Raw genomic sequence first — 57480 nt, forward strand, 5'->3', positions numbered from 1 at the left:
GCGTTCGTTCATGCGTGGGTTCTCACCCTAAGTTGCGGGATTGGCGGTTGTTTATAACAGGAATAACCGCCAGACAAAAGAATGCCGGGCTAAACCCGGCATCTGACACACAAAACCTGCAGAAATTATGCGAAGTTTTTGTTCACGAAATCCCAGTTAACCAGTGCCCAGAAGGCATCCATGTACTTGGGGCGCGCGTTGCGGTAGTCGATGTAGTAGGCGTGCTCCCACAGATCTACCGTCAGGATGGGGGTTACGCTGTCGTCGGTCAACGGGGTGGCGGCGTTGCTGGTGTTAACAATCGCTACGCTGCCGTCGGCCTTTTTAACCAGCCACGTCCAGGAAGAGCCGAAGTTGGCAACGGCTGAGGCCGTGAACTCTTCTTTGAACTTGTCGAACGAGCCAAAGGCTTTGTTGATGGCCTCGGCCACAGCGCCGGTAGCTGCACCGCCACCGTTGGGGCTCAGGCAGTTCCAGTAGAAGGTGTGGTTCCAAATCTGGGCTGCGTTGTTGAACACGCCGCCGCTGCTGGCTTTTACGATGTCTTCCAGGCTTTTGCCTTCAAACTCGCTGCCGGGAATCATGCCATTTAGCTTGTCCACGTAGGTTTTGTGGTGCTTGCCGTAATGGAACTCCAGAGTTTCTTTGGAAATATGGGGCGCAAGCGCGTCCATTGCATAGGGAAGCGCGGGCAATTCAATAGCCATGTTTATCCACCTTAATATCTTGCTTAGCTTGCGGGTTTACAGTGCCGGCGTACCGGGCACCGATCGTGAGCTTGCTGGGCTTTCTCGGGCAACAGGCCAAAATACACCCATCCGAAAAAGCCGCCGGCCAGTATAACGCCGGGATCGGCCGCTATTTTACGGATTGTGGCCCAAAATAAGAAGGGTATTGGGGCTATCAACCCCATAGAAAGCCTTAAAAACCGGGTGCTATTCATCTTGCCCGAGTGTCGGCTCAACGGGTTTATTGGGCCACTGGGCGAATGCTCCGTATACTCGGCCTGTTTGGTACCACCAAAAACCCATCACTCGATAATACAGAGGATCCAATGAATCCCATTGTTAAATTGATTGCCGGTGCCACCGGCGGCCTGCTGCTAAGCCTGGCCGCACACGCCAACACCGATGCACAAAGCGAAGACGCAAAAGCCGAGGCCTTGTTTGAGACCATCTTTAATGAAGGCGTAGAGCGCAGCCCCATTTACCAGACGTATCTGGGCATGAAAACCAACTACGACCAGTGGGACGATCTCTCGCCCGAGCACGAACAAGAGGGCTACGCACTGGCGCGCGACCAGCTAAAGCGCCTGCGTGCACTGGATAAAAGCAAGCTCAGCGAAGACAACGCCCTGAGCTACCGCCTGATGGAAGACGACCTGGAACAAGACCTCGCCTTCGAGCGCTGGCGGTTGCACAACTACCCGGTGAACCAGATGTTCGGCATGCACTCGATGGTGCCAAGCTTTCTGATCAACCAGCACCGCGTAGATTCAGTGAGCGATGCCGAGGCCTACATTGGCCGCCTGAACAAACTGCCCAAGGTTATGAAACAACTCATTGCCAATCTCGATGAGCGCGCCAAAGCCGGCATTATTGCACCCAAGTTTGTGTTCCCCTACGTGATCAGCGATAGCGAGAACATCCTCAAAGGCGCGCCCTTCTCCAAAGGTGAAGACAGCCCGCTGATGGCGGATTTCCGCAAGAAGGTAAACGCACTCGACATTGACGATGCCGAGAAAGCCAAGCTGATCAAGCGCGGCGAAAAGGCCCTGAAAAAAGGCCTGAAGCCAGCCTACACCCAGCTTGTGGCCTACCTGAAGAAGCTCGAGAAGAAAGCCGACACCCGCGACGGTGCCTGGAAATTCCCGAACGGCGCAGAGTTCTATAATGCGGCGCTCAAAAAAACCACCACCACAGACCTCACCGCCGATGAAATTCACAACATCGGGCTGAAAGAAGTGGCCCGCATCCACGATGAAATGCGCGCCATCATGAAGCAGGTGAAGTTCGATGGCAGCCTGCAGGAATTCTTCGTGTTCATGCGCGACGACCCGCAGTTCTACTACCCCACCACCGATGAAGGCAAAGCCCGCTACCTGAAAGAAGCCACCGCACTTATCGACAACATGAAAGGCCGTTTGGACGAGCTGTTTATCACCAAGCCCAAAGCAGACCTGGTAGTGAAAGCCGTTGAGCCCTTCCGCGAGAAATCCGCCGGCAAGGCCTTCTACCAGCGCCCGGCGCCGAACGGTTCACGCCCTGGCATGTACTACGCCAACCTCTACGACATGAAAGCCATGCCCATCTACCAGATGGAAGCACTGGCCTATCACGAGGGCGTACCTGGCCATCACATGCAGCTTGCCATTTCACAAGAGCTGCAAGGTGTGCCGAAGTTCCGCAAGTACGGCAGCTACACTGCCTACACCGAAGGTTGGGGCCTCTACTCTGAGCTGGTGCCCAAAGAAATGGGCCTGTATGAAGACCCCTACTCGGATTTCGGCCGCTTGGCCATGGAGCTGTGGCGCGCCTGCCGCCTGGTGGTAGATACCGGCATCCACGCGAAGAAGTGGACCCGTGAAGAGGCCATCGACTACCTGGTAACCAACACGCCCAACGCCAAATCCGATAGCGTAAAAGCCATCGAGCGCTACATAGTGATGCCCTCACAGGCCACCGCCTACAAGATCGGCATGATCAAAATTGTAGAGCTGCGTGAAAAAGCCAAGCGCGAGCTGGGCGATAAGTTCGATATTCGCCAATACCACGACGTGGTACTCACCAGCGGCCCTGTGCCATTGACTGTACTGGAAGAGCGCGTAAACGCCTGGATCAAGCGCACCAAAGCGTAATTACCCAACACCCTTGCTGCGGCCCTCGCTGCAGCGCTGTGCCGGGCCCTGCCCGGCATTTTTTTGCCTGCGGTTCAGGTGGCCGGCCGCTCGTGGTAACGCTGCCCACCCTGCACCTGCCGGTAGGCCCGGCCAGGCCTGCCAGATTCCCGCCAACTGCTATTCTTTTGGCTGAATCACAGCGGAATGCACCATGCCTTCATTGTTACCCAACGCCTCCCAACAGCACCTGCAGCGCCGTGCGCAACGGCTCTCCCATGTCATTTACTGGTGCATGGGCGGGTTTATCACAGCCATGGGCCTGAACCTGTGGGTGGGCGTCAACTGGTATACCCAGGCTATTTTTGCACTCACCCTGATTGCGCTTAGCCAGGCCCTGCGCGCCATCAGCGGGCAGCAGGTAGAGCGCGCCTCCACCATTTTGCTTTGGGGAATTACCCTGTGCCTGAGCGCCGTGATTGCGGCCAACTTCGGGCTGCTTGATAAGGGTGTGCTGGGCTTCCCGGCGCTGCTGATATTTGCAGCCCTGTTCAGCAAGCCCCGCCAATTCTGGATTTTGTTCAGCTTTATATTGGCCGTGGTGACACTGCTGGGCATTGCACAGCTGTCTGGCTGGAAGCCCCGCATCACGATGAATGTTACCCTCTCCACACTTGCCAATACCTTTACCATTTTGGCCATCACAGGTTTTAGCGTGCACTTTTTAGCCCGTGACTTGCGCCTGACCCTGAATCAGCTGGCAGAAGAAAACGAAAAGTTCCGTGCCTCCGAGGCCAAGGCCACCTACCTTGCCCAATACGACGCCCTCACAGGCCTGCCCAACCGCACCCTGTGCGAAGATCGCTTCACCACCTCGTTGCTGCGTATCAAACGTCACGGCGGCCAGTGTGCACTGCTCTTTATTGACCTGGATAATTTCAAAACCATCAACGACTCCCTAGGCCACTCCATTGGCGACAAAGTCTTGCAGATGGTGGCTAAAACGCTCAAACGTAGCCTGCGCGAAACCGATACCGCCTGCCGGTTTGGCGGCGATGAATTTATTGTGCTGTTAAACGATGTCAAAAATGCCCGGCAGGTGGAGCGGGTGGCCGCCAAAATTTTGAAAATGCTCACCAAACCCGCACAACTGGACAACCACTACATTCAAACTTCTGCCTCCATTGGCATTGCCATGGCCCCCCAGGACGGCAGCGATTTCGAAAGCTTTTGCAAAAATGCCGACATCGCAATGTATCGCGCCAAAGCCGACGGCAAAAATCTGTACCGCTTTTTTGATGCAGGTATGAACACCTTAAGCGATGAACGCTTTGTGCTCATCAAAGACCTGCGCAAGGCCGTGAAAAACGATGAGCTGCGCCTGTACTATCAACCCAAAGTCGATTTACGCACCGGCAAACTGGTTGGCGCCGAGGCGCTCATCCGCTGGCAACACCCCGAGCGCGGGCTAATGACACCCGTTGATTTTATTGAGCTGGCAGAGGAAACCGGGCTGATTGTGGAAATTGGCAATTGGGTGCTGCGCGAGGCCTGCCGGCAGTGCAAGCAGTGGCACTTGGCCGGCCACTCCAATCTGGAAATTGCGGTGAACCTGTCGCCTGTGCAATTTACCCGCGGCACACTGGAAAAAGAAGTGGTGCGCGCACTCAGTGAGGCAGCCCTTGAAGGCCAGCACCTGGAGCTTGAGCTGACCGAATCGCTACTGCTCAGCGATGCCGAAAACGTACGCGCCCAGATTGCCGACCTGCGCCTTCACGGTGTCAGTTTTTCTATCGACGATTTTGGCACCGGCTATTCCAACCTGGGCTACCTCAGTAAATTTGATTTGGAAGCACTGAAGATTGACCAATCTTTTGTGCGCAAAATGTTGGATTCCAAGCAAGACCTCAACATTATTATTGCCATTATCAATATTGCACAAAGCCTGGGGTTAGCCACGGTGGCCGAAGGCGTGGAAGATGCGCTGGCGCTGGCGCGCTTGCAGGAGCTGGGATGCGATTTGGGCCAAGGCTATTTTTGGTCTAAGCCGCTCGCCTGCGACGAATTTGAGCAATTGATGAGTGAATTCAGCTAAAGCAAATGCGGTGGCATCACGGCCACAACGCGCTCGGCACCGTAAAAAATCAATAAATTTCCGTCCAGCAATGGCCGCCAGCACGCCACCCATCACCAGCACAGCCACCAGCTCAATAAGCGTAAAACCCTGTGCAACTAAAGGCATCGCACTGAGGTGCTGCACCCTGCTACTGCAACCGGCAGGCTTAGGCACGGGCAAGATTGGTTCTTTTTTCTACATTCATAAGTAGTAATATAGCCCAGAACATTTTTGAGCCAGTGCTATGACAGAACCCACCCGCTTGATTATCGGTATTTCCGGCGCCTCGGGCGTGATTTACGGCGTGCGCCTGCTGGAGCTCTTAAAGCCCACCGCTATTGAAACCCACCTGGTAATGAGCAAGGCCGCCGAGCTGACCCTGAGCTATGAAACCCAATATAAAGCTGAACAGGTCAAGGCGCTGGCCGATGTGGTGCACTCACCCAAAAATATAGGGGCGTCTATCGCCAGCGGCAGCTTTAAAACCGCAGGCATGATTGTGGCGCCATGTTCCATAAAAAGCATGGGCGAAATCGCCACGGGCATCACCAGCAGTTTGCTTTCGCGCGCGGCCGATGTAGTGCTCAAAGAGCGCCGCAAACTTGTGCTGATGGTGCGCGAAACGCCCCTGCACACAGGCCACCTGCGCACCATGACCAGCCTATCGGAAATGGGCGCCATCATCGCGCCGCCGGTGCCTGCCTTTTACGCCCGCCCGGCAGATTTGCAGGCCATGGTTGATCACAGCCTCGCGCGGGTGCTGGATTTGTACGACATTGCGGTTCATGGACTCGTGCGCTGGACAGGTGATCCAATTGCACCCAAATAAACAGTAACCGCACCAAGGAAACTTCATGAGCGAGTATTTGATCTGGGAATGCCTGGTTTGTGGCTTTATTTACGACGAGGCCGAAGGCTGGCCCGATGACGGCATTGCCCCTGGCACTCGCTGGGCCGACGTACCCGACGACTGGTTTTGCCCCGATTGCGGAGTAGGCAAAGAAGACTTCGAAATGCGCGCGCGCGGCCCCAGCGAGCAACAGTCCAGCACAACAGCGGCTGCGCCACTCGCGAGCGCACCGCTAATCATTTTGGGCACGGGCCTGGCCGGCTATAACTTGGCGCGCGAATGGCGCAAGCTTGATGAGAAAACCCCGCTATTGATGATCACCGCCGACGACGGCGCCTTTTACTCCAAGCCCCTGCTTTCTACGGGCTTCGCCAAGGGCCAAACGCCTGAGCAAATGGTGAGCAGCAGTGCATCGGCAATGGCCGAACAACTCAACGCGGAAATCATCACCCATACCCGGGTGGGCGCCATCGACACCCACGCCCAAACGGTGACCGCCAACGGCCAAACCTACCCCTACAGCCAGCTGGTGCTGGCGCTCGGCAGCGAGGCCATTACCCCGCCCATGGCAGGCGCGAGCACTGAGCGCGTGTTTACCGTGAACGACCTCACCGACTACCGGCGCTTTAAAGAGGCCATTGAAGGTAAGCTGCGCATACTCATTGTGGGCGCGGGCCTGATTGGTTCGGAATACGCCAACGACCTGGCGCAAACCGGGCGCGAGATACACGTGGTAGATCCACTCGCCGCCCCCTTGGGCAGCCTGATGCCCGCCGAGGTTGGGCAAGTCATCCAGCAGGGGCTGGCAGCCCACGGCGTGCAATACCACCTGCAAACCCTGGTGCAATCCTTGGCCGAAACAGGCCAAGGCGTGCGAGCGACCCTCGCCAATGGCGAGCAAATTGAGGCCGACCTAGTGCTCTCGGCCGTGGGCGTGCGCCCGCGCACAGCACTGGCACAGGCCGCCGGTATCACCGTGGGCCGCGGTATCCAAACCGATGCCTACCTCAAGACTTCGGCGTCGAATGTATACGCGCTCGGTGATTGCGCAGAAGTGGCCGGCCATAACTTGCTGTATGTGATGCCGTTGATGCACGCCGCCCGGGCGCTGGCACCCACACTGGCGGGCACCCCCACCGCTGTGCGCTACCCGGCTATGCCTGTGATGGTCAAAACCACCCTGTGCCCGGTGGTGGTAAGCCCCGTTGCATCAGGCCAGGCCGGCAGTTGGCAAATCGAACAAGACGGCCACAACGTCAGGGCGCTGTTTCATAGCCCAGAGGGCGTACTGCAGGGGTTTGCGCTTACGGGCAACTACCTGCGGGAAAAAGAGCCGCTCAACCGGCAGCTGGCGGCCATACTGGAGTAGGTATTTTGGCGCCAAAGCGTTAGACTGCGCAGCCCTGAGCGGGCGCGGATAAGCAGGCCCCGGGTACGCCTTTCATTGCAGGCTCACCCAAGCGCTGCCGCGCCCACCCACGAGCCCGCCGCCAGGGCCGGAATAGACGCAAGAGAGACCAAGGCCCATGAGCACCGAGCCACAACCCTTCGACAGCCTCGCGTTTCGCAACGCACTGGGCAGCTTTCCCACCGGCGTGACCATTGTCACCACCCGCGATGCACAGGGCCTGCCCGTGGGTATGACGGTGAGCAGCTTTAATTCTGTGTCATTGGAGCCGCCGTTGGTGTTGTGGAGCATTGCCAAAACCGCCAACTGCTTTGATGTTTTTGAGCGCACGAATCACTTTGCCATTCACGTGTTAAAGCAAGAGCAACGCGACCTTTCAGACCTGTTTGGCCGCCCAAGCCCAGACGACAAATTCGGCCAATTGCCGCTCACCAATGGCGTGGCCAACAGCCCTATCTTGCCGGATTTTAACGCCGTGTTTGAATGCACGCTGGAGCACCGCTACAGCGGTGGCGATCACATTATATTGGTGGGGCGCGTACAGCAATTTGCCGTGCATGCCGGCAGCCCGTTGGTGTTTCACGGCGGGCTCTACCGCAACCTCGGCTGAGCGCTAAAGCGTAAAGCGTTTCATTAAATCTGCAAGCGTGTCTGATTGTGCCTGCAACGTTTGGCACAGGCGCTGACAGGCTACAATGTCTTCACCGGTGCTGCGCGAGTGATCGGCAATAGATTGCACATTGCGGTTAATTTCTTCGGTGGCCTGGCTTTGTTCTTCTGTGGCGGTTGCTATCTGGTAGTTCATATCGGAAATCCGGTTTACACCTTCGGTAATACCCAACAGCAACTCACCGGTTTGCCGCACGTGTTGCACACTGGTTTGGGTTTGCTCGCTGCCAGCCATAATAGATTCCACGGTAGCGCGGGCACTGCGATCAAGCCGTGCAATCATGTCATTAATTTCTTCGGTAGATTGCGCTGTGCGCTGGGCAAGCGTGCGTACCTCATCGGCCACCACCGCGAAGCCGCGCCCTTGCTCGCCGGCGCGGGCAGCTTCAATGGCAGCGTTTAAAGCCAATAGATTGGTTTGCTCTGAAATGCCTTTAATCACATCCAGTACGCCAGAGATGGATTTAATGTCTTTGGCGAGCTGTTCTACCCGTTCTACCGATTGGCCCATCACCTGGTTGAGCTGGCCCATATCTTTTACTGTGCCCTCAACCTTGGCTTTGCCATCGCCGGCGGTTTGGTGAGCTGTGCGCGAGGCCTCGGCGGCGTCGGCGGCGTTGCGCGCAATTTCGTTAACGGTTGCACCCATTTCATTTACCGCCGTGGCAACCATGTCGGTATTGAGTTGCTGCTGTTCTGTGCGCCCGGCCGCTTGCGAAATATATTGATTTACCGATTGCGACGCCTTGGCCACCGCGTGGCTTGACTGCACAATCTGCGCGCACAAGGTGTGCAATTGCTCAATAAAAACATTGACCTGCCGGGCCAAATCACCAACTTCATCTTTGCGGGTTTCCGGAAGCCTTGCAGTCAAATCGCCATCGCGCTGGGTAATATCTTCCAGCGCCAGAGTAATTTCTACCAAGGGGCGTACAATGCGATTAGCAAGCCATAACACAAGCACCAAAAAAACCACCGCCAATAACAGCGACAAGCCCAGGTTGTGCAAGATGGTGGCCTCAAGCCCCGCGTAGAGCTCTGCCTGCGGAATTTCGGCAACCAAATACCAGTCTGCCGATTGCAATGGAATTGATGCCGCCAAATAGGCTTCACCATCGCGTGTAAAGGTTTGCGTGGCGATATCTTTGGCGCGCACCAAGCCATCGCCATTGGCTTGCAACACGCTCGCCAAAGGCCGGCCAGACAGGCCTGGATCGCGGTGCAATTTAATGTTCCCACTGCGGTCTACCAGATACACCTGCCCGTGCTTGCCAAGCCGGTAGTTGCGCACCAGTTCAGACATAGCCGCAAGCGACTGGCCAACGCCGCCCACACCCTGCACACCGCGGGTATCGATTTTGTAGTTGATAAACACCGTGGGCTTACCACTGGCCTCATCCACATCCAGGCTCAATTCATAGGGCCGCCCGCTAGCCAAAAAACGGTAGAACCACTGATCGCGATCCGCCGAGGGCGAAAGGGTTTTAAACAACCCATCGGTATTGAAATAGTGACCCGTGCGCTCTGATACCACATAGGCGGCAATGGCGTCACTGCTGCTGCGCACCCCTTGCAGATAACGCACCAGGCGATCTTGCTTGGCCTTACGGCTGTCTGCAATTTCCGCCGCCGTCAGCTCGCGGGCCACGGGGGCCGATGAGTCATCAAACACGCTGACCTGTGCTTGCGCCGCTGCGCTTTGGCTGCCGGAATTATCAACGGCCACCCCGCGATCTTTTGCCGCATCGTCATAGGCGAGAAAATCCTGCACATAGACATTGTTGGCCACCGCACGGGAGGTCACGATGGCCGATTGTAAATCCAGCTCAATGCCGTTGCGCACTTCGCGCAAGGATGCCGGCAACTCGGTGCCCATCAAGCGCTCGTCAATTAGGTTGCGGATGCTGACATTAAAAATGCTGGTGCTAACTAACAGTGGCAACAAAAGTGCTGCCGCCATACTGATTAACAACTGCTGTTTCAGGCCGATATTCATTAGACACCTTCGCTGGCACATTCAGCGCCTTGCCGGAACTTCACTCTTGGGTCACAGCACAGCCCCACAGCAGCAGCTTGTTTCCGGCCGTTCAACCACTAGAGAGTTGAACTACAGTTATAGCTGATAATGCCGGGTTAAGCGCACTTGCCCAGAACGCCGATTTCGCCAATATGACCAAAGCCCCATGTTCAGAATCGCGCTAGCGGCACTGCTGCTCAGTGCCACCGTAGAGGCCGGCGGGCCCGGCTTTACCCTGGGTACCGAGGCCGTCGGCTATAGCCCCCACTACCACTGGGGCTCTGGGCCAGCCCCCGAATATGCAGGCTTTGCACGGGAGCTATTCGACGCCTTTGCCAGCCAGGAAAACCTGCAGCTGCACTACTTGCCCTTGCCGGTCAAACGCTTGTATCAGCAATTTTTGCGCACAGGTGGGTTGGATTTCAAATACCCAGACAGCCCCGAATGGCAAGCCCCCCTGCGCGCGGGGCTCAGCATCACCTATAGCCGGCCTGCCGCACACTATATCGACGGAATCATCAGCCTTAATCAACAACCGCCACTTAAACGATTGGGCACCATTCGCGGCTTTAACCCCACGCCCTATTTGCACGCCATTCACAATGGCGATATTGCAATAAGCGAATTCACCCGGGTCACCGACCTGCTACAGGCACTGCTGCACCAACGCATTGACGGCGCCTACTTAAATATTGATGTGGGTATGTACCAAGCCAGCGGCCAACTTGGCGCGGGTGCGCGCGTGTGTTTTAACACGCAGCTGCCGTTTGTAAGCGGCGGCTACCGGTTAGCCACCCGGAAGCACCCCGAAGTGATCGCGGCATTTGACCGGTTTTTACAAACCAATGCCACACGCATTGCCGCCATGAAGCAGCGCCACGGTGTACAGTTGGCCGCCATAGACCTGAACAACGTAAAAACCCGGCATCGGCACCGCTGCCAACCAAAACCTGCACAAACCATTCTATCAACGGATAAATAAGTAAAACCATGCGAGAAAAGTGGCGCCATAAATCTTTGCCAATAAATTGCTGCCAATAAAAACAGATACGGCATGCATCGCACGCCGAACCGAACTAGAAACTAGAAACTAGAAACTAGAAACTAGAAACTAGAAACTAGAAACTAGAAACTAGAAACTAGAAACTAGAAACTGGATTCTCAAAACAGACCTGTGTCCATATCGCCACAGCTGCTGACACAACCATACACAATGCGGTATATGCCGCAAAGCTCTGACCCCTGCACCGGCCACGGCTCGTGTATACTGGCGCCTCAGCCAAGGAATTTACCGTGTCACTGGAATCTATCACCCACAATATCGATACCCAGCTCAAAGCCCTCGAGCAAACACTGCACAGCTGCGAGCAGCAACTGGCCGAGTGCGATCAAGAGCGACAGCCGTTTTTAGAGCGCGAGATTGCCGCCCTTAAAACCACCCGGGGTAAATTGATAAAGTCGCGCGCCTTGGCCATTCAGGCCCACGAGCTGCGCCAACAAGCGGAACACCCGCCAATAGCAGCGGCTGGCAATCGCTGGCTGTGGCGCTCGGCGCTGATTTTGGTTTTTGCCCTTATTGGCGCACTCGCCACCCTGACCTTTTTGTAATTCAACCCATTTGTCTGGCCTCCCGTCGCCTTGTCGCTTTGGGAATAGCGACCTGTCGCCCGCTGAATAGTTGGCCCACCCATGCTCAGCTATAGTCGGCGCCGGCAAGGGCTTTAGCCGCTTGCCAGACAATAACAAGACATCACGCTATTAACAGGAGAGACGAATGAACAACACGCTCGTGAAAAAGCCACTGGTTGCCGCACTGGCCACCCTGGCACTCAGCGCCGGCAACGGCTATGCACAGGTTCTGGAAGAGGTTGTGGTTACCGCGCAAAAGCGCCCGCAAAGCCTGCAGGATGTGCCCGTATCTATTAATGCCGTGGGTGGCGACAAGTTGGCCGAGGGCAACCTTACCAAGATGGAAGACGTGACCGCCTACGTACCCAACCTGTCTATGAGTGAAACCGGCATCGGTACCCAGATTTTTATTCGCGGCATTGGCTCTGGCATTAACCAGGGTTTTGAGCAATCGGTAGGCACCTATGTAGACGGCATCTACTACGGCCGCGCCCAGCTGAGTCGCGCGCCCTTTATGGACCTTGAGCGCATTGAAGTACTGCGCGGGCCACAGGGCATTTTGTTTGGTAAAAACTCCATTGCCGGTGCTATCAACATGACCACCGCCAAGCCCACCGAAGAGCTTGAGCTGAAGGCAGGCATTGTGTACGAGCCGCGCTTTAACCAGCGTGAAGTGAACCTGGTAGCCTCTGGCCCCTTAAACGACACAGTGCGCGCGCGCCTGGCTGTGCGCGGTTACAGCGACGCCGGCTACATGGAAAACGAATTGCAAGACCGCGACGAACCAAGCCGTGAAGAGCGCGCGATTCGCGGCACCATCGCGTGGGACGCCACCGAAAACCTGGAGCTGATTCTCAAGGCCGAGCGCGACACCTTTGATGTAAAAGGCCGCCAGATTGAAATCGTAAAAGAGCTGCCCCGCGGCGATGGTGTGCAGTACGGCCAGATTCTGGCCCAGCTCACAGGCGACGCCCGCCTGATGGACAACGAGCAGGATTATGTGCGCCAATCAGACAGCCCGGAGTTTTCTGAAAACACCGTAGACAACGTGACCTTCACCGCCAACTACGACACCGACATAGGTACCCTTACCTCTGTAACCGGCTGGGCAGGCTACGAGTTTTCCGAAAATTGCGACTGCGACTTTACCGGTGCCGACGTATTCAGCATCGCCATGAACGAAGAATACCGCCAGTTCAGCCAGGAGCTGCGCCTGGTATCACCCGGTGGTGAAACCGTAGATTGGATTGCCGGCGTGTTCTACCAAAGCAACGAGCTGGATTTTAAAGAGGCTACCAGCTTCTCTGAAACCTCCATTCTTGGCCTGCTAGACCCGCAACTGGCGCTGATTCAAGGCATTACCGTACCGCGGGATTACGAGCAAGATGCCACCGCTGCCGCCGTATTCGCACAGGCCACCTGGAACATCAATGAAGCCTGGGCTCTCACCGCCGGCGGCCGCTACACCCACGAAACCAAAGAGGGCTCACGCACCATGCGCACCCTCAATGCCGCCACCGGCACGGCAGACCCTATTGCCGCATTCGTGGTGAAGCAAGCCTTCAATGTGGATACCGAAGAGCTGCAGGTAATGGTGCCCAACGCGCCTGGCCACAACCTGGCGGGCGATCGTGACGAAACCTCATTCACGCCGTCTGTCTCTGTGCAGTACATCGCCAGCGACGATGTCATGTTCTACGCCAGCGGTTCTACCGGTTTTAAATCTGGCGGTTTTGATGCGCGCGCCAACCAAGTGGAATCCTTCGAGTTTGATCGCGAAGAGGCCACCACCTACGAGCTGGGTACCAAAACCCGCCTGTGGGATGACCGCGCAGAATTGAACGCTGCCATTTTCCACACCACCTACAAAGATCTGCAAACCTCACAGTTTGATGGCATCTTGGGCTTTGTGGTTGGCAATGCGAAAAAAGCCGAAGTAAAAGGTGTTGAGCTTGATGGCCGCTTGGCCCTGCCCTACAACCTGATGCTCACGGCCGCCATCGGCTACCTGGATTTCGAGTACAAGGATTTTGATAGCGGCAACTGCTACCACGATCAACCCAACCAGGCACCGGGCGGCATTTGCGATTACACCGGCAAGCCAAGCCAGTACACGCCAAACTGGAGCGGCTCAACCTCACTTGAGCACACCTACGATTTCAGCGAGCTGCAATTGCGCACCACGCTGGACGTAACCTACCAGGGCAAGCAGTTCATTCACCCGAACCTGGACCCACGCTGGGAGTACACACCCGGCGCGAAAGTGAATGGCCGCATTGCACTGGAAGCCGACCAATGGACACTGGCACTGGTGGGTAAGAACCTGACTGATCGCGATACCCTGACCTACACCAACACCGCGCCACTGTCGGCTTCAACTTTTATGACACCTGCCTACTACGGCTTTGTGGAGCGTCCGCGCACCATCGCCCTGCAGGCGGATTACCGCTACTAAACACAGCGGTTTTGCACATCGGGTGAATGGCTCTTCGATTCACCCGCCGCTTGTACAGGAGGTACACCCGCTGCGCCGGCAAGATGCCACTGGCAGCCTCTACGCATAGCTGCAGTAGAAACCTTCAAGCCCCCATTTGGGGGCTTTTTTATGGGTGCACACTTTTCTCTCAATGCACCAACGCACCTGCCAATAGCGAGTGACACTCAAGGGCCTTGCCAAATTGGGCCAACGCAAAGGTTTGGTGGCATTTTTGTGTACACTTACACGCTGGCACTCACGTAAATGAGGCATTGCATTGACCATCAACATCCGCCCCGAAAAGCCTTGCGACATCAGCGCAATTTTTCACCTTACCCGCGCAGCCTTCGCGACCGTTGCACATTCCAATCAGGCAGAGCCATTTATTGTGGACGCCTTAAGAGCGACCAAAGCGCTCACCCTCTCGCTGGTGGCAGAAGACGCAGGCACGCTCCTGGGCCATGTGGCTGTTTCGCAGGTTACATTTGAGCCGAAAAATATGGAGCCGAAAACTGTTGAGCCGAAAACTGTTGAGCCGACTACAGCGGCCTCAACAAGCGAGCCAAATGGCGCACCCAACTGGTTCGGGCTGGGGCCACTTTCGGTATTGCCACAACATCAGAACCAAGGCGTGGGCAGCGCATTAATGCACGCAGCCCTTGGCTCACTTAAGCAACAAGGCGCAGCCGGTTGCGTACTCTTGGGGGAACCCGCCTTTTATCAGCGTTTTGGATTTGCACCAGCGCCAGACCTTAGCCCAGCCAACCTGCCGGGCGAATATTTTATGGCGCTTAAATGGGCGGCCCACTACCCCCAAGGGCGCGTGAGTTATCACCCGGCGTTCAATACAACCGCAGATTAATTGCCATGGCATCCATTATTTCCCACATCGCCGTGCCCATTTGTGCAAGGCTACTGGGCGGCCCAACCCAGGTGCCGCGCAGGCTGTTTTTGTTGGCGCTGCTTGCCTCAATACTGCCCGATGCCGACGTTATCGCTTTCAAATTCGGCATCCCCTACGCCTCGGATTACGGCCACCGGGGCTTTACCCACTCCATTGCCTTTGCCCTGGTACTGGCGGCTGTGTGCGCCGCCTGTTTTCGGGCTCTGCAAGCGCGGCCGGCGGTGATTTTTAGTGTCATTTTTGTGTCGTGTTTATCCCACGCGCTGCTGGATGCGCTCACCAATGGTGGCCTGGGCGTGGCGCTATTCTGGCCGCTGGATTCTGCACGCATCTTCTTGCCTTGGGTGCCTATTGAAGTGTCTCCCATTGGCGTAACACGCTTTTTTACCGAGCGCGGCCTACTGGTGCTTTGGTCTGAGGCAAAAATAATCTGGCTGCCGTGCGCGCTCACTGTAGCCATAGGCTTATGGCTAAAGCGTAGAGTACGAAAAGGCGGGCCCGAAATTGCGCCCATACGCAAATAGGTGCATCGGGCCATCCACCAAAGCCTTCGCTATACTGCACTACACTTTTAACACCCAAAGCCCAACACTTTTCTCTGCAAGGAGCACCCATGGAACTTGGCGCATTTTCCGTTAGCCTCAGTGTAAAAAACCTGGCGCAATCCAAAACCTTTTACGAAACGCTAGGGTTTCGCCCCTGCGGCGGCAATGAATCACAGAATTGGCTGATATTGCGCCAGGGCGATACCGTGATCGGCTTGTTCCAGGGCATGTTCGAAAACAACATACTCACCTTTAACCCCGGCTGGGATCAGCAATCAAAGCCCGTAGGTGCATTTACCGATGTGCGCGAAATTCAGCAGGCGCTCAAAGCCCGCAACATTCCCCTGCTAAGCGAGGCCGATGAAACAAGCCAAGGCCCTGCCAATCTCATGCTGGTAGACCCGGATGGCAATACCATTCTTATTGATCAGCATGTGTAGCAAATAGCGAAGCAGCCCCGTTAGGCAAACTCATCAACACGGGTGCCCAGGTAATCCTGCTCCAATACCACACTGAAACGGCGATGGGCGCGCGTGCCACGCCGTGGGCCACGGCGCTCCCGCGAGGCAGTGGGCAGCTTGCAGGCATTGGCTGCGGGTTCAGTTTTGAGATGCGGGCGCAGCTGGTCGTAGGCTTGGCACAAGCGCAAAAAATCGTCGCTCGGGCGGCCGCCCGTTCGATCTGGATGATGCTGCATGGCAAGGCGGCGGTACTGGCGTTTCACCACATCCGCATTGGCGCCTTCCGGTAACCCTAAGATGGAATAATATTTTTTTAACATACGGCGCGTCACATGGGCTTGGCCCAAGGCGCGCGCAGTCTAAATTGGCACTGTCGTCTAAATCAACATCATTATTGGCCTTTTGTGCAATGTGATAACTGGCGCAAATCCAGCCAGAAAAGGAGGCCCCATGCCCTTAGATGCCGAACGCTTTGTTGTAGCCCAGGCCGACATTTACCCAACCGCACTTGCCGAGCTGCGCGCCGGGCACAAGCGAAGCCATTGGATGTGGTTTATCTTCCCGCAGCTTGCAGGCCTAGGGCGCAGCCAAACCGCGCAACACTATGCCCTTGCCGATATACACGCAGCGCGCGCCTACCTCGCGCACCCACTGCTGGGGCCCAGGCTGCTCAGCTGTTGCGAGGCCCTGATGCCGCACACTGCGCCCATAGGCGCGATTCTTGGCCCGCCAGACGATCTTAAGCTTCGCTCTTGCCTCACCCTGTTTAACGCACTGCCCGGCCCCCACCCCCACTTCAGCCGATTGTTGACACGCTTTTACCAAAGTGTGCCCTGCCCAATGACGCAGGCGCTCCTGGCCACCCCCTGAAATGACCCGCGGGTTCTGCCCCTTTTGTGGCAGGAAAACACTCGCTACCATGTGACTCGAATCCAAACCCGCGTCACAAATTAGGAACAATTGTGCAATTTTCTAGTTATGGCAACTGGGTTAAACCCATCCCGCAACTGCTGCGTCGCTACGGTGCAGACGGCGACGCCCTGCTGACTGAACTCGGCATAGAGTGCCAACCAGACCAACGCATACCCGTGGAAAAAACCGCCGCCGCCTGGCGCCGCGCGGCAGAAACCATCGGCGAGCCGGCCATCGGTTTGTTGGCAGCAGAGGCAGCCCAACCGGCCAGTTGGGGCGAGCTGGGCTTAGCGGTGATGTGTTCGGAAAGTTTGGCGCACGCCATTGCGCTGCTACTGAAATACCCCGCGTTTATCAGCGATTCCATTCACATCAGCACCCACGTGCGAGGCGATGAATACGTTCTGGAAGTGGTGCCCGCCACACCTCAATTGCCCGGTGTGGAATCGCTGGAGTTTGGTATGGCCACGGGCTTTCAGTTATTGCGCGCAATTTTCCCCGGCAAACTTGCCTTGCGTTCGCTCGCGCTCACCCGCACAGACGAGACAGACCTCGCGCCCTATCGCGACTTTTATGGTTGCAGCAGTGTCACTACCAAAAGCCCCATTGCGCGCCAGGTGTACGCGCTGGCCGACATTCATCAACCCCTGCCCTTTGCCAATGAAACTCTGGTTCGCCATCACGAAGCGTTGCTGCAACAGCAGCTTGTGCGCAGCCAGCCCCAGGCGCCGGATCTCATTCGGCAAACCCTCAACGCCATTCGCTTACAAATGGCCGCAGGCGACCTGGATCAAACTGTGATTGCCCGGCAGTTGAATATGTCGCCGCGCCATTTGCAACGCAAACTGAAAGCGCGCGAGCTGCGTTTTACAGATTTGGTAGATCAGGTTCGGCGAGACCACGCGCTGAACTTACTGCGCGATGGCCAGCGCTCGCTCACCGAAATTGCGCACCTGTTGGGATTTTCTGATCACAGTAATTTTACCCGTGCTTTCAAGCGCTGGTTTGGCAAACCGCCTACTCAATATTTGTCGTAATCAGCGGCTGTTATCGGCTATACATTGCGACGCAGCAGCGCCTGCATGTGTAGAGCACCCGCGCCCTTGTGCTAACCTCAAATCACTCAAGCCCACCTGCCAATCACACCACAACACAGCCAGGAGCCCGCTATGCGCCGTGCCATTTTGCTAGTTTCAGTGTTCACCGTATTAAGTTGCTCAAAGGCGCCGCAGCCTGCAGCGCCGGTGGTGCAACCTGCCAAAGTGATCACCGTGCAAAGCCCCAGCGCCATCAACCGCGAACTGCCTGGTGTAGTGCGGGCTTCCCAGCGGGTAGATCTGGCGTTTCAGGTACCCGGGCGATTGGTGCAATTTAATCTGAAAGAAGGCCAAATGGTGCGCGCAGGCCAAGTGCTCGCCAAACTTGATGCGGCCGACTACCAAAGCAACGTGGACGCTGCCCGCGCAGATCGCGATCAGGCCAAAGCCAACTACGACCGCGCACAGGAGTTGATTGCCAAAGATTTCATTTCAAAAATGGATTTCGACAAACTGAAAGCCGGCTTTGAAATTGCCAACTCAAACCTTGATCGCGCTGAAAAAGCCTTGAACGACACCCACCTGGTGGCACCCTTTACCGGCGTAGTTGCCAGAAAGTACGTAGATAACTACGCAGAGGTACAGGCCAAGCAACCCATTTTAAGCCTGCAAGATAAAGACAACCTGGAAATTGTGGTAAATATTTCCGAGTCTATTCTGGCGCGCTCAAGCCAGCCGCAGGCCATAGAAATCAGCGCACATTTTGATGCACTGCCCGGCAAAGAATTCCCGCTGTTTGTTAAGGAGTTCACCACCGAGGCAGACCCACAAACCCAAACCTTCAAATATGTGTTGGGCATTAACGGGCGCGGCGATGCCAACCTGCTACCCGGCATGACCGCCAGCGTGCGCGCAAAGAAACCGGCCGCAGCCTCTGGCAACCTGCTGACGATTCCTTTGCAGGCCGTGACCCTGGGTCCAAACAAAAGCCATGTGGTGTGGCGGCTTGATGAACAAAACCGCGTGCATCGCCAGGCGGTGATTCTTGGCGACCCGGTGGGCAGCAAAAGCATCACGTTGCTGAACGGCTTAAAAGCGGGAGACGTGATTGTGATAGCGGGGCTCGGCGCACTGACCGAGGGGCTTGAGGTTAAGCCTGTCACCGAGGTGCGCTACTGATGAACATTGCCGAGTGGTCTATTAAAAACAGCACCATCACCTGGGTGATGATGGCCATACTGCTGGTGGTGGGCATGCTCGCCTTCAACAAACTGAGCCGCCTTGAAGACCCGGAGTTCACCATTAAAGAGGCCATGATTATCACCCCCTACCCGGGCGCGAGCGCCGCCGAGGTAGAAGTTGAGGTGAGCGATTTAATTGAGCGCGCAGCACAACAGCTTGGCCAGCTGTATTTTGTGGAATCCCACTCCTACCGCAATAAATCCATTGTTAAAGTAAAAATTAAAGACCAGTACGACAAACAAAGCCTGCCACAGGTGTGGGACGAGCTGCGCCGAAAAATTCACGACGTGCAGCAACAATTGCCACCCGGCGCCGGGCCATCGCTCATCAACGACGACTTCGGCGATGTGTACGGAGTGTACCTTGCGCTTACCGGCGATGGTTACAGCCAGAAAGATCTCTTTGAGTTTGCAAAGTTTTTACGCCGCGAACTACTGCTGGTGCAAGATATTAAAAAAATCACCTTTTTCGGTGCACCCCAAGAGGTGATTTACGTTGAAATGGAGCGCGACAAAATGTCGGCGCTGGGCATTGCACCTGAAGATATTTACCGCGCACTGGGCGCCAAAAACACTGCCGAAGCCGCAGGCTACATGACCGTCGGCGAGCGCCGGCTGGCGCTGAACCCCACGGGCGAATTTACCTCGGAACAACAATTTGCCAACTTGCTGGTCAATAGCCGGTCACAAAACCACAAGCCGGTGGCCCTGGGCGATGTAGCGACCATCGAGCGCGGCCTGCAAGACCCACCCACTAACTTGCTGCGCTTTAATGGCGAACCGGCCATTGGGCTTGCTATTTCCACAGCCCACGGCGGCAACGTGGTTACCATGGGCGAAGGCCTCTACGCCAAGGTGGATGAACTAAAGAGCCAGATACCCATTGGCATGCAAATGAACGTGGTATCTATGCAATCAGACAGTGTCACCCAAGCCATTGATAACTTCTTGGTGAGTTTGATTCAAGCGGTGGTGATTGTGATAGTGGTGCTGCTGTTTTTCATGGGGCTGCGCAGCGGGCTCATTATTGGCACGGTACTGGCAGTCACCATTACCGGCACATTTATTTTCATGAGCCTGCTGGACATCACCCTTGAGCGCATTTCGCTCGGCGCGCTGATTATCGCGCTGGGCATGCTGGTTGACAACGCCATTGTGGTGACCGATGGCATGCGCGTGCGCATGCAACAAGGTGAAGATGCATTGGTGGCCGCGCGCAAAGTGGTAAACCAAACTGCCCTGCCACTGCTGGGGGCCACGGCCGTGGCAATTGCCGCCTTCGCCGCCATCGGCACCTCTAAAGATGCCACCGGCGAATACACCCGCTCGCTTTTTAGCGTGATATTTATATCGCTTGCCATGAGCTGGTTTACCGCTGTAACCATCACGCCCTTGTTGTGCCAGCGATTTTTGCCTCGCACGGCACAAGGCCGTGCCGATGAGCCCTACCAGAGTAACCTTTACGTGCGCTATCGCGCGTTTTTAACCGCCGCCATTGAAAAACGCGCGTTAACCCTGGGCGTAACTGCCGTGGTATTTTGCTGCGCACTGGCGGGCTTTGGCTTTGTAAAACAAAGCTTCTTCCCCGATTCCACCCGCCCGCAACTCATGGTGGATGTGTGGTACCCAGAGGGCACGCACATATTGGAAGTCGATAGAAAAATCAGCGCCTTCAGCCAGGCGCTGCAAAAATACCAAGGTGTCACTCACGTTACCACCCAAATTGGCGGGCGCTCGCCGCGCTTTTTACTTACCTACCAACCCGAGTTGCCCAACGAGCATTTCGGCCGCCTGCTGGTAGATGTGAGCGACTACCGTTTACTCAACAGCCTGAGCCAAACCCTGCAGCAGGATCTGGAACATCTGCAACCGGAAGCTCAAGTGAATGTCAGGCAGTTTGTGTTGGGCCCGGCCACCGGCGGAAAAATCCAGCTGCGTATTTCGGGGCCCGATCATGACACCCTGCGCGCACTTGGCGAGCGGGTAATGACAGTGTTGCGCGCACACCCGAATGTAAAAGGCATTCGCAACGAATGGGGGGAGCCAGTACAGGTATTGCGGCCGGTTATCTCAGACACCTTGGCCGGCCAACTGGGCGTTACCCGGCCAGACATAGCACGCGCCACGGCCCACGCTGTTGAAGGCGTGCGCGCAGGTGTTTACCGCGAGCGCGATGAGCTGTTGCCCATTATCGCCAGAGCCCCCGAAGCCGAGCGCCGCAGCCTGGAAAATCTGGATCAGGTGCCATTGTGGAGCCCCATTGCCGGGCGCATGGTGCCGCTCGGCCAGGCGGTTACCCAGTTTGAGCTGGATTTTGAGAACCCGCACATTGGCCGTATGGATCGCGTGAGCATGCTGCGTATTCATTTCGATCAGCGCAGCGGATTGTCTTCGGAGTTGCTGGCAGAAGTGAAAGCGGAAATAGAACAGGCCGTGGGGGTAGACTTGCACCAGTATTTACAAAAGCCCGCGTCCGAAAAAATCGCGCACACCGCACACACCCTGCCCATCAAATACCGTGACCGGCTGCCACTGAAAGACATGCCCGGCTACTTTGTGGCCTGGGGCGGTGAAAACGAAGACTCCGTGAAAGGCGCCTCGGCCATTGTGGGTGCTATCCCGATGTTTTTTGGTTTGATGGTGTTCATTGTCATTTGCCTGTTTAACTCACTGCGTAAAACAGCGGTTATCTGGCTGGTGGTACCTTTGGCAATTGTCGGCGTAACCCTGGGCCTTTTGTTATTTCAACAGCCCTTTGGTTTTATGGCGCTTCTGGGCTTTATGAGCCTTGCAGGCATGTTGATTAAAAACGCCATTGTGTTGGTAGATCAAATAGACGAAGAATTAAAAAGCGGCATGAATGGCGTAGATGCAGTGGTGGCCTCGGGCGTTAGCCGGTTAATCCCCGTGGCCATGGCGGCGGCCACCACCATTCTGGGTATGGTGCCACTACTTACCGATGCGTTTTTTGTGTCTATGGCGGTCACCATCATGTTCGGCCTGGGTTTTGCCACGGTGCTTACACTGGTGGTTGTGCCGGTACTTTATGCCACACTGTTTGGCTTTAAAGCTGCACCAAACAATGCCTGAGTACAATAAAGAGCAATGGCACGCCACCGGTGCGCCATTGTTTGAAGCCCTATATCAGTTAGGTGTTTCCAACACCTGTAACCAAATGCATCTAACCGCAGGCAAGGCATCAACGCTTGCCAAACAGCACACAAAAATAAACCCGGTATGGCTTTCAGGCCACCGGGTTTATTTTTGTGATCAGGCGTTATGATCAGAGCCTTATAAGCGCCAGGCCTTGGGCCACAGCGCGGGATAAAGCCCCTTACTTAACAATAGTGACGGGGTAAACCGCAGATTTTTTGCCCTTGGGGTTTAGCGCCTGCATCTCAGGCACCATTTTGGTCAGGCTTTTTTCACGATTGCCCGGCGCCGGGTGAGTACTTAAAAACTCCGGGCCGCCACTGCCACCCACCTTGGCCATTTTGCGCCACAGGCTGGCCGCTGCCGCCGGGTCATAGCCCGCGCGGGTGGCAAGCTCCATACCCAACCTGTCTGCTTCCAGCTCTGCAGTGCGGCTATTGGGCAGCTCCAGCGCCAGCTTGGCGGCCAATGCAGCACCCGTCAGCGTTAATGCATTGTTATCAGTGGCCGCGCCCGCTGCCACCACGCCCAGGTTAATGGCCATGGCGCGCGACATCCGCTCGGCGGTGTGATTGGCCACCGCGTGGGAGATTTCGTGGCCCATAATTTGTGCCAGTTCGTCATCGGTTAAATCCAGCTTGCTGATAATGCCCGTGTAAATGGCCATGCGCCCGCCGGCCATACACCAGGCGTTAATGGTTTCCATATCGTCAATGATGGCCACACTCCACTCCCAATCGCGGGTATTGGGGTAGGCTGCTACCGCCTCTGTAACCAAGCGCCCGGTAATGGTTTGCACCCGCTCAACGGTGGTTCGATCAGATACCAGTTTGTTTTTCTTGTCGAGCTCGGCCACTGTGCCAAGGTAGGCTTTTTTGGATTCGACAATGGCCGCCTCAGGCGAGATCAGCATCAATTGCGAACGGCCCGTGGGGCTGGTGGTACAGGCGCTGATGAGCGCTGCAAACAGTGCAAGTAATAGAGTATTTTTCATGGCGGGCAGGGTTTCCTTATTCCTGAGAAAGTGTTTGATTATAAAGCATTGCGTTCAGCGCGCCGGTAAATCACGAGCGATCCGGCCATCATGTCGTGGAAGCCTTGTTTGCGGGCATCTATACCCACCCAGATAAACCCCAGGCAACCCACAAGGCTCGAAACAAAATAGCCCAGGTAGCGCACCATAGATTGCTTCACACTTAATGGCCCGAGGGTTTGGGCATCTACCACTTGCAGCCCCAGCAACAGCTTGCCCGGTGTGCCCAGGTACTTCACCCAAAAATAGGCGTAGAGCACCAGTAAAATGCTGTACTCGGCCAGCATTTGCATCAGGATCATCCGCAATTGGGCAAGCCACTCGCGGGCCTGCTCGGGGCTGGGCAGCCCACCCGCGAGTTCCAGGTCAAATTGCCAGTGGCTGGTGCCGAACGCAAAAAAAAGCGGCACAGAAACAAACAGCAATACACACACAGAATCGATCACAAAGGTGGCAAAGCGCACCCAGAAACCGGCGTAACGCACCTCAGGGGCCTGGGCGTCGGGGCCTTGGCAATGGGCGGGCAAATCGAGTTCTAATTTCACAGATGGCGCTCCAGCAACAATCGCACGCGGCACTGTAACGCCGGAACCACCTCTTTTTCAAACCAGGCGTTGCGGGCAAGCCAGCGGTTGTTGCGCGGGCTGGGGTGGGGCAACGGCAAAAGCGCAGGCCAATAGGTTTGCCAGCGCGCAACCGCCCCGGTGACGGTGCAGCCTTCACCCAAGTGCCATTGCTGGGCGTAGCGGCCAATCACCAGCGTAAGCGCGAGCTTTTCGTGGTGCGCGAGCAGCCTGGCCCGCCAATGCTCGGCACACTCGCGCCGTGGCGGCAGATCGCCCGTGGCACCGGTGCCAGGAAAGCAAAAGCCCATGGGCAGAATACTGAACGCGCGCGGGTTGTAAAATTGCTCTCGGCCTACCCCAAGCCATGCGCGCAGCCGCTCGCCACTGGCATCATCAAAGGCTTTACCTGCTGCACGCGCCACGCGCCCGGGCGCCTGGCCGGCAATCAGTATGGGAGCCTGCCAGCCCAGCTGCACAATGGGCCTGGGGGCATCGGGCAGTTGGCCGGCGCACAGTTGGCAGCTGTGCACCTCATCGCTGAGGGTGCTCAACGCAACCTTATCTAAACAAGATTCATCATCGCTCATGGCGCGGCCTGGCTTGGGTATCTGCTATGGTCTAGGGTATGCACGCCGTCCAAAACTCCCCGGTCACACATAATTGAAGGTGGAGCCATCCATCACCGGGGCCACACCGTATACGGGCCTTCTTTTGGCGCAACAAGGATGCATTTGTGATTACCTTACACCACCTCAACAATTCACGCTCCCAGCGTGTGCTTTGGCTACTGGAAGAGCTGGGCACACCCTATCAAATTGAATGCCACCAGCGCGATGCAACCACCCAGCTTGCACCTGCCAGCCTCAAGGCGGTGCACCCCCTTGGCAAGAGCCCGGTGATTGTGGATAGCGATCACGCGCTCACACTGGCCGAAAGTGGCGCCATTATTGAGTACCTGATTAGCCGGTATGGCGATTACAACTGGGCGGTGGATGAATCGGCTGCTGAATATTGGCAATACCGCTTCTGGTTACACTTCAGCGAAGGCTCGGTAATGCCGCCGCTGGTAATGCGGTTGGTGATGAACCGCATAAAAACCGCACCCATGCCGTTTTTTGTAAAACCCATTGCACGCAATATTGCCACTAAAGTGCTGAATAATTTTGTTGAACCCAACATTCGTTCACAACTGGCGTTTATCGAGCAGCACCTGCAGGCGCACACCTGGTTTTGCGGTGCGCGTATTACCGGGGCCGACATCCAAATGAGCTTCCCACTGGAAGCGCAGGTTAGCAACGGCCTGGATGCGAATGAATTCCCCGCCATTCACCGCTTTGTACACCAGTGCCAAGCGCGCCCTGCCTATCAGGCGGCCCTTCAAAAGGCCCCGGGCTATGCCTATGTGTGTGCACCAACGCCTTAGGCACTGAGCAAGCGGGGCTCGCCAAAGCAACTATACTGAAGGGGAACCTCGCCGGGCATTGTGCATGAGCAGCTTTGACCACCACTCCCGTTCACGCGCCACCCTCACCATTTTGGTGGGCGGGCTCTTGCTGCTTGTCACGGCCGTGGGGGCCCAATATGCGCTCTACGGGATCATTGATCGCTACGACAACATGCTCTCTAACCGCATTGCCCACCAAACAGATCTGCACGAAATAAATATCGCCTTCAAAACCCAGGTACAGGAGTGGAAGAACACCCTGATGCGCGGCCACGAAACCGCAGACAGAGATAAATACTGGGCATCGTTTCTGGAGCAGGAACGCCGCGTACAGGTACTGATTCAAAACCTGGAAGCCACCGACCTCAAAGACAGTACAAAAAAGGCACTGCAACGCTTCGCGCGCGCCCACAAACAATTGGCCAATATGTACCGCCAGGGCTACGAGGTGTTTTTAGCCAACGGCTACCAATTGCATCCGGTAGATGATTTGTTGCGCGGCATTGATCGCGAACCCAGCAACAAGCTGCACGATTTTACCCTGAGCCTTGAGGCAGAAATCGCTACCGAGGCCAGCAATATGCGCGACAGCGCAGACACCTACTTCACAGTCACCTTGCTAATCGTACTGTTCAGCTCCGTGGCGGTGGCGCTGGGTGCAGCCTCTATTGTGCGCAACGCCGTGGAAACCGAAGTGGGGGCCCGCACCCGCGCGGATTTCCTCGCCAAAATGAGCCACGAAATTCGCACGCCCATGAACGGCGTACTGGGCATGAGCGAGCTGCTTGCCTCTACCCCGCTTACCGAGCAGCAAAAACGCTACAACCAGGCCATTCACAGCTCCGGCCAATCGCTTTTGGTACTCATTAACGACCTGCTCGACTACGCCCGTATTGAATCGGGCAAAATGGCGCTTGAGGAAATTGAATTTTCCGTGCGCGGCGTGCTGAGTAATTTGTACTACCTGTTTGTACAGAAAGCCAGTGAGCGCGGGCTTGAGTGGCATATTGATATCCCGCCCACTGTGCCCGACACCTTTACCGGTGATCCGGCGCGCCTCAACCAGATTCTGGTGAACCTTGTGGGCAACGCCTTTAAGTTTACCGAGCAAGGCAGTGTTACCCTCAACATAAGCTGGCAACAAGAGCGCCTGATCTTCGAGTGCGTCGATACCGGCATCGGCATGGATGACAAAACCCGCGCCCAACTGTTTGAAGCCTACAGCCAAGCCGACGATTCCATTCACCGCCGCTTTGGTGGCACCGGCCTTGGCTTGGTGATCAGCCGTGAATTGGCGCTTCAGATGAAAGGCGAGCTCCGCGTACAAAGCCAGGTTAATGCAGGCTCCTGCTTTACGTTGGATGTGCCCCTACCGGCGCTCGCCCCCTGCTCGCAAGCGTTCGGGCCAGAAAAGCCCTCGGTGCTGCTGTGTGTAGAAGACGACTTCCAGTGTGCAGACTACCAACGCTATTGCGATTACTGGGGCCTGCCCACGCAAGTTGTGAGCCCTGGCAGTGACATCACCGAAGCCGATGCCCTGAGCATCTGTGTGATCGATTTGGCCAACCATCACCAAAGCGATGAACTGGCCCAAGCCTACTCGGCCCAGGGCTATCAAGCTCTACAACTCTACGACGTAGGCCAAAGTAACGAGTGGGTAAACAGCCGTGGTGAAGTAACCCGCGGCTTTAAAGACCGGCCGCCTTTTGGCGCCTTGTTGAAACCCCTGTTACTTGATTGCCTGCAATTAGATAACCTAACCCAACACCCGGATACCCCGCACCTGGGTATTCGGCCGCTTAACATACTCGCGGTAGACGACAACGCCGTAAACCGCACTGTGGTATCGGCCATGCTTGCCAAGCTCGGGCATCGCTGCACGCTGGCCTGTGACGGCGAAGATGCCGTCACCCAGTTTCTCAACACCCCCCGCCGGTTTGATCTGGTGCTAATGGATTGTGAAATGCCCGTGCTCGATGGCCTGGGGGCCCTCAAGTGCATTCGTGAAATTGAACAGCAAAAAAACATGGCCCCCACCCCCATATTGGCGCTCACCGCCAATGCCTATGAAACCGACCGCGAGCGCTACCTAAAAGGCGGCATGGACGACGTACTCACCAAGCCCATCAGCCTCAATCGCCTCAAATCCGCGCTGCGAAAACACGCCCTTTAGCCAACACTCAATTTCACCCCTGTTCTGGTATGATGCGCGCTTTCTGAACTGCCTACCCAAGGAGCTGTTTCGGCCATGAAAGCCATTGCCGCCGCGCTGAGTTTGTGCGCCCTCTGTTTTACTCACCCGGCCCTGGCCGAACCCGCCCCCGGCGCCACCCAAGGTGTTTGGGCCACAGGTTTTACCACGCGCCTGCAAGCCTCGCCCTACGCCGGTGAAGATTCCCGCCTCGATTTCTTGCCGGAGATCTACTACACCGGCGAGCAATGGTACCTGGCGGGCACCGAGGCCGGCTGGCTAAAAGAAGTAGACGATGGCCTGTACATCGATGCCTTCATCCGCTACCGATTTGGTGGCTATACCGAAGACCAAGTAAGCGACCTGGCCGACATGCGCCGTACCGGCACCCTTGAAGGTGGTGTGCAAGTGATCAAGCACACAGGTTTTGGCGAACTGCGCCTGGGCGCTGCGCACGATCTGCTGAACCGGCATCAAGGCTACAGTGCGAGCCTTCAGTGGCAAAAAGATTGGGTATTTAACAATGTCACCCTCACACCTATTGTGGCCGTTGAGCACGACAGCGCCGAGGTAAACACCTACTTTTACGGCGTAAAAAATAGCGAGGCCGAGCCCGGCCGCCCGGCCTATGAAGCTGGCAGCTCAACCCGGCTGCGCCTGGGCCTGGAAAGCTGGGCACGCCTTGGCAAAGCGCACTTGCTGGGCCTTAGCTTAAGCCACACCCAGCTTGGGCGCACAGTGTCAGACAGCCCAATCGTTGACGGCAATCAACGCACCGAGCTCACCTTCAACTACCGCTACGAATTTTTAAACAACCCGGCCTCCCAAGCGGTAAACCAGGCGGCCGAGAGCGACTGGCTCAAGGGTGAGTGGGAATGGCGCCTGGCGGGCGGCTACTGGAAAGACGGCAACTTCATTGAAATGATTTACCTCAACAACATGGCCGTAGATACCAACGACACCGCCATGGTGAGTGCATTTCTCAGCAAAAAAATCAGCAATGAAGCCTGGAACCTGCCCATTGATGTGCACTTAACCGGCGGCCTGGTAAGGCATTTTGAACGCGGCGGGCAAAGCGATTTTAACGAGTATGTTGTGGCCCTTAAGGGCTACTTCAATCGCTTCCCTTGGTCGCACATTATTGAAACCCGTGTGGGCTTTGGTTACGGTTTTTCCTATGGCGAACAGGTGCCCTGGCAGGAAACAGAAAACGTATTGCGAAAAAACCTGAACGACTCACGCATGCTGCAGTATCTGGATTACAGCTGGGATGTAAACCTGGGCGATTTGTTTAACAATGAATCCGCCAAGTATTGCTACGGCGGCTACAGCATCCATCACCGCTCAGGAATTTTTGGCCAAACCGATGTCTACAACCGCGTAGATGGCGGCTCTAACTGGAATACCTTTTACGTGCAGTGCAAGGTGCGCTAAGCCGAGCCCACAACATTCACGCCATTAAATAATACTAAAAGCGCCTGTATTTACAGTGCGCTTTTTTTATACGCGCTTAAAAACACCACCCCTTAAACGTTCAGCCACCGGCCGTTCACTGGCAGGGCCAGGCCGCGCGCCTCATCCAAACGCCTCGCGGCTGCGTAAAGTAGAAAAGCGCAGGAGGCAGGCGCCATGCATATTCTCGTTACCGGTGCCACCGGCATGATTGGCAAAGCTTTAGTTCAAGCCGGCCTGTTTGCGGGCCACACATTCACACTCTGGGTGCGCAATCCGGCCAAAGCCCGAAGAATGTTTGGCAATACCGCGGCCATCATTCACTCACCCAAAGAGCTCGACAGCCTGGCGCAGGTGGATTGGGTGTTTAATCTCGCAGGTTTACCCATTGCCGACAAACGCTGGTCTGCCAAGCGTAAAGCCGAGCTACTGGCCTCACGGCTTGAAATTACCGGGCAGCTTGCCAACTGGATAAACCGCCAGCCCAACGCCAACATCACCTTGCTTTCGGGTTCTGCGGTGGGCGTGTACGGCAATACCCGTGAGTCGGTAATCACCGAACAAAGCCCATTGCCCGATGCGCCGGATTTCGCAGCCAGCCTCTGCCAACAATGGGAGGCCAGCGCCCGGCAAGCGCACAAGGCACGCACAATTATTTTGCGCACGGGTTTAGTACTGGGGCCTGGGGGGTTACTGAAAAAACTGCGCCCGGTATTTACCGCATGCCTTGGCGGCAACATCGGCTGCGGCGAACAATTCATGCCCTGGATTCACATTGAAGATCAGGTGCGCGCCATGTTGCACCTGGCTGGCCTGCCCGAGGCCGAGGGCGCCTACAACCTGTGCGCGCCGCACCCTGTGACCAATGCAGAATTCACCCGCGAGCTTGCCAACGCTCTGCGAAGGCCGGCAGTCGCGCACCTGCCAACACCGCTGGTGAAATGGGTGTTCGGCGAGTTAAGCGCGCTGCTGTTGGGCGGGCAAAACACCCGGCCCGCGCGTTTGCAGGCCAGCGGTTTTCGCTTTGCTCACCCCGATCTTCATCAGGCACTGCCCATGGTATTATGAGCCGGTTATTACCCTGACAGACCTAACCGCCCATGATCGAACAAAACACCCGCGAGGCCTTTGGCCTTACCTTGTACACCAGCGCCCACAAAGATATTCGCAAACTGAGGCGTGCCCAGGGCGTGGCCGAATTGCATGGCAATAAACTCTGGAAATCGAGCCTGGTATTGATGGATTACCTGCGCGAATGCCCCATCGAGCCCGGCAGCCGGGTGCTTGAACTCGGCTGTGGCTGGGGCACCAGCAGTGTTTTTTGCGCAAAAACCTTTAACGCGGAGGTAGTGGCACTGGATGCCGATGAGTCGGTATTCCCCTTTGTGGATCTGCATGCTGCGCGCAATGGTGTCAGCGTAAGCACCTACTGCGAGCGCTTCGAAAACCTCACTGAAGAAGATTTAAGTGGCTTTGATGTAATCATCGGCGCAGACATCTGCTTTTGGGATGAAATGGTAGAGCCTCTCGAGCAAGTGCTAGACCTTGCACTGGCCGCCGAAGTGGGCCGCATTGTGCTTACAGATCCGGGCCGCCCCACCTTCCGGGCGCTGGCAGAGGCCATAAACGAAAGCTACGAAGATGTCATATACACAGACTGGGATGTTCCCGAACCACACAACCTGTGGGGCTTGGTGCTGGATGTCTAACCCCTTGCGAGGCCTCGATGATCAGGCATAAAAAAACCCGCTTACGCGGGTTTTTTTATAGGGCGCCGACTCAGATTTTCTCTTCGTAAGGCACCAGTGCGATGTTGTAAACATCTGCTTCGCGCGCGGCGTCAGCAATGGCTACGTACATTTTCGCAGTAGATTTAATGTGCGCTCGCACAACCACGGCAGCCTTGGGGTGCTCGGCGTGCATACGCTCGATGTTGGCACGCACGGCGCGCACATCAATGCGGCGATCTTCCATCCAGATCTCATCGTTAGAGCGGATGGTGACAACGATGGAAGGGTTGTCTTCATCGGGTGGATTTTGCTGCTCATTCTTTGGCGGGATAGTGGTATCAATCACACTTTCCTTCACGAACGAGGCCGTCACGATAAAGAAGATCAGCATGATGAAGACCACGTCGAGCATGGGCGTCAAATCGATTTCTGAATTATCTTCTGCTTCGCCGTGCTTTCTTCTACGACTCACTTTTATTCTCCTCAACTCACGGCGCTCGCCGCGTCAATTTACCACGATCTTCCGGCCCAGCCAGTGCTGCTAACCCGTAAACCTCTTACTACCCGGGCCAAGAGGCCACTAGGCGCAACGGGCAGGTACGATACCGACTAACCCCCCGCGCAGGCAAGTGCCTATTGTGCCCCAAGTTACCCTGCGGAGTCACTAGATGTCCAAACAATGCCTCATTGGCTGGCCTAAGCGGCCAATAATCGTGGCACTTGCCTTCATTTTAGTCAAAATTTGGCGCTTTTTAGCCAAAAGGCCGGTTTTGCTGCCACTGCTGTCCCATAGTTTAAGTTTCCGCGCAAGGCAGGCGTTGAAACTGCCTATTTCGCAGAGTTTCTAGGCGATGTCTGGACATGAAATCTGGGGCGCAGTTTGTGACACGACGTAAATACCCTTCGGGGCCGGCCTGCGAGCAAAGCTCTTGGCGTATGACGGCTGGCATTGCTGCGCTTCGCGAACGCTTGTCAAACCCATGCAGTCTCGACACCCGCCCTTCGGGGCCTGCTTGCAAACCTAGTTTGCAAGCGCTTAAGTGCCCGCAAAGCAATGCTTTGCCAGCGGGCGCTTAAACCCATGCGGGTGACGGTCACAAACTCCGCCCCATATTCCATGCCTGTAGATTTGTGGGGCAGCAGTGGGTTTACTGCCGCCTTTTAGCGGCGGCGGCGGTAGCGCTCGGCGGCTTTGCCGCGCTCATCCAGCCGGGCCAGAATAGCCGCCATTTCATCGGCCTGCTCGGCCACCTTGGCCTCTTGTGCGGCCTGCCGGGACTTTTTCTCTTCGGCAAGCGCCGCTTTAATGCGCCGCTCACGGGCCGCTGCACTCTCAGGCTTGGCGCCAGTGGCAGATTTAGCCGAGCGTGCTAGTGCAGAGCTTGCAGATTTAGTGGCCGTTTTAGACTTGGCAGGCTTACTCTTGCGCTGTGACAACCGGCGCGCTTCTACCGCGGCCATCAACGCTTTCATTTCGGCTGCTTCACCGGTGCTGCGCGAATCACGCAATACCGGTTTTTCTACCTGCACAGTACGGCTTGGTGTTTTAACAGGTGCTGCGTTCACAGGCGGTGTATTCGCGGCGTGTTTTTCACGGGCCTGGCGTCGATCCGCCAGCCAGCCTTCCACATCGTCTTCGCCGTCTGTATCGTCATCGGCCGGCGCCAATGTCTCATCCAGCGCGGGCGCAGAAGTGGGCGCGGCCATTGGCTTTTTCTCGGCGCGCACAGCCTTAATCAGCTCACCGCCCAACTCATCAACGGCTTCGCGGCACAGCTCGGCAAGTTCACGGGCCGATTCTGCCTCGGCATATTCAGATACCTCAAAAGCCGCCACACCGTCTGCGCGTAAACAATCAAAAAGTGCGCCGGGAACATCCTCGTCCGCCTGAGTCACCAACATGGCCCAGTGAAAATCCAACTCGACCCGACAACTGCCCACAAATACACGCCCAGATGGCTGATGGGTAGCGGAGAAAACGATCACGCAAATACCTCTGTCTCTATCAAACAAGCAAAGGCGCGGGATTATATAGACCACACTGGAAATGACCAGATTGACAAACCGAAAAGTGTGCCCTTTAGCAGTATCGAAACCATGGCAGGCCAACACAGGCGTGCCCGGCCGGTCAAAGCGTGCAGAGCGTTGATTTATTGCTTCTATATATAGAAGCAATAAATGCTCACCACAGCTTTGCCTGTGCTTTAGGGTTTACCCAAGCCATTCAAACTCCAGAGCAGCCGCTTAAGTTCCCAAAAGCAATATTTTTGTAAACAGTCACCTGCACCAGGCCACCTTGCCACTCAAATCAAAAACACATGAACCCTTTGCCAGCACTCCTGCTAAAGGCCCTGGCCTCTACTCAACTGACATACCGCCTTCAAACAGATCAAGTTGATCTGCATGGCCATCACTTACACCGGCAAACCGCACACCCACACCCAATAAGCGCACAGGTAAATTTGCCCGCGCAACGGCCTCCAGAAAAAGCTGCTCGTAGGTATTGTCATCAAAGGTGAGGGCACCGCGCTCTAAGGTGGTAGTGGAGAAATCGGCAAACTTTACTTTTACAAACGCCTTGGCCGGCCGGTAGCTCTCATCAAGCTTGGCCAAGCGCCCCTGCAACTCGGCAATTAATGCCGGTAATTTGGCCCGCAGGGCCTCACCGCCTTTTAAATCTTGTGCGTAGGTGTGTTCCACACTGAGTGATTTGCGTATGCGATGTGTTTTTACCGGGCGATCATCCACACCGCGGCACAGTGAGTACAGCCTGCTGCCAAAACTGCCGAATCGCTCGGCAAGCTCTGCTTCACTCCATTGCTGCAGATCGCCGCAGCTTGTAATGCCAAGATTTGCCATCTTGGCTGCAGTCACCTTGCCCACACCAAATATCTTGGCCACCGGCAAATCGGCCACAAACGCTTGCACATTGGCAGGCGGTATTACAAACAAACCGTCGGGTTTTTGCCAATCGCTGGCCACCTTGGCCAGGAATTTATTGGCCGCAACACCGGCAGATACGGTAATACCCACCCGCGCTTTCACATCTGCACGAATAGCCTCGGCAATGCGTGTGGCACTGCCACCGAATTGCTGGCATTGGCTGACATCCAAATAGGCCTCATCGAGTGACAAAGGTTCAATCACCTCTGTGTACTCTGAAAAGATTTCTCGCATTGCCTGTGAGGCTTCCCGGTAGGCTTCAAAGCGATGCGGCAATAGCAATAAATGCGGGCACAGCCGCACTGCTGTTTTACTGGGCATAGCAGAATGCACGCCATAGGCGCGGGCGGCATAATTGCAGGTTGAAATCACACCACGCCTGCCAGGGTCACCGCCTACCGCAATGGCCTTACTACGCAGCGCCGGGTTATCACGCATTTCCACCGCGGCATAAAAGCAATCGGCATCAATGTGAATTATTTTTCGCGTCATGGGTTCGCCAAACCAACCTGCAATACTGTAATTATATACAGCCCAGAGAAAAACACACAATGGCTAATGCCCGGGCCGAAACCTTGGTTTGAAACGCCACCGGTGCAGGCCCTACTGTTTGATAATTTAGCCGCTCGAGAATGATTCGTTTTAGCGGCTGTAAGGCTGGTGCACTTTTTTGGTTCCAGGCACTTAAGCCAAAACCAGTGTTAAGCAAAATAATGAGTGGCTACTGAGGCACACCACCACCAAAAAAGTGACTCCAACAAAGGGCACCCGATGACAATTACCCCGCTTTCAAACCGCCAGTTTATTTAATTTTGATGCCGGTCAGGATTGCGACACCTGGGCCAAAAAAATCATCCGCAAAACCCAAAAAAGCCGCCGGCCAGGCCGAAGCACACCGAATTCGTTATTTTTTTGGTTTTTTTCACAAAAAAGTCCGTTTTTCATTAGATTTTTTTTGTAATTTGCTTGAATTTTCACCACAATTGCTTAACTTATACACGCCTAAATATTTTTAGCTAACAGCTGGCAAAATTTTCACAAAAACAACCAAGGAAACACACCATGGCTGCACGTAAAACCAAAGCTGCTAACCCAGTTGCAGAACTGCAAAAAGAACTTGCCAAAGTTCAGGCCGACCTGGCCAAGGCGCGCGTTAAACAAGAAGCTGACGCCACCAAAGAAATCGCTGCTCTGACCAAGGCCGCAACCAAAGCCGCCGCCGATGCCAAAAAAGCTGCCTCTGCCCTGGCCGCTGCCAAGAAAAAGAAGAAATCTGCAGCCTCTGTTAAGGCTGTGGAAAAAGCCGCTGCCAAAGCTGCTGAAGCCAAAGCTGCCGCTAGCGCTGCCAAAGATGCAGTAGCCGCTGCCAAAGCTGCCCTGAAAGACATCAAGGCAGACAACAAAGTTGCCGCTCAGCTGGATAAGGCCTATGCCAAGCAGCAGGCCGTAATCGCCAAGAAGAAAAAAGCCGCTGAGAAGAAAGCCGCTGCCAAAGCCAAAGCCAAGGCCAAAAAAGACGCCGCCAAAGCTAAAGCCAAAGCCAAGAAAGACGCCCTGAAAGCCAAGGCCAAGGCCAAAGCGCAGAAGGCCAAAGAAAAGGCCAAGGCCAAGAAAGCCGCTGCCAAAGCCAAACTGGCTGCCAAGAAAGCCGCCGCCAAAGAAAAGGCAAAAGCCAAGAAAGCCGCTGCCAAAGCCAAATTAGCCGCCAAAAAAGCGGCCGCTAAAGAAAAAGCCAAGGCCAAGAAAGCTACCGCTAAAGCCAAGCCCGCCAAGAAAAAAGCCGCAAAAGCTGCCAAACCTGCTAAGAAAGCAGCTGGCGCCAAGCGCGGTCGCAAGCCAAAGGCCAAGTAAGCCTTAGCATTTGATTAAGTCAGGTGCTCCGGCGCCTGACTTATCTTCCCTCCCCGCGCTGCCCGTCTTCCTCTGCCAGTAAAAAATCCGCAAACAACCGATTCGCAATAGATAGATAACTGTCTTTACGCCAGGCAATGCCCAGCTTTAAAGTGAGCGGCTGCGTAAAAGGCAAGGCATGCAAGCCCGGTTCTTGTTCGGCCACGCGCGCTAACGCGAAGCCCACCGCCTCTTTGGCCAAAACCAGCGACATCATCAAACGAAGAATATTGGTTTCCAGCACCACCTCCGGCGCCAGCTGCAATTGGGCGCATTGGTCATTTACCAGCTCACGCAGGTAATAGCCCTCGCCGTAAAGAGCCAAGGGTTGGCGGGCAAAGGTGGCAAAGTCGATGGCCTTGCGCGTTGCCAATGGGTGATCTTTCGCCACACAGGCCACAATGGGCTCGTTGATTAACGGGTAGGCCGCTAACGCCTCGGGTACGCGGGTTAAATTAATCATGGCCATATCAATTTCGCCGGCCATTAACTGCGCTTGGGCGCGATTGGTGCCCTCGCCGTTCACTTGAAAGGTGATACCCGGGTAGCGCGCGCGGAAAGCGGCAATACGCCGGGGCAAATAATACGAACCCAGCATGGCCGAGGTACCCAACCGCACCGTGCCGCGCTCACCGCCTTTGAGCTCCTGCAATTGCTGGCGGGTTTGGTTAAAGGCCTGCAGCAATTGCCTGGCTTGGGTGTTGAGCACCTCCCCTTCGGCGGTCAGGCGGATTTGCCGCTCGGCCCGGTCAAACAGGGTGATACCCAAATCTGCTTCCAGCTTTTTAATGGCAATGCTCACAGCAGACTGGGCGATGTGCAGCTTCTCTGCTGCCCCGGTAAAACTGCCGCTGTCTACCACTGCCACAAACATGCGCAATTGCCGAACGTCCATAAGCCACCAACCAATCTCAACAGCGAATCATTATCATATATTTTATATATTTTTTATATGGTTATGCCGTTGCTATACTGGCTCCATCTGTCACCCCCATTCCTTATCGAGAGGCACCCCATGAGCGCACAACAACACTGGTCTAAGCATTTTGATTGGGCTGACCCGTTTATGATGGATCAGCAGCTAACAGAAGAAGAGCGCATGGTGCGCGACACCGCTCGCCAATATGCCCAGGAAAAGCTTCAACCAAGGGTGCGCGATGCCTACCGCAACGAATACACAGATCCGGCCATCTTCCGCGAGATGGGTGAGCTGGGCCTGTTGGGCTCACCCCTGGAAGGCTACGGCTGCCCGGGCGTGAGCTATGTGAGCTACGGGTTGATTGCGCGCGAAGTAGAGCGTGTGGATTCAGGTTTCCGCTCGATGATGAGCGTGCAATCAAGCCTTGTGATGTACCCTATTTATGCCTACGGCTCTGAGGCACAGAAAGAAAAGTACCTGCCCAAACTTGCCAGCGGCGAGTGGATTGGCTGCTTTGGCCTCACCGAGCCAGATCACGGTTCAGATCCGGCCGGCATGGTTACCCGTGCTCGCAAAGCCGACGGCGGTTACAAAATCAGCGGCGCAAAAATGTGGATCACCAACTCCCCCATTGCCGATGTATTTATCGTGTGGGCCAAAGACGATGAAGGCGCAATTCGCGGCTTCATTCTTGAAAAAGGCATGAAGGGGTTAAGCGCACCGAAAATTGAAGGCAAGCTGGCCCTGCGCGCCTCCATTACCGGTGAAATCGTAATGGATGAAGTGTTTGTGCCCGAAGAAAACCTGCTGCCAAATGTTTCTGGCCTGAAAGGCCCCTTTGGCTGCTTGAATAGCGCGCGCCTGGGAATTTCCTGGGGTGCCCTGGGTGCGGCCGAGGCCTGCTGGCACTCAGCGCGCGAGTATACCCTTGAGCGCAAACAGTTTAATCGCCCACTGGCGGCCAATCAATTAATTCAAAAGAAGCTGGCGATTATGCAGACCGATATCAGCCTGGCCCTGCAAGGCTGCCTGCGCGCCACGCAATTAAAAGATGCAGGCCAGCTGGCCCCTGAACTCATTTCACTGCTCAAGCGCAACTCTTGTGTAAAAGCACTGGAAATTGCCCGTGAAGCGCGCGACATGCACGGCGGCAATGGCATTTCTGATGAATATTCCGTTATGCGCCACATGATGAACCTTGAGGTGGTAAACACCTACGAAGGCACACAGGATGTACACGCGTTAATTTTGGGCCGCGCACAAACCGGCATTCAGGCCTTCTATTAATGCCACTCTGGGCCGGCGTTCTGCCGGCCCTTGCCGCCCCTTCGCGGGCGCGCCTTTTAATCACGCAGCATTTGGGCAATGAGGTTGGTGCTTTATGAATACACCCTTGGCAGGCATTCGCGTGCTCGACCTTTCACGCATTTTGGCAGGCCCCTGGGCCGGGCAATTACTGGCCGATTTGGGCGCCGACGTTATCAAGGTAGAACGCCCGGGCGCAGGTGACGACACCCGCCAGTGGGGCCCGCCCTACCTCAAGGATGCCGACGGCAACAACACCGATGAAGCGGCCTACTATTTAGCCGCCAACCGCGGCAAGCAATCTATTACCGTAGATATCACTCAGCCCGAAGGTCAGGCGCTACTGCACAAACTTGCGGCAAACGCGGACGTGGTGATTGAAAACTACAAAGTGGGCGGGCTAAAAAAATACCGGCTCGACTACGACACACTGTCAGCCATCAACCCGAAAATTGTCTATTGCTCAATTACAGGCTTTGGCCAAACCGGCCCCTACCGTGAACGCGCCGGTTACGACTTTATGATTCAGGGCATGGGCGGGCTGATGAGTATCACCGGCGAACGCGACGGCCAACCAGGCGCCGGGCCACAAAAAGTGGGCGTGGCGGTTACCGATATTTTTACCGGCCTGTATGCCACTATCGCCATTCAAGGTGCCTTGATAGAGCGCGGCCGCTCGGGCCTGGGACAATACATAGATTTGGCACTGTTCGATGTGCAGGCGGCTGTACTTGCAAACCAGGCAACCAACTATTTGGTGGGCGGCGTAACGCCTGCGCGTATGGGCAATGCGCACCCAAACATTGTGCCCTACCAGGCTTTCGCCACCCAAGACGGCTTTATTATTCTGGCCATCGGCAACGATGCGCAATTTCGTAAATTCTGCACCCTAGCCAAGGTACCTGAACTGGCCGATGACCCGCGCTTTGCCACCAATCCCGCCCGGGTGGCCAACCGCGAACAGGTGTGCGACACCGTGGCCAAACTTTTGTTGCAACACACAGCCGAGCACTGGTTAACGCAACTTGAAGCACAACAGGTGCCGTGCGGGCCCATCAACAACATAGAGCAGGTATTTAACGACCCGCAACTACAGGCCCGCAATATGCGTATTCAGGTTGCGCACCCACTGGCAGGCCAAGTAGAGCTGGCCGGCAACCCCATCCACTACGGCCGCAGCCAGCTGCAGCAATCGGTGGCGCCGCCCTCACTTGGGCAACACACAGACAGCATTCTGAAATCGCAACTAGGGCTAACGGATGCAGAAATTCGGGATTTGCGCAGTAAAAAGATTATCGACTAACACATAACACGCAAATGTTTACGGTGTTGTGCGAATATCAATGCGCGAGGTGAGCTCGAAAACTTTTGGCCCCTCGCATACCGCCACATAGCGCAGCGTTACACCGGCTGCGTTTTTGGCGTTGAAATTGCGCAAAAAACGGTAGTGCCAGTTGCCTTCAGATAGATCGGTAATCTCCACTGGCTCAACATTCTCGATATCACTTTGCCAGCTCAGGGCATTCATTAGCTTCACCTGTTCTTGCCACAACTCACGACAGCGGGCATACAAGGCAGCACTCACCTCGCGATGATTCACCTCTGCCACCTGTTCGGCAACTTCCTCAGCGCCCGCGCGGGGAATCAGCGCTGCGGCAAAGCTCTCGGTTTTTAAGCCATTGAATTTATCAACGTAGGTTTTGCGGTTGGCATCGCGGCACATGATGGCAAATACCGGCGCCTCCTGCGTGCTTTGGGTTTGAGCCAGCTCGCCGCGCAACACTTCTACGCAGCGCTCGCTGGCCAATGCCAGCTCGGCGATTTCACGCAACTTGCTCCAGTGGATGGCGTAACTGCCAGGCAGCCAGAGCCTGTCTGTATTGAGGGGTTTATCTGCCTGCGGCTGTGCCGGCTCCGCCTCAAGCTCCGGGGCCGGCTCCTCCGCAAGCACCGTCTGCGCGCGCAACCCTACGCCCAAAATAATACTTATCAGTAAGGCAAACATACTTTGGCGGCGCATTGAACCTCGCAGCATTTTCATCACGCCCCGGCCTGGGTTGCCAACAATGAGAACACATAGGCGTAGAGCAGTAGGCGCTGCTCATCGCTCATATCGGCAAACTCAATGCCATAAATGGCGGGGAACTCCGCCTCTTCTTCGCGGGTGCTGCGCTCTATGCGCGAGCGAATTGTGGCGGGCAATTCAAGCTGGCCTGCGAGTTTGGCAATGGTCACATCGCCATTTATGGTGATGTGGGTGCCCACCTCGCCCACCGGCTGGCTGAGTTCAATACGGGCGCCCGACAGGCTGATATCGCTGATTAAACCCTTGGCACTTTCAGTGGCCAGCCCTTGTGTGGCCTTAACGGTGATGGGTGTATGAATTTCCACCCGAGTGGCGCCGCGTACCTCTTTAAAACTGAGCTTCGGGGGGTAGCGCAGATACAGCATGGGCCGCGGCTGGGGCAATATTTGTTCAACCACCGTGCCGAAGGCCAGCACGCCGTTGCCGGCCATCACCTTTACCAATAACTTCTGGCCAGAGCGCAATTTACCTGCGCTGGCTGCGCGCGGCAGCGTGGCAACCAGTAGCTCACCCGGTAAACACCCCACCAGTTTACAGGCATATTTAAAGGGCTCACCGCCTGCGCTCGCGCCTTCAAGCGCTAAGGGGTAGCCAAAGGGCAATTTAAATTCTTCAAATTTCATGGGCGCTCTAAATCGTGGGCATCACTGGTTAGTCTAGCCCTAAGGCCGCGGTTTTGCCCAACCTGCGCACCTTTGCGCGCCGGAATATGCGGTATTCATCTACCTCATTCACTTTTATACTGGTGCTTCATTTTTTAACACAGCAAGGCAGTTATGGCCCAGTTTCAACGTATTTCAACGGCACAAGCCAAGACGCTTTGCAGCACAGGCGGCGCGTTAGTGGTTGATATCCGCGATCCGCAAAGCTTTGCGGCCAACCATATAAAAGACGCCCAGCCCCTCAGCAACGAAAACCTCGCAGACTTCATGGCCAATACCGATAAATCCACCCAGGTGGTGGTGTGTTGTTATCACGGCAATAGCAGCCAGTCTGCAGCGCTCTATTTGGCCGAGCAGGGCTTTAACGCGGTGTACAGCCTGGACGGCGGTTTCGAGCAGTGGCGTCTAGACTTCCCGGAGGATTGCTCAAATTAGGAACGCCCCATGACCTTTGTACTTGTGCTACTAACGGGTGCCATAGCGTACTTGCTTACCCGCGTACAATTTTTGTTGCTGGCCCAACGCGATGACCTGGCCGACCTGCACGCGCAACTCGGTGCCTTGCGCGCAGCCCTCACACGCCAAGCCAAAGGGGCCGCCGAAGCGCCGCCTTCGGACGCGCGCACGCCAACTATTGTGGGCGCCATCAACAGCGTTTCTAAAAACGGATTACAAAAAATTCCGGGCGTGGGCGCCGCCTGCGCCCAGCGGGTGATAGATGCACGGCCTTTCACAAGCTTCGATGAGCTGGGTAAGCTACAAGGCCTGAGCGAGAAACAAAAAGCCGCACTAAAACTGCATCTAACGCTTAATGAGTGAGCCGCCCCACAAAAATGGCGCGGGAAGGCCGCGCTAGCTTGTCATCTTATCAACCAGTGCCGGGTTGGGTGCCGAGTGCCCTTCGGCGGCCAGCGACAAAGATCCGAACTCCTGATTCCAGCTCAATAACAACTTGGCCAGCGCCTGCGCCTGCTCGTGAATTGCGCGCAACTCCTCGCGGCCGCCCTTGGGACCGGAATACAATTTAATCGCGCGGTGCCGCGAGGCAAGCGGGTTATCCGGGTAGCGCATGCGGTATACCTCAAGCTTCCAGCGCAAACTGTGTACACAGTTGCGGTAGTAAGCGAGCTTGGTGGCCAAACTGATCACGCCGAAATTCTCAAGGGCGCCAAAGGCTTTAAAATCTGTGCCAAACACCAACACCTGTTTGCAATTGTGATCTGCAATTACCGTAGCTGAGCGCTCCTGTTGCACCAGTGCGGCCAAATCGCCAAACACTTCACCGGGGGTAATGTAGTTAACCACCTGCTGGCCCTGGGCATCGTTGGCAAAAACCGCGAGCTGGCCCTTGAGCAAAAAGTACAGCCATGGGTCGCGCTCACCCCGGCGCAGTACCACCTCGCCGGGCTTGAATTCCACCAAGCGGGAATGCCGCAACAGCACCTCAAATTGCTGAGGGTCGTCTTGTTTGACTGCCTTATAAAAGGGAATAGGTGCCAGTAACGACTCAAGATCAGCCCGGGGAATCCGGCTGAGGGTTTTAATCTCCATGTAAAGCCCACTGATGTTTAGGTAAATAAAAGTCTATTGAGGCGTAACCATAGTACGAGTTGGTCTTACACAACTGAAATTGGTTAGCTGCCGGCCACTATACTGAACAGGTTAGAGGTCTTGCGCCCGCTTGGCTAGGCGCAGCTTCAACACCCCATTATTGAGCATTTGGGAGGTTTCCCATGCAGCGACTATATTACCTTGCCGATAACATTCAGGCCGCCGAACACCTCACAGAAGATTTACAAAGTCAGGGCGTAACGCGCAATCACGTACACTTGGTAGCCGCCAACGATGCCGAGCTTGAACGCCACCGAATGCCCACCGCCAGCCCACTTGAAACCACCGACCTGCTGCCCGCTGGCGAAGGCGGGCTGCTGGTGGGGGCAAGCCTGGGGCTTGTGGCCTGCGTGGGGCTTTACCTTACCGGTTGGGTAGATAGCACGCTGGCCTATCTAGGGCTATTTTTGTTTTGCACGGGCTTCGGTGCCTGGCTCGGGGGGTTTGTGGGCATCAATAAACGCCACTACAAACTTGAGCAATTTGAAGGTGCCATTCGCAATGGCCATGTGCTGGTGATGATAGACACAGAACCCGAAGCCGCGGGCCTGGTTGAGCGGTTCATGGCCCATCAGCCCAAGGCCCAACTGGCTGGGCGCGGCAGTAGCTGGAATAACCCTCTGCACCCGCATCACCTTTAGCCCTTGCACACAAGGCCGCCGCCCGGCGGCCTCTGTGGGTGCTGGGCAACGGCCCATTGCACCCGCAATTCACCGCGCTCCACCCCTCAATGTGCGCCCGAGTCCGTCTGGCGCAGGCTGCCAGGCCATCACCGGCAACTGTCTTGCAGCGCCCGCCACGGCATGACAATCCAACGCCGGGCACCCCAAAATGCCTATTGAAGTAACAGCCAAACGCTGTAGAGTAAGCCATTGGCATGATTATAAAAGATACCTAGGCCACATAACATTACGCTATATAGCCATTTAGCTGACCAACAGAGTGACTTTCCGCTATGACAACTCGCTTTCACCGCTGGCTCGTTGCGCTGTGCGCAAGTTTCGCAGCCATGACACTGCAGGCTGAGCCCCTGCTAAACGGGATATCCTCCTACACCAAACTGGGTCAAGAACAATTCCTCGCAGGCCTTTACCTGCCCTCCACCACTACCGATGTAGGCACCGCCCTTAACGTGGGTGGCGAGCGCCGCATGGAATTGCGCATTACCGGCCGCTCGGTTTCCGCACGAGGCCTCAGCCGCATGTGGATTGAAGGCATTGCCATCAACATTGCCGGCGACCAGCTGCAGGCCAACGCCGACGGTATGGTGGAATTCACCCAAATGACCAAGGGCCGCCTGCGCAACGGCGATACCGTGGTCATTGATGACATTCCCGGTGAAGGCATCAGTGTCACGATCAATGGCGTGGAAATGGGCAAAATCCGCCGCGCGCCTAATCTGTTCAACATGTTGTTGGCCACCTGGGTGGGCTCTGTGCCGCTGTCTTCAGAATTCCGCGATGCCATTATGGCCGGTGGCAACATCAACCCGGATTTACTCGCGCGCTACCGCGCCACCAGCCCAACCGATGAGCGCATTGCCGCTGTACAGGAATGGAAAACACCTGCTGCTGCACCTGCCCAACCTGCAGTTGCCGCCAGCAGGCCTGCACCCGTTGCCGCACCTTCGGTTTCGGCGCCGTCTGTCGCTGCACCTACCTTGGCCGCAGCGGCGGCCGCCAAACCTGAGGTGAGTGCACCCAGCGCCGCTGCCAAGCCGCAAGTAGAACAACCCAAGGTTGAACAGCCTAAAGTGGCCCAGAAAAAGCCAGAGCCCAAACCAACACAGGTAGCTGCAGCCAAGCCTGTGAACAATGCCTTCCTTGACGACGACGAGCTTGAAGAAGAGGAAGAACCGCTCCTCACCGCAGCTTCGCTTGTGAGCCGCCAGCTGTACCACTCCAAACTCCTGCGTTGGACTTACAAAAACATTCGCTACCCCAAGCGCGCACTGCAGCGTGGCCAGGAAGGCTCTGTGCGTGTGGCAGTGTTGATTGACCGCAACGGCAAGGTGATGAACATGCAGGCGCTGGAGGAATCCCGCCACAGCCTGCTGAATTCCGAAGCACTGAAAGCCGTAGAGCGCTCCGACCCTTTCCCGCCAATGCCACAGGATTTGCAGGGTGACCGCTTCGAATTCACGCTGCCAATTACCTTCAGCATTCCGAAAGACTAAACACTCATGCAAACAAAAAGCGGCCAATGGCCGCTTTTTTTATACCCGGCGAAATCGACTAATGAACGCTCGCCAATGCCGAGAGCCGCTCTGTAATCACCCGGGCAATGGCGGCGCGATCTAATTCAGACATATCTGCAAGCCGCTCAAGGCTTAGGGCGTGCAAGTGCAGGCAAGGTGTGGTGGCGTTCATTTCACGCAAGTCACCCTTCATTAATACCGGCAAAAAGGGGCGCTCTGGCGGACGGTGGTGATTAACCAGCTCAATGCCCACTTTGAGCGGCACTGTGCGGTATTTGGTTTTGCCGCTCTTAAACGGAATGCACAGCATCAGCGGGTGCTCGCGCCCGGGAATAATATGCAGCCCCGTGGATAAAAGCGCCTCGGGGGTGACGTTGTTAAAGGTATCAAAATGGGCGTAGGGGTTTGGCAGTATCACCAACTTGCGATCTTCTTCGCGGGGCACAAAAATATTGTAATTGGTGTAGAGCTGGTTAACAGACTGGGAAAACACACACAGCTTGTTTTCAAACCCCATCACAAAGTCGTGGGCATTGGCCCGCTCGGAGAAGGCATCTAAATCCCAAATCAGGTCTTTGTTTTGCTCCATCTAGCACCTGCCCTCACCTGTGTCGTTGGCCATAGCTGCAGCCTTTGCTGGCCGCAGCGCTACCTAAGTCTAGCCGCTATTAACCCATTAAGTGTGGCATCATGCGGGTAAGCTTTACCTGAGTATATGTTCAATGCCTGCCAAGTTCGACAATTCCTTTGCACGCCTGGGGCCAGAATTTGGCACGCGTCAGATGCCTCTGCCGCTCGCAAATGCCACCCTTATTCACCTGAACCAAGCGCTGGCCGAGGCACTGGCGTTGCCTCAGGAGGCTGTGCAACAGATGGTGTTAGGTGAGCCACTGCCGCCCGGCTGCGAGCCATTGGCGATGGTTTATGCGGGTCACCAGTTTGGCGGCTTCAGCCCGCAGCTAGGTGATGGCCGGGGCCTGCTACTGGGCGAGTGGTGCACCGCGGGCAACCGCTGGGATTTACACCTCAAAGGCGCCGGGCGCACGCCCTATTCGCGCTTTGGCGATGGCCGGGCCGTGCTGCGCTCAAGCCTGCGCGAATACCTGGGCTCTGCAGCCATGCAGGGCCTGGGTATTCCCACCACCCAGGCCCTGGCACTGGCCGGCAGCCGGCAAACGGTGATGCGTGAACGCGCAGAGCCCGGCGCCACTTTGCTGCGCGTCACCCGCTGTCACATCCGTTTTGGCCACTTTGAATACTTTTTCTACCAAAACCAGCAGCCATTACTTGAGAAGCTGGTGAACTACTGCGCCAGCCGGTATTTAGCGCAGGGCCAATACTCGCCCGATGACACCCGCGCCAACGCTCGTGCCTTGCTTGCATTGGCCACCCGCAGCACAGCCAAACTCATTGCCCACTGGCAGGCTACAGGCTTTGCCCACGGTGTGATGAACACCGACAACATGTCGCTCATTGGCGAAACTTTCGATTTTGGCCCCTACGGATTTTTAGATGATTTCGAACCGGGCTTTATTTGTAACCACTCAGACGACCAAGGTCGCTACGCCTTCGACCGGCAGGCGGCCATCGGCCTTTGGAACCTCAATGCCCTGGCACACAGCCTTTCCGGCCTGATCGCCATAGACGACATAAAAACAGAGCTTGCCCACTACCAGCACACGCTCAGCGAAACCTATTACACCTTGATGATGGGCAAACTCGGGCTTAAAGCCCAGGCCAATGAAACCCAACAAGCCTTGCTGCAGGATTTGCTCACGCTACTGGCCGCCAACCGCACCGACTACACGGGGTTTTTCCGCGCTTTAAGCGAAAGCGCAGAGCAGGCCCGCGATCTCATTACCGATCGCCCCGGCGCCCTGCAATGGCTTGAACGCTATAGTGCCTGTTGCAACCAGGCCGCCGTGCCCGAGCGCGAAACTTACATGCGCGCACGCAATCCTAAGTTCATTTTGCGCAACTATTTAGCGCAACAAGCGATAGAAAGTGCCGAAGCTGGCGACTTCTCCATGCTGGAAGATTTGTTCACAGTACTCAGCGCCCCCTACGATGAGCACCCAGGCCACAGCGCCCTTGCCAAGCCGCCCGCAGCACACCAGAAGCATCTGCCGGTGAGTTGCTCAAGTTGATCTACACTAGGTGTGTCCTCAGATTTTAGCCGCCAGTAGCAGAGACACTCCATGAACAACTTAGCCTTCGAGAACCCGGACGCACAAACCATTGCCCACGCCCTGCAATCGCGCACGGCCAGCCGGGAACTGGAAGTGCCACTGCTGCCGGAAGTTGCCAACAAAGTGATTACCCTCTCACAAGACCCGGAATCCGATGCCGCCCAACTGGCAAGCCTGATACAAAGCGATCAGGCATTGGCCGGCCACGTGATGCACATCGCCAATTCGGCGGCCTACTCACCCAATGCCACACTGGTATCGCTGCAGCAGGCCATTACTCGCCTGGGCATGAACCTGATATCAGACATAGCGCTGGCGGCCTCTATTTCGGCGAAAATGTTTAAAGCACCCGGCTTTGAAAACCACATTCAATCCATATGGCGCCACGCTCTGGCCACTGCCCTTTGGGGTAAAGAAATTGCGCGCCAGGGCCGGCGCAACGTTGAGGCCACATTTTTATGCGGCCTACTACACTCCATTGGCCGGCCTGTGGTTATCCAGGCGGCCCTGGATTGTGCAAACAAAACCCACACCAAATTGAGCGAGGCAGATGTACTGCTACTTGAAGAGAATCTGCACACGCCCGTAGGGGTTGCCGTTGCCCAGCGCTGGGAAATGCCCCAGATTGTGTGTGAATCCATTGAGTTTTTCCACGCATACGAAAAGGCCACGCAAGCGCGCGAGCAAACCACCATGATCAATGGCGGGGCCGCCTTTGCCACTCACATGCTCACACCTGATCAGCTCAGTGCCGAACAACTCACCGCACTGCCGGTGTTGGCCGACCTCAATTTGTACGATGACGAAGTGCAAAGCCTGCTCGATAAAAAAGACGATATAAAAAGCACCATGGAGGCCATGCTCGGACGATGAGCTACGACTACGATTTGATTGTGATCGGCAGCGGACCTGCCGGTCAAAAGGCCGCCGTACAGGGCGCAAAAGCGGGGCAAAAAGTGGCATTGGTAGAGCGCGACAAGGTGCTTGGCGGCGCCTGTGTGCACCGCGGCACCATCCCTTCGAAAACCCTGCGCGAAAATGCGTTGCGGGTGAAAAACATGCGCGCCAACGCAAGCCTTGCCAATTTTCAGCTGGCCGAAGACACCGAGATGGCAACCCTTATCGACCGGCTAGACCAAGTGCTGCTTGCCCACGACCACTACATGCGCAAGCAAATTGAACGCAACAAAATAGAAACCATTCACGGGCGCGCAAAGTTTGTGGATGCCCACCAACTTCACATCGCCAAAGTGCGTGGTGAAGCGCAAACCTTGAGCGCTGAAAATATCATCATTGCCACCGGCTCCTTTCCCCGCAAGCCCGACAACATCCCCGTTGATCACGAATACCTGTTCGATAGCGATTCCATTTTATCCATGCTGTACTTACCCAAAAGCCTGACGGTACTCGGCGGCGGGGTGATTGCCAGTGAATATGCCTCTATTTTTCAGGCGCTCGGGGTCAAGGTCACCATGATCGACAAATACCCGCGCCCGCTGGGTTTTTTGGATCAGGATTTAACCGATAAATTTGTGCACGCCTTTACCGACATGGGCGGCACCTGGCTTGGCGAACACACAGTAGTAAGCGCACGCTTTGATGGTTTAGCCGGTGTGATTACCGAGTGCAGCAACGGCGCCACAATACGCAGTGAAAAACTGCTGTGTGCCGCCGGGCGCATCGCCAATGTGAAGGATTTGTGTATTGAGAACGCAGGCCTTGCGCTTAATGAACGAGGGCTCATTTCCGTAGACCAGAACCTCAGAACCAGCACGCCCAACATTTTTGCCGCAGGCGATGTGATTGGGCCACCGAGCCTTGCGTCCACCTCAATGGAGCAGGGCCGGCGCGCCACCTGCAATGCCATTGGCCTGAACCTGGGGCGCATTGCCAGCGTCATTCCCTCGGGTATCTACGGCATCCCCGAGCTCAGCGCCGTGGGGCTTACCGAGCAGCAAGCCATTGAAGCCAACGGCGCAGCCATTGTAGGGCGCGCCAACTTTGAAGAAATTGCCCGCGGGCAAATTTCCGGCATCCAGGATGGCATGCTTAAACTTGTCTGCGATCCGCAGGGTGAGCAGCTGCTGGGCGTCATGATTGTGGGCGAAGGTGCCACCGAGCTCATTCACATTGGCCAAATGGCCCTGCTTAACGATGCACCGGTGGATATTTTTGTAGAGAGTATTTTTAACTTTCCCACCCTTGCCGAAGCTTACCGCGTGGCCGCACTGGCTGTGATTGGCCAGCGCAAGAGGGCCAAGCCCTAAGAGCACGATTAAGCTAACTCACTTGAAAGCCATAGAAATTCACCAGGTTGTATTGGGCAAGCTCGCCTAAATCCGGCCAGGTGCGGGCTTGAGCTTCTCCCAATAACACAAACCCCGGCGCCGGCACTTCACGCACCCGCGAATCGGCTATCAGCACACCGGCTGCGCGCTCAGTCAGGCCCGCTACCTGCGGGCGATTATCCGGGTCGTAGAGAATGTCGGCGGCCAGCAATACATCCACCGCTGGCGCCTCATCGAGCGAAGCCACCCGCTCCACGTTTACCCCGTTTAGCTCGGCATTGGCCGCAATGGCCGCCTGGGCATAGGGGTCGGTATCGCAGGCCCACACACGGGCGGCGCCCGCCATGGCACATGCAATGGCCACCACACCGCTACCGGCCCCTAAGTCCAATACCTTGCGCCCGCGCACCCGCTCAGGCTCGGCCAGTATCTTGGCCGCCAGCGCCTGGCCACTGGCCCAGCAAAAGGCCCAATAGGCGGGCGCGGCCATTACCCGGGCCGCCACTTCATGGCTGAGCGGCCGATCTGCCAACAACGCGGCATCCAGCAACCACAAGCGCAAGGGTATGCGTGGTAAATCCGTGATACACAGCGCCCCATCGGGCAGGCTTGCACGCAAATTTCGGGTTAATTGTTCAGTCACCGGGCGAGTCTCGGGCATTTATTGCCAATAGCGCTAAAGGGCAGCACTTTAGGCATATTCATAAGAATAAAGTATTAAACAAGGTACCAGCGCACAGAAAACAACCAGCCAATACCTGTATATTAGTTTCATGGAGTAGCGGGAAGGGATGCGACCAAATTACCCCGTAGAGAGCGTGCCCCAATGAACACTGTATTTTACACCTGTCGTACCAGCCTGTTGCTCTGTGGCACCCTGCTGGCTTTGTGTATAAAGGCGCACGCTGGTGAGTCTATCTCCCCCACCTTTTTCTCCGCCGACGACAGCGCACTGTCACAGGCCCGCACCGACGCCATTCACTTCCATCTGCACGCGCGCACTGAGCAAGAAGACAAGGCAGCCTCTGCAACTGGTCTGATTGGCTTTTTGGCCAAGGCGCTCACGCCCGGCAAACTCGAGCGCCCGGTGCATGAAGAAGGTTTCCGTATTCACACCCAATCAGACGACAAGGGCTTTGCCCTAAACGCGGCCTATCGCTTCTAGCGCAATAGTTAAAAATTTAAAGCGCACCTTGGTAAGCAAGCGCTCACACACTTGTCGCAACGGCCCTTAAGGCTTGCCACCAGTTAATGGCCCTTCACGCGCCGCGCTTTTGCCACCAGCCCCAACGGGCTTGAACCTGTGCAGCCATATATCTGCTATCTGCTATCTGCAGCCATGTTCAGCGATGCCTGACCTTTGGCGCCGGGGTTTGCAAAACGCTTTGGGCAGCTAAATTCATTGCGTATTGAGCCTCAAGCTAGGCGCCAGCGGTGGCAGGCGGACTCGCTTTCAGCGCGCTTAATCTTTTGCGGTTTCACCCTTTGAGGCTTCGTCAGCGGCCACAACCAAAGCGGCAATGGGGCTGTCTTCTAGTTGCTCGGCATCGGGCGGGGCATCGCCCAGCACCATGCCAAGCCAGGCTGTACCCGGGTAGCTTTCCAAGGCGATTTTTACTGTCATGGTGAGCGGCACAGAGAGCAACATGCCCACAGGCCCCAGCACCCAGCCCCAAAATACCAAGGATAAAAACACCACCAGGGTTGAGAGGTTCAGGCCACGCCCCATGACTTTGGGCTCAAGCACATTGCCGATAACCACGTTTATGGCCACGTAGCCGGCGGCCGTCCACAGGGCATCGGGCAGCCCGAGCTGCACCAGTGCCAGCAACACCGCGGGCACCGCTGCCAATAGCGAACCCAGGTTGGGTACAAAGTTCAGCAAAAACGCCATGGTGCCCCACAGCAAGGCGTAATCCACCCCCAAGAACCACAACCACAGGCTCACCAGGGCACCGGTGAGCAGGCTCAGCCCGCTTTTGAGCGCCATGTAGTGATTCACCGATTTGGTGAAGCGGTTGATACCCACTATGGTGCTTTGCAAATCTTCATGGGCGCGGGCCAGGCGGTCGGCAAAACGCATTTCCTCGGCAAGAATAAACACCACTGTCAGCAAAATCAGAAAGGCGTTGGTCATTAAATTGCCAAGCGAAGACAGCGTATTACCCGCCAACGCCAGTGCCGCAGAGGGCTTGATGTGCTCGGCCCAGAAGCCGCGATCTATCTCCAGCCCCCGGCCCGCAAGCCAGGCCCTGAGGCCCGCACTCATGTCTTGCAGGCGCGCCTGATAATCCGGCAAATCCGCGCGGAACGAGGCTATAGATGAGCCCACCACCGCACCAATTACCGCGCCCACCAGCACGATGAGGGAAATGATCACCAGCACCGCCAGGCCACCGGGCAGGCCGCGGCGCTTCATCCACAGCAATGGAGGCGAGCAAATAACCGCAATAAACAACGAGAGGAAAAACGGCACCAGCAGTGATTCTGCCGCGCGCATGCCGGCCACCACTATCACAAAGGCCGCCAGGCCAACCATAAAGCTCAATACTGGCCGGTTCACTCCATCGCCCATGGGCTACTCCTTGATTGTGGCCACACCGGCCGAATAGTTATTAGCGCAAAAAAACAGGCCGAATTGAACCACTTAGCGGGCAGCCTCACAAGCCCGCAGCTCGGCGGCAATGTCGGCGAGTTTGCGCCGGCCTTCGGTGTCAAACAGATGTGCGCTGCTATCACCCAACAGGTGCGCCTCTTCAATATCAATACAGCGCAGGCGAATAGCTTCAAGCTTTGGGTCGTAGCGCAGCGGCATGGCAGTGAACACCACCCAATCTTTATGGCGCGCGCGCCCGGCTTCGATTTCGGCCAACAAGCGCAAAATATTGCCGGCATCTATGCGATAGCTGGGCCGCTTTAGCCGCATCAATAGCCACAAGACCGCGCCAAACAGCATCAGCGTTGCCAGCAGCGTTATTGCCCCCACGAACGCCATAACAAGTTCCCCGCAATGGCCAAGGTTACCCACACAAGTAAGGGCTTTACCAAGCGGGCACCCCGGCTGATGACTAAATTAGACCCGATGCGGGCCCCCACAATTTGTGCCGCGGCCATGGCAATGGCCAAGCCCCACCACTGGTAGCCCGAAGCCACAAACACCAGCATGGAGGTGACATTTACCACCAGCACGAAGGGCTTGGTGCTGGCGGTGGCGGCGCGCATTGGCTGGCCTCGCCAGCGGGCAAAGGCGGCAGCATAAAAAGACCCCATGCCCGGGCCGAAGAAACCACCGTACAGGCCGAGGCCCGTGCCTGCAATCACGTTAAAAGGGCCCTGCCCCATTCGCGCAGGGCGGGGCTCATCTGAAATATCGGGGGAGAAGGCAAAATAGAGCGCCAGCAAGAGCAGTAAGAGCGGCAGTAGCAGCTTTAACCAGTCTGATGGCATGCGCTGGATAAGCCAGGTGCCGGCCACAGCGCCCACCAGCGCACACAAAAGCCCGGGCCAGAGCGGCCTGACATCCAGGTGCCCCTTGCGAAAGAAGTTCAAAGTAGAGGTAAGTGTGCCGAACACACTCTGGAATTTATTGATGGCCAGTGCATTGAGCGGCGGCACACCCGCCCACAACAACACCGGCAACACTATCAACCCGCCGGCCCCTGCAATGGAGGAGATAAACCCCGCCACAAAAGCCACCAACACAAGCCCTGCATAAACCCACCAAGCCCATTCCATGAATGCCTCCCGGTGGGTGAGCGCTTACTGCAGCGCCGGGCGCTTGCCGCGAAAGCTCTGGATAAAGGTTTTCACGCGCTCAAGGTCTGCCATCATGTCTTCACCGGGGGTAAACATATCGGCAAAGTGAATCGACTTGCTGGGGTAGTCCATCCCCACCAGCAGCACCGGCACCTGGGCGCCCTTGGCGATGCGCAGAAAGCCTGTTTTCCACTGGTCTACTTTAGAGCGGGTGCCCTCGGGCATCAGCGCAACAATCTGGTTGGCGTTGTGGCGAAAGCTATCTACCGCTTGCTCTACCATGCCCGTGGCTGCACCGCGATTTACCGGAATACCACCCAATTTGTACCACAGGCCCGTGAGCGGCCAGCGAAAAATCGTGTGTTTACCCAGCCAGGAAACTTTCACCCCCAGCGCCAGAATGGCAAACATGGCCACCACAAAATCCCAATTAGAGGTGTGCGGGCCGCCGGCAATCACCAACTGGCGTACCTTTGGCAGCTCGCCGGTCATGCGCCATCCCATGGTGCGTAGGCCCAGGCGTCCCAGCCAACGGGTAAAACGGTTGCCCATGCGCGGCCACTCATCCGGTAAGTGGGTAATTACCTGGTCAGAGCTCGGCGGTAAAGGGGCCTTATGGTTGGGGGGCTGACTCATCAAACTTCTCAAATGTATTGGGTGAAACGTGGCCATACCCCTGGCCACGCAAGAATCCACTACTGGTATTGCGGCTGGGCGCCCCGGTAGTGGCTATTGATATGGGCACGAATGCGCTCGGCATCGGCCTCGTGATTGCCGGTGGTTGTCCAGAGCTTATCTACCACCAACGCCTTAGACGGGAAATCCCAGGCGATGGTTAATACCGGCACACCCGCCGCATGGGCAATACGCACAAAGCCGGTTTTGTATTGGCCCACTTTTTTGCGTGTACCCTCGGGTGTGATAGCCACCCAAACCGCATCGTGCTCGGCATACCAGCTGGCCACCTGGCCCACCACATCCTGCGAGGCGCTGCGATCAATGGGAATGCCGCCCCACCACCTGAACAAAATGCTGAACGGCCAAATGAACGCCTCTTTTTTCATCAGGTAAGACACCCGAATCCCAAGCGCCATAATCACCGGCATAGCCACAATAAAGTCCCAGTTTGAAGTGTGCGGGGCCAGGGCCACCATCACCTTCTTCTCGTTGGGTAACTCACCCTCCAGGCGCCAGCCCAACAAGTGCAATAAACCCCGGCCCAGGGCGCGGGTAAGGCTACCCCCGAAACGGGGCGCATCTTCAGGTAATAGGGGTACAACAGCCATGGTGTAATTGTAGCCAGATTGGTTGCGAAGGCGCGATTTTAGTACTTTTGTTGGGTTTTGGCACCCCTGCATATCTGACCGGCCAGCCAGCGTAGGGGCCTTGGTAATTTTTACAAAAATCCCACACCCAACACCCTGATTTACAAAGAATTTCTGCAAAAACGGGCCAGAGCCCGCATATTTAGGCGCTGGCACAGGCCTTGCAATTCCCCCTGTACACGGTGCTTGCACCGATCACCCAAAAGGAGGACGCCATGCCTAGCGCAACTATCTTATCCACCAAACCCAAAGAGCAAAAAACCGAGAACGGCATTACTCGCGCAGACCGCAGCGAGCTGGCCAAATTTTTATCAAAGGCACTGGCCGATACGTTCTTGCTGAACCTCAAAACCCTTAACTTCCACTGGAATGTGGTAGGCCCGTTGTTTTACAGCCTGCACAAACTCACCGAAGAGCAGTACGAAGACTTAACCGCATCCATTGATGTGATTGCCGAGCGTATTCGCGCATTGGGTTTTGTGGCCCCGGGCAGTATTACGCAATACGCAGAGCTCACCGACATCAAGGAAGAAACCGGCTCGCCCAGCGCTGAAGAAATGATCAAGCAACTGGCCGACGACAACGAACGCTGTGCCCGCAACCTGCGTCACGCAGTCAGCGCCGCAGAGGAAATTGAAGACGTAAAAACAGCCGACTTGCTCACCGAGCGCATTGGCCAGCACGAAGAAAACGCCTGGATGCTACGCGCGATTTTAAGCTCATAAATCACATTGCACCGGCCGTAAAAAGGATTCCCATGAACAAGTTACACAACAACTGCAAGCTGCCCCCCGAGCGCATGAACCACGAAGGTAAAATGCGCAAGGTGGGCATTGAAATCGAGATGGCCGGGCTCACGCCCCTGCAAATTGTCGCCGCCGTGAAACGCCACTTTGGTGGCGACGAAGCCATGCAGGGCTCGCTGGAGTACGGCGTACTGGATACCACACTGGGTGATTTCACCGTTGAACTGGATTCAACGCCTGTGAAAAAAGCCTACCAACAGGCCTCAGAGATGCGCCTGCCCTCGCCCTTGGATGACGCAGGCAGCATCATCAAGGATTTGGCAGAAAACTGGGTACCTTGGGAGCTGGTAACGCCGCCGGTACCGGTGAATCAACTCGACGCCATTAATGAACTGGTGGGCGATTTACGCAACCAGGGCGCGCTCGGCACCACCAAGGCGCCACAGTACGCCTTTGGCATGCACTTAAATCCGGATTTGCCCGACCTTGACGCCACAACCATTGTGCGTCATTTACAGGCTTACCTCTGTTTATACGATGGCATTGTGGCCCGCGAGCGTCCGAACTTTACCCGCAAGCTCACGCCACACATTCGCCATTACGATGAGGCCTACATTAAAAAAGTGATTGCAGAGGATTATGCGCCCGATATCGACACACTGATAGACGACTACCTGGCGCACAACCCAACACGCAACCGGAGCCTGGATTTGCTGCCGCTGTTTAAATTTTTACGTGCAGAAAAAATCGACCGTGAAATGAACGACCCACGCATCAAAGCGCGGCCCACCTTTCACTTTCGCCTGCCCAACTCCGATATAGATAACCCCAACTGGGGCATCCACATTGCCTGGCATGAATGGCTGGCCGTTGAATGGCTGGCCGCCGACCAGGAGCGGCTGGAACAAATGTGCAGCGCCTACAGCCAAGAGCTGGACCGCTTTGGCCACCACTTGGATGACCAGTGGGAAACCCGCGCTAAAGAGGCACTGCAACAATGACAGACTCACGCCCACACATTGCCGTTACCGGCCCAGATAAAGGCTTTAAAGCCGGCTGGTGGGCCAGCCGGTTTATTTTGCGTGGCCTGGGCGCACGCCCGCACTACATCAGCCCAGCCAATCCGCAGCTTGAGCGGCCGGTAGATGCCGTAATTATTGGCGGTGGTAGCGACATTCAACCCGATCACTACAAAGGCGACCCGATTTTAGGCTACCCCTACGACCCGGCGCGCGATGCCTTTGAAATTGCCGTGGTAGAACAGGCTTTAGCCAAGCGCTTGCCATTGCTTGGCATTTGCCGGGGCGCCCAACTGTTGAACGTGGTAAAAGGTGGCAACCTGTTGGGCGATGTGCGCCCGCTGCGTAAACACACGAGCAATCGCAACTTTATTACGCCCTCGAAATCGGTGCGCCTGTCGTTGGGTTCGCGCCTGGCAAAACTGACCCAGCGCCAACAACTCAAGGTTAACAGCCTGCACAAACAGGCCATTGCCACACCCGGCGAAGGCTTGCAAATTGTGGCCCGCGATAAAGACGACCTGGTGCAGGCGGTGGAAGCACCCGAGGGGTTTGTGATGGGCGTGCAGTGGCACCCCGAATACCTGCCCTACAAAAAACCGCAGCGCGAACTGTTTCGCGGCCTGTGTAAAGCGGCCAGTAACAATTCGCAGCAGGCCACGCTTTCGGTGGAGAAGCGCCGCATTATCTTTTCGTAATTCATCATCACGCAAACGCCGCTTTTGGAATTTTTACTTTACCGCTTTTATTAGCATTTAGTTTTAAAAATAAAAGCGCAAACCACAGGGTGCCCCACTGCGCGCACTGACGCACTGATGAGTGGCGCTCATACCCTTAGTGCTCGCGGGTTGCGCGGAAACGCACTTCGGGGTAGCGCTCTTCGGCCAGCGACAAATTCACCCGCGTTGGCGCCAGGTAAGTCAAATGGCCGCTGCCATCGAGTGCCAGGTTGTCGTGGCACTTGCGTTTAAAATCTTCAAACTTCTTGGCATCGGTACTGTCTACCCAGCGGGCACTGGCAAGGCTAATGGGCTCGTAAATGGCGTCTACCTTGTATTCGTCTTTCAGGCGGTAGGCCACCACTTCAAACTGCAACACACCCACGGCCCCCACAATAATGTCGTTATTGGCCATGGGGAAAAACACCTGCGTTGAACCCTCTTCGGAAAGCTGCTGCAAGCCCTTTTGCAATTGCTTGGTTTTGAGCGGATCTTTCAGGCGAATCCGGCGGAAAAGTTCAGGCGCAAAATTGGGGATACCGGTGAATTTCAGATCTTCACCCTCGGTAAAGGTGTCGCCAATCTGAATGGTGCCGTGGTTGTGCAGCCCGATAATATCGCCGGCCATGGCCTCTACCACCTGCTCGCGATCGCCCGCTAAAAAGGTTACCGCATCGGCGATTTTTACATCTTTGCCAAGGCGCACATGGCGCATTTTCATGCCCTTGCTGTAGCTGCCTGAACACACGCGCATAAAGGCGATGCGATCTCGGTGCTTTGGGTCCATGTTGGCTTGAATTTTAAATACAAAGCCTGAAAAGGTTTGCTCGTTGGCGGCAACTTCGCGGCTTTCAGTTGCGCGCGCGCGTGGGCTGGGGGCCCACTCCACAAAGCCGTCGAGCATTTCTTTTACGCCGAAGTTAGATAGCGCAGTACCAAAAAATACCGGCGTTTGCTTGCCATCTGCATAGGCTGCTTGATCAAACTCGTGGGTGGCACCGCGTACCAGCTCAATTTCATCGCGAATATCATCGGCCTCATCACCCAACAAAGCCGTGGCTTCTTCGCTGTCGAGGCCCTTGATTTCACGAAAATCGTGCAGCGTGTGCCCGTGGCCCGATTCATACACGGTAATGGTATCGGTATAGAGGTTAT

56 protein-coding genes and 1 pseudogene (2 of these 57 running past the window's edge) are annotated in these 57480 nt (G+C 56.0%); 34 read left to right on the plus strand and 23 right to left on the minus strand.

What is annotated here, in order from left to right:
* Positions 1-12 carry the start of a hypothetical protein gene (locus tag L1F30_RS13910; RefSeq protein ID WP_253356921.1) on the minus strand. The gene continues 753 nt to the left of window position 1, outside the view, so 12 of the gene's 765 nt are visible here — the first part of the coding sequence; it begins with the start codon at positions 10-12; the stop codon falls past the left edge of the window.
* A 113-nt stretch (positions 13-125) separates the two neighbouring features.
* On the minus strand, positions 126-707 hold the full coding sequence (gene sodB, locus L1F30_RS13915; protein WP_253356923.1) for a superoxide dismutase [Fe]: 582 nt from the start codon (positions 705-707) through the stop codon (positions 126-128).
* A 347-nt stretch (positions 708-1054) separates the two neighbouring features.
* Between sodB and L1F30_RS13920 the strand changes: the two genes are divergently transcribed.
* Both L1F30_RS13920 and L1F30_RS13925 read left to right on the plus strand, forming a co-directional pair.
* A complete protein-coding gene (locus L1F30_RS13920) occupies positions 1055-2857 on the plus strand; it encodes a DUF885 family protein (protein WP_253356925.1) in 1803 nt (600 codons plus the stop codon).
* A 193-nt stretch (positions 2858-3050) separates the two neighbouring features.
* Positions 3051-4931 (plus strand): bifunctional diguanylate cyclase/phosphodiesterase, encoded by a 1881-nt coding sequence (locus L1F30_RS13925; protein ID WP_253356927.1) that lies wholly within the window; start codon positions 3051-3053, stop codon positions 4929-4931.
* Between the two features lie 96 nt (positions 4932-5027).
* On the opposite strand, the pseudogene L1F30_RS17620 reads toward L1F30_RS13925, so the two are convergent.
* Positions 5028-5078, minus strand: a pseudogene (locus tag L1F30_RS17620) (prepilin-type N-terminal cleavage/methylation domain-containing protein); the annotation flags it as partial.
* Positions 5079-5196: 118 nt separating this feature from the next.
* On the opposite strand from L1F30_RS17620, the gene L1F30_RS13930 reads away from it, so the two are divergent.
* The 3 genes from L1F30_RS13930 to L1F30_RS13940 all read left to right on the plus strand — a co-directional run bounded on the left by L1F30_RS13930 (position 5197) and on the right by L1F30_RS13940 (position 7820).
* Complete coding sequence (locus tag L1F30_RS13930) at positions 5197-5781, plus strand: UbiX family flavin prenyltransferase (RefSeq protein ID WP_253356929.1); 585 nt, start codon at positions 5197-5199, stop codon at positions 5779-5781.
* 25 nt (positions 5782-5806) lie between these two features.
* Positions 5807-7171 (plus strand): FAD-dependent oxidoreductase, encoded by a 1365-nt coding sequence (locus L1F30_RS13935; protein WP_253356931.1) that lies wholly within the window; start codon positions 5807-5809, stop codon positions 7169-7171.
* A gap of 157 nt (positions 7172-7328) precedes the next feature.
* Positions 7329-7820, plus strand: coding sequence for a flavin reductase family protein (locus tag L1F30_RS13940; protein WP_253356933.1), 492 nt, complete (start codon positions 7329-7331; stop codon positions 7818-7820).
* Between the two features lie 3 nt (positions 7821-7823).
* Here L1F30_RS13940 and L1F30_RS13945 read toward each other — a convergent pair whose 3' ends face one another.
* The gene (locus tag L1F30_RS13945; protein WP_253356935.1) at positions 7824-9875 is read right to left on the minus strand and encodes a methyl-accepting chemotaxis protein; all 2052 of its coding nucleotides are present in this window, start codon (positions 9873-9875) and stop codon (positions 7824-7826) included.
* 187 nt (positions 9876-10062) lie between these two features.
* On the opposite strand from L1F30_RS13945, the gene L1F30_RS13950 reads away from it, so the two are divergent.
* The 6 genes from L1F30_RS13950 to L1F30_RS13975 all read left to right on the plus strand — a co-directional run bounded on the left by L1F30_RS13950 (position 10063) and on the right by L1F30_RS13975 (position 15890).
* Positions 10063-10878, plus strand: a complete 816-nt coding sequence (locus tag L1F30_RS13950) for an ABC transporter substrate-binding protein (RefSeq protein WP_253356937.1) — start codon at positions 10063-10065, stop codon at positions 10876-10878.
* 311 nt (positions 10879-11189) lie between these two features.
* A complete protein-coding gene (locus L1F30_RS13955) occupies positions 11190-11504 on the plus strand; it encodes a hypothetical protein (RefSeq protein ID WP_253356939.1) in 315 nt (104 codons plus the stop codon).
* 166 nt (positions 11505-11670) lie between these two features.
* The gene (locus L1F30_RS13960; RefSeq protein WP_253356941.1) at positions 11671-13980 is read left to right on the plus strand and encodes a TonB-dependent receptor; all 2310 of its coding nucleotides are present in this window, start codon (positions 11671-11673) and stop codon (positions 13978-13980) included.
* 298 nt (positions 13981-14278) lie between these two features.
* The gene (locus tag L1F30_RS13965; RefSeq protein WP_253356943.1) at positions 14279-14863 is read left to right on the plus strand and encodes a GNAT family N-acetyltransferase; all 585 of its coding nucleotides are present in this window, start codon (positions 14279-14281) and stop codon (positions 14861-14863) included.
* Positions 14864-14868: 5 nt separating this feature from the next.
* Complete coding sequence (locus L1F30_RS13970; protein ID WP_253356945.1) at positions 14869-15429, plus strand: metal-dependent hydrolase; 561 nt, start codon at positions 14869-14871, stop codon at positions 15427-15429.
* An 89-nt stretch (positions 15430-15518) separates the two neighbouring features.
* A complete protein-coding gene (locus L1F30_RS13975) occupies positions 15519-15890 on the plus strand; it encodes a VOC family protein (protein WP_253356947.1) in 372 nt (123 codons plus the stop codon).
* Positions 15891-15910: 20 nt separating this feature from the next.
* On the opposite strand, the gene L1F30_RS13980 is transcribed toward L1F30_RS13975, so the two are convergent.
* Entirely contained in the window at positions 15911-16231 is a 321-nt protein-coding gene (locus L1F30_RS13980; protein WP_253356949.1) for a DnaJ domain-containing protein, read from the minus strand.
* Positions 16232-16361: 130 nt separating this feature from the next.
* Here L1F30_RS13980 and L1F30_RS13985 point away from each other — a divergent pair, with 130 nt between their 5' ends.
* From L1F30_RS13985 to L1F30_RS14000, 4 genes are all read left to right on the plus strand, one after another.
* Positions 16362-16781, plus strand: a complete 420-nt coding sequence (locus L1F30_RS13985) for a DUF1810 domain-containing protein (RefSeq protein WP_253356951.1) — start codon at positions 16362-16364, stop codon at positions 16779-16781.
* A 92-nt stretch (positions 16782-16873) separates the two neighbouring features.
* A complete protein-coding gene (locus tag L1F30_RS13990; RefSeq protein ID WP_253356953.1) occupies positions 16874-17860 on the plus strand; it encodes an AraC family transcriptional regulator in 987 nt (328 codons plus the stop codon).
* Positions 17861-17992: 132 nt separating this feature from the next.
* Positions 17993-19039 carry an efflux RND transporter periplasmic adaptor subunit gene (locus L1F30_RS13995; protein WP_253356960.1) on the plus strand — a complete coding sequence of 349 codons (1047 nt, stop codon included), beginning with the start codon at positions 17993-17995 and terminating at the stop codon, positions 19037-19039.
* Positions 19039-22191, plus strand: a complete 3153-nt coding sequence (locus tag L1F30_RS14000; RefSeq protein WP_253356962.1) for an efflux RND transporter permease subunit — start codon at positions 19039-19041, stop codon at positions 22189-22191. Before L1F30_RS13995 ends, L1F30_RS14000 begins: the two co-directional genes overlap by 1 nt.
* A gap of 244 nt (positions 22192-22435) precedes the next feature.
* On the opposite strand, the gene L1F30_RS14005 is transcribed toward L1F30_RS14000, so the two are convergent.
* The 3 genes from L1F30_RS14005 to L1F30_RS14015 are packed head-to-tail and all read right to left on the minus strand — an operon-like array spanning position 22436 to position 24440.
* The gene (locus L1F30_RS14005; RefSeq protein ID WP_253356964.1) at positions 22436-23248 is read right to left on the minus strand and encodes a M48 family metallopeptidase; all 813 of its coding nucleotides are present in this window, start codon (positions 23246-23248) and stop codon (positions 22436-22438) included.
* Between the two features lie 38 nt (positions 23249-23286).
* Positions 23287-23832 (minus strand): RDD family protein, encoded by a 546-nt coding sequence (locus tag L1F30_RS14010; RefSeq protein ID WP_253356966.1) that lies wholly within the window; start codon positions 23830-23832, stop codon positions 23287-23289.
* The gene (locus tag L1F30_RS14015) at positions 23829-24440 is read right to left on the minus strand and encodes a uracil-DNA glycosylase family protein (RefSeq protein WP_253356968.1); all 612 of its coding nucleotides are present in this window, start codon (positions 24438-24440) and stop codon (positions 23829-23831) included. The genes L1F30_RS14010 and L1F30_RS14015 overlap by 4 nt, the downstream gene beginning before the upstream one ends.
* Before the next feature lie 146 nt (positions 24441-24586).
* Here L1F30_RS14015 and L1F30_RS14020 point away from each other — a divergent pair, with 146 nt between their 5' ends.
* The 5 genes from L1F30_RS14020 to L1F30_RS14040 all read left to right on the plus strand — a co-directional run bounded on the left by L1F30_RS14020 (position 24587) and on the right by L1F30_RS14040 (position 30649).
* A complete protein-coding gene (locus L1F30_RS14020; protein WP_253356970.1) occupies positions 24587-25276 on the plus strand; it encodes a glutathione S-transferase in 690 nt (229 codons plus the stop codon).
* A gap of 64 nt (positions 25277-25340) precedes the next feature.
* The gene (locus L1F30_RS14025; RefSeq protein WP_253356972.1) at positions 25341-27470 is read left to right on the plus strand and encodes an ATP-binding protein; all 2130 of its coding nucleotides are present in this window, start codon (positions 25341-25343) and stop codon (positions 27468-27470) included.
* Positions 27471-27545: 75 nt separating this feature from the next.
* Entirely contained in the window at positions 27546-28922 is a 1377-nt protein-coding gene (locus tag L1F30_RS14030) for a MipA/OmpV family protein (RefSeq protein ID WP_253356974.1), read from the plus strand.
* 195 nt (positions 28923-29117) lie between these two features.
* Positions 29118-30008 (plus strand): TIGR01777 family oxidoreductase, encoded by an 891-nt coding sequence (locus L1F30_RS14035; protein ID WP_253356976.1) that lies wholly within the window; start codon positions 29118-29120, stop codon positions 30006-30008.
* Between the two features lie 32 nt (positions 30009-30040).
* Complete coding sequence (locus tag L1F30_RS14040) at positions 30041-30649, plus strand: methyltransferase (RefSeq protein ID WP_253356978.1); 609 nt, start codon at positions 30041-30043, stop codon at positions 30647-30649.
* A gap of 70 nt (positions 30650-30719) precedes the next feature.
* On the opposite strand, the gene L1F30_RS14045 is transcribed toward L1F30_RS14040, so the two are convergent.
* The 3 genes from L1F30_RS14045 to dinB form a co-directional block, all read right to left on the minus strand.
* Entirely contained in the window at positions 30720-31142 is a 423-nt protein-coding gene (locus L1F30_RS14045; RefSeq protein ID WP_253356980.1) for a biopolymer transporter ExbD, read from the minus strand.
* Positions 31143-31831: 689 nt separating this feature from the next.
* A complete protein-coding gene (locus L1F30_RS14050) occupies positions 31832-32566 on the minus strand; it encodes a hypothetical protein (RefSeq protein WP_253356982.1) in 735 nt (244 codons plus the stop codon).
* Positions 32567-33028: 462 nt separating this feature from the next.
* Positions 33029-34105, minus strand: a complete 1077-nt coding sequence (gene dinB, locus L1F30_RS14055; RefSeq protein ID WP_253356992.1) for a DNA polymerase IV — start codon at positions 34103-34105, stop codon at positions 33029-33031.
* 570 nt (positions 34106-34675) lie between these two features.
* Here dinB and L1F30_RS14060 point away from each other — a divergent pair.
* Positions 34676-35464: a hypothetical protein gene (locus L1F30_RS14060; protein ID WP_253356994.1), complete on the plus strand. Its 789-nt coding sequence runs from the start codon at positions 34676-34678 to the stop codon at positions 35462-35464.
* 40 nt (positions 35465-35504) lie between these two features.
* On the opposite strand, the gene L1F30_RS14065 is transcribed toward L1F30_RS14060, so the two are convergent.
* On the minus strand, positions 35505-36398 hold the full coding sequence (locus L1F30_RS14065) for a LysR family transcriptional regulator (RefSeq protein ID WP_253356996.1): 894 nt from the start codon (positions 36396-36398) through the stop codon (positions 35505-35507).
* 120 nt (positions 36399-36518) lie between these two features.
* Here L1F30_RS14065 and L1F30_RS14070 point away from each other — a divergent pair, with 120 nt between their 5' ends.
* Both L1F30_RS14070 and L1F30_RS14075 read left to right on the plus strand, forming a co-directional pair.
* Positions 36519-37709 carry an acyl-CoA dehydrogenase gene (locus tag L1F30_RS14070; protein WP_253356998.1) on the plus strand — a complete coding sequence of 397 codons (1191 nt, stop codon included), beginning with the start codon at positions 36519-36521 and terminating at the stop codon, positions 37707-37709.
* A 94-nt stretch (positions 37710-37803) separates the two neighbouring features.
* Positions 37804-39030 (plus strand): CaiB/BaiF CoA-transferase family protein, encoded by a 1227-nt coding sequence (locus L1F30_RS14075; protein ID WP_253357000.1) that lies wholly within the window; start codon positions 37804-37806, stop codon positions 39028-39030.
* Positions 39031-39048: 18 nt separating this feature from the next.
* Here L1F30_RS14075 and L1F30_RS14080 read toward each other — a convergent pair whose 3' ends face one another.
* The gene (locus tag L1F30_RS14080) at positions 39049-39768 is read right to left on the minus strand and encodes a hypothetical protein (RefSeq protein ID WP_253357002.1); all 720 of its coding nucleotides are present in this window, start codon (positions 39766-39768) and stop codon (positions 39049-39051) included.
* Entirely contained in the window at positions 39768-40436 is a 669-nt protein-coding gene (locus L1F30_RS14085) for a flagellar brake protein (protein WP_253357004.1), read from the minus strand. The genes L1F30_RS14080 and L1F30_RS14085 overlap by 1 nt, the downstream gene beginning before the upstream one ends.
* A 153-nt stretch (positions 40437-40589) precedes the next feature.
* Between L1F30_RS14085 and glpE the strand changes: the two genes are divergently transcribed.
* On the plus strand, positions 40590-40910 hold the full coding sequence (gene glpE, locus L1F30_RS14090) for a thiosulfate sulfurtransferase GlpE (RefSeq protein ID WP_253357006.1): 321 nt from the start codon (positions 40590-40592) through the stop codon (positions 40908-40910).
* Positions 40911-40919: 9 nt separating this feature from the next.
* The gene (locus L1F30_RS14095) at positions 40920-41294 is read left to right on the plus strand and encodes a helix-hairpin-helix domain-containing protein (protein WP_253357008.1); all 375 of its coding nucleotides are present in this window, start codon (positions 40920-40922) and stop codon (positions 41292-41294) included.
* A gap of 33 nt (positions 41295-41327) precedes the next feature.
* On the opposite strand, the gene L1F30_RS14100 is transcribed toward L1F30_RS14095, so the two are convergent.
* Positions 41328-42026, minus strand: coding sequence for a cyclic nucleotide-binding domain-containing protein (locus L1F30_RS14100; RefSeq protein ID WP_253357010.1), 699 nt, complete (start codon positions 42024-42026; stop codon positions 41328-41330).
* A 182-nt stretch (positions 42027-42208) separates the two neighbouring features.
* Between L1F30_RS14100 and L1F30_RS14105 the strand changes: the two genes are divergently transcribed.
* The gene (locus L1F30_RS14105) at positions 42209-42727 is read left to right on the plus strand and encodes a hypothetical protein (protein WP_253357012.1); all 519 of its coding nucleotides are present in this window, start codon (positions 42209-42211) and stop codon (positions 42725-42727) included.
* A 314-nt stretch (positions 42728-43041) separates the two neighbouring features.
* On the plus strand, positions 43042-44262 hold the full coding sequence (locus L1F30_RS14110; RefSeq protein WP_253357014.1) for a TonB family protein: 1221 nt from the start codon (positions 43042-43044) through the stop codon (positions 44260-44262).
* 58 nt (positions 44263-44320) lie between these two features.
* On the opposite strand, the gene L1F30_RS14115 is transcribed toward L1F30_RS14110, so the two are convergent.
* Positions 44321-44872, minus strand: coding sequence for a hypothetical protein (locus L1F30_RS14115; protein WP_253357016.1), 552 nt, complete (start codon positions 44870-44872; stop codon positions 44321-44323).
* Positions 44873-45005: 133 nt separating this feature from the next.
* On the opposite strand from L1F30_RS14115, the gene L1F30_RS14120 reads away from it, so the two are divergent.
* Genes L1F30_RS14120 through sthA form a run of 3 tightly spaced genes read left to right on the plus strand, consistent with a single transcriptional unit; the run spans position 45006 to position 48739 of the window.
* Positions 45006-46430, plus strand: a complete 1425-nt coding sequence (locus tag L1F30_RS14120) for a YdiU family protein (RefSeq protein ID WP_253357018.1) — start codon at positions 45006-45008, stop codon at positions 46428-46430.
* 51 nt (positions 46431-46481) lie between these two features.
* Positions 46482-47345 (plus strand): HDOD domain-containing protein, encoded by an 864-nt coding sequence (locus L1F30_RS14125; RefSeq protein ID WP_253357020.1) that lies wholly within the window; start codon positions 46482-46484, stop codon positions 47343-47345.
* On the plus strand, positions 47342-48739 hold the full coding sequence (gene sthA, locus L1F30_RS14130; RefSeq protein WP_253357022.1) for a Si-specific NAD(P)(+) transhydrogenase: 1398 nt from the start codon (positions 47342-47344) through the stop codon (positions 48737-48739). The genes L1F30_RS14125 and sthA overlap by 4 nt, the downstream gene beginning before the upstream one ends.
* A 13-nt stretch (positions 48740-48752) precedes the next feature.
* Here sthA and L1F30_RS14135 read toward each other — a convergent pair whose 3' ends face one another.
* On the minus strand, positions 48753-49421 hold the full coding sequence (locus tag L1F30_RS14135) for a methyltransferase (RefSeq protein WP_253357024.1): 669 nt from the start codon (positions 49419-49421) through the stop codon (positions 48753-48755).
* 165 nt (positions 49422-49586) lie between these two features.
* On the opposite strand from L1F30_RS14135, the gene L1F30_RS14140 reads away from it, so the two are divergent.
* A complete protein-coding gene (locus tag L1F30_RS14140) occupies positions 49587-49925 on the plus strand; it encodes a hypothetical protein (RefSeq protein WP_253357026.1) in 339 nt (112 codons plus the stop codon).
* 297 nt (positions 49926-50222) lie between these two features.
* Here the strand turns inward: L1F30_RS14140 and L1F30_RS14145 are convergent, their stop codons facing one another.
* The 5 genes from L1F30_RS14145 to L1F30_RS14165 form a co-directional block, all read right to left on the minus strand.
* A complete protein-coding gene (locus L1F30_RS14145; protein ID WP_253357028.1) occupies positions 50223-51335 on the minus strand; it encodes an AI-2E family transporter in 1113 nt (370 codons plus the stop codon).
* 72 nt (positions 51336-51407) lie between these two features.
* Positions 51408-51755, minus strand: coding sequence for a hypothetical protein (locus tag L1F30_RS14150; protein ID WP_253357030.1), 348 nt, complete (start codon positions 51753-51755; stop codon positions 51408-51410).
* Complete coding sequence (locus tag L1F30_RS14155; protein ID WP_253357032.1) at positions 51734-52495, minus strand: TSUP family transporter; 762 nt, start codon at positions 52493-52495, stop codon at positions 51734-51736. Before L1F30_RS14155 ends, L1F30_RS14150 begins: the two co-directional genes overlap by 22 nt.
* 24 nt (positions 52496-52519) lie before the next feature.
* Positions 52520-53152 (minus strand): 1-acyl-sn-glycerol-3-phosphate acyltransferase, encoded by a 633-nt coding sequence (locus tag L1F30_RS14160; RefSeq protein ID WP_253357034.1) that lies wholly within the window; start codon positions 53150-53152, stop codon positions 52520-52522.
* A 59-nt stretch (positions 53153-53211) separates the two neighbouring features.
* Positions 53212-53802 (minus strand): 1-acyl-sn-glycerol-3-phosphate acyltransferase, encoded by a 591-nt coding sequence (locus L1F30_RS14165; RefSeq protein WP_253357036.1) that lies wholly within the window; start codon positions 53800-53802, stop codon positions 53212-53214.
* A gap of 254 nt (positions 53803-54056) precedes the next feature.
* On the opposite strand from L1F30_RS14165, the gene L1F30_RS14170 reads away from it, so the two are divergent.
* From L1F30_RS14170 to L1F30_RS14180, 3 genes are read left to right on the plus strand one after another with little or no spacing between them, the layout of a single operon-like run.
* Entirely contained in the window at positions 54057-54566 is a 510-nt protein-coding gene (locus L1F30_RS14170; RefSeq protein ID WP_253357038.1) for a Dps family protein, read from the plus strand.
* 32 nt (positions 54567-54598) lie between these two features.
* Positions 54599-55588 (plus strand): amidoligase family protein, encoded by a 990-nt coding sequence (locus L1F30_RS14175; protein WP_253357040.1) that lies wholly within the window; start codon positions 54599-54601, stop codon positions 55586-55588.
* The gene (locus L1F30_RS14180) at positions 55585-56304 is read left to right on the plus strand and encodes a gamma-glutamyl-gamma-aminobutyrate hydrolase family protein (protein ID WP_253357042.1); all 720 of its coding nucleotides are present in this window, start codon (positions 55585-55587) and stop codon (positions 56302-56304) included. Before L1F30_RS14175 ends, L1F30_RS14180 begins: the two co-directional genes overlap by 4 nt.
* Positions 56305-56440: 136 nt before the next feature.
* Here the strand turns inward: L1F30_RS14180 and L1F30_RS14185 are convergent, their stop codons facing one another.
* Positions 56441-57480 carry the 3' portion of a peptide chain release factor 3 gene (locus tag L1F30_RS14185; protein ID WP_253357044.1) on the minus strand. It continues 538 nt past the right edge of the window, so only the last 1040 of its 1578 coding nucleotides appear in the window; its start codon lies beyond the right edge, outside the window — the gene reads right to left on this strand; its stop codon occupies positions 56441-56443.

The organism is Simiduia sp. 21SJ11W-1 (assembly GCF_024138675.1).
In the GTDB taxonomy this organism is placed as follows: Bacteria; Pseudomonadota; Gammaproteobacteria; order Pseudomonadales; family Cellvibrionaceae; genus Simiduia.

Coding starts and splice junctions, on each gene's coding strand:
- sodB (WP_253356923.1), bottom strand. CDS start 707: ATGGCTATTGAATTGCCCGCGCTTCCCTATGCAATGGACGCGCTTGCG.
- L1F30_RS13920 (WP_253356925.1), top strand. CDS start 1,055: ATGAATCCCATTGTTAAATTGATTGCCGGTGCCACCGGCGGCCTGCTG.
- L1F30_RS13925 (WP_253356927.1), top strand. CDS start 3,051: ATGCCTTCATTGTTACCCAACGCCTCCCAACAGCACCTGCAGCGCCGT.
- L1F30_RS13930 (WP_253356929.1), top strand. CDS start 5,197: ATGACAGAACCCACCCGCTTGATTATCGGTATTTCCGGCGCCTCGGGC.
- L1F30_RS13935 (WP_253356931.1), top strand. CDS start 5,807: ATGAGCGAGTATTTGATCTGGGAATGCCTGGTTTGTGGCTTTATTTAC.
- L1F30_RS13940 (WP_253356933.1), top strand. CDS start 7,329: ATGAGCACCGAGCCACAACCCTTCGACAGCCTCGCGTTTCGCAACGCA.
- L1F30_RS13945 (WP_253356935.1), bottom strand. CDS start 9,875: ATGAATATCGGCCTGAAACAGCAGTTGTTAATCAGTATGGCGGCAGCA.
- L1F30_RS13950 (WP_253356937.1), top strand. CDS start 10,063: ATGTTCAGAATCGCGCTAGCGGCACTGCTGCTCAGTGCCACCGTAGAG.
- L1F30_RS13960 (WP_253356941.1), top strand. CDS start 11,671: ATGAACAACACGCTCGTGAAAAAGCCACTGGTTGCCGCACTGGCCACC.
- L1F30_RS13970 (WP_253356945.1), top strand. CDS start 14,869: ATGGCATCCATTATTTCCCACATCGCCGTGCCCATTTGTGCAAGGCTA.
- L1F30_RS13975 (WP_253356947.1), top strand. CDS start 15,519: ATGGAACTTGGCGCATTTTCCGTTAGCCTCAGTGTAAAAAACCTGGCG.
- L1F30_RS13980 (WP_253356949.1), bottom strand. CDS start 16,231: ATGTTAAAAAAATATTATTCCATCTTAGGGTTACCGGAAGGCGCCAAT.
- L1F30_RS13985 (WP_253356951.1), top strand. CDS start 16,362: ATGCCCTTAGATGCCGAACGCTTTGTTGTAGCCCAGGCCGACATTTAC.
- L1F30_RS13995 (WP_253356960.1), top strand. CDS start 17,993: ATGCGCCGTGCCATTTTGCTAGTTTCAGTGTTCACCGTATTAAGTTGC.
- L1F30_RS14000 (WP_253356962.1), top strand. CDS start 19,039: ATGAACATTGCCGAGTGGTCTATTAAAAACAGCACCATCACCTGGGTG.
- L1F30_RS14005 (WP_253356964.1), bottom strand. CDS start 23,248: ATGAAAAATACTCTATTACTTGCACTGTTTGCAGCGCTCATCAGCGCC.
- L1F30_RS14015 (WP_253356968.1), bottom strand. CDS start 24,440: ATGAGCGATGATGAATCTTGTTTAGATAAGGTTGCGTTGAGCACCCTC.
- L1F30_RS14025 (WP_253356972.1), top strand. CDS start 25,341: ATGAGCAGCTTTGACCACCACTCCCGTTCACGCGCCACCCTCACCATT.
- L1F30_RS14030 (WP_253356974.1), top strand. CDS start 27,546: ATGAAAGCCATTGCCGCCGCGCTGAGTTTGTGCGCCCTCTGTTTTACT.
- L1F30_RS14035 (WP_253356976.1), top strand. CDS start 29,118: ATGCATATTCTCGTTACCGGTGCCACCGGCATGATTGGCAAAGCTTTA.
- L1F30_RS14040 (WP_253356978.1), top strand. CDS start 30,041: ATGATCGAACAAAACACCCGCGAGGCCTTTGGCCTTACCTTGTACACC.
- dinB (WP_253356992.1), bottom strand. CDS start 34,105: ATGACGCGAAAAATAATTCACATTGATGCCGATTGCTTTTATGCCGCG.
- L1F30_RS14060 (WP_253356994.1), top strand. CDS start 34,676: ATGGCTGCACGTAAAACCAAAGCTGCTAACCCAGTTGCAGAACTGCAA.
- L1F30_RS14065 (WP_253356996.1), bottom strand. CDS start 36,398: ATGGACGTTCGGCAATTGCGCATGTTTGTGGCAGTGGTAGACAGCGGC.
- L1F30_RS14070 (WP_253356998.1), top strand. CDS start 36,519: ATGAGCGCACAACAACACTGGTCTAAGCATTTTGATTGGGCTGACCCG.
- L1F30_RS14075 (WP_253357000.1), top strand. CDS start 37,804: ATGAATACACCCTTGGCAGGCATTCGCGTGCTCGACCTTTCACGCATT.
- L1F30_RS14080 (WP_253357002.1), bottom strand. CDS start 39,768: ATGAAAATGCTGCGAGGTTCAATGCGCCGCCAAAGTATGTTTGCCTTA.
- L1F30_RS14085 (WP_253357004.1), bottom strand. CDS start 40,436: ATGAAATTTGAAGAATTTAAATTGCCCTTTGGCTACCCCTTAGCGCTT.
- glpE (WP_253357006.1), top strand. CDS start 40,590: ATGGCCCAGTTTCAACGTATTTCAACGGCACAAGCCAAGACGCTTTGC.
- L1F30_RS14095 (WP_253357008.1), top strand. CDS start 40,920: ATGACCTTTGTACTTGTGCTACTAACGGGTGCCATAGCGTACTTGCTT.
- L1F30_RS14100 (WP_253357010.1), bottom strand. CDS start 42,026: ATGGAGATTAAAACCCTCAGCCGGATTCCCCGGGCTGATCTTGAGTCG.
- L1F30_RS14105 (WP_253357012.1), top strand. CDS start 42,209: ATGCAGCGACTATATTACCTTGCCGATAACATTCAGGCCGCCGAACAC.
- L1F30_RS14110 (WP_253357014.1), top strand. CDS start 43,042: ATGACAACTCGCTTTCACCGCTGGCTCGTTGCGCTGTGCGCAAGTTTC.
- L1F30_RS14115 (WP_253357016.1), bottom strand. CDS start 44,872: ATGGAGCAAAACAAAGACCTGATTTGGGATTTAGATGCCTTCTCCGAG.
- L1F30_RS14120 (WP_253357018.1), top strand. CDS start 45,006: ATGCCTGCCAAGTTCGACAATTCCTTTGCACGCCTGGGGCCAGAATTT.
- L1F30_RS14125 (WP_253357020.1), top strand. CDS start 46,482: ATGAACAACTTAGCCTTCGAGAACCCGGACGCACAAACCATTGCCCAC.
- sthA (WP_253357022.1), top strand. CDS start 47,342: ATGAGCTACGACTACGATTTGATTGTGATCGGCAGCGGACCTGCCGGT.
- L1F30_RS14135 (WP_253357024.1), bottom strand. CDS start 49,421: ATGCCCGAGACTCGCCCGGTGACTGAACAATTAACCCGAAATTTGCGT.
- L1F30_RS14140 (WP_253357026.1), top strand. CDS start 49,587: ATGAACACTGTATTTTACACCTGTCGTACCAGCCTGTTGCTCTGTGGC.
- L1F30_RS14145 (WP_253357028.1), bottom strand. CDS start 51,335: ATGGGCGATGGAGTGAACCGGCCAGTATTGAGCTTTATGGTTGGCCTG.
- L1F30_RS14150 (WP_253357030.1), bottom strand. CDS start 51,755: ATGGCGTTCGTGGGGGCAATAACGCTGCTGGCAACGCTGATGCTGTTT.
- L1F30_RS14155 (WP_253357032.1), bottom strand. CDS start 52,495: ATGGAATGGGCTTGGTGGGTTTATGCAGGGCTTGTGTTGGTGGCTTTT.
- L1F30_RS14160 (WP_253357034.1), bottom strand. CDS start 53,152: ATGAGTCAGCCCCCCAACCATAAGGCCCCTTTACCGCCGAGCTCTGAC.
- L1F30_RS14165 (WP_253357036.1), bottom strand. CDS start 53,802: ATGGCTGTTGTACCCCTATTACCTGAAGATGCGCCCCGTTTCGGGGGT.
- L1F30_RS14170 (WP_253357038.1), top strand. CDS start 54,057: ATGCCTAGCGCAACTATCTTATCCACCAAACCCAAAGAGCAAAAAACC.
- L1F30_RS14175 (WP_253357040.1), top strand. CDS start 54,599: ATGAACAAGTTACACAACAACTGCAAGCTGCCCCCCGAGCGCATGAAC.
- L1F30_RS14180 (WP_253357042.1), top strand. CDS start 55,585: ATGACAGACTCACGCCCACACATTGCCGTTACCGGCCCAGATAAAGGC.